This is a genomic window from Nostoc sp. C117 (assembly GCF_043099735.1).
Classification (GTDB): domain Bacteria; phylum Cyanobacteriota; class Cyanobacteriia; order Cyanobacteriales; family Nostocaceae; genus Nostoc.
Window position 1 is genome coordinate 1017570 of record NZ_CP170991.1, and the last position, 57671, is coordinate 1075240.

31 protein-coding genes and 1 pseudogene (2 of these 32 cut by a window edge) are annotated in these 57671 nt (G+C 41.2%); 14 read left to right on the forward strand and 18 right to left on the reverse strand.

What is annotated here, in order from left to right; all coding sequences use genetic code 11:
* The 7 genes and pseudogenes from ACFG4S_RS05815 to ACFG4S_RS05845 form a co-directional block, all read right to left on the reverse strand.
* A protein-coding gene (locus ACFG4S_RS05815) for a DUF4347 domain-containing protein (RefSeq protein WP_392533892.1) crosses the window boundary here: on the reverse strand, window positions 1-8113 show its 5' portion. 13337 nt of this gene lie to the left of the window's left edge; only the first 8113 of its 21450 coding nucleotides appear in the window; the start codon lies at window positions 8111-8113; the stop codon falls past the left edge of the window.
* Window positions 8114-8663: 550 nt separating this feature from the next.
* The gene (locus ACFG4S_RS05820; protein WP_392536158.1) at window positions 8664-9485 is read right to left on the reverse strand and encodes a hypothetical protein; all 822 of its coding nucleotides are present in this window, start codon (window positions 9483-9485) and stop codon (window positions 8664-8666) included.
* A 76-nt stretch (window positions 9486-9561) separates the two neighbouring features.
* Window positions 9562-9747, reverse strand: a complete 186-nt coding sequence (locus ACFG4S_RS05825) for a hypothetical protein (RefSeq protein ID WP_392533893.1) — start codon at window positions 9745-9747, stop codon at window positions 9562-9564.
* A gap of 87 nt (window positions 9748-9834) precedes the next feature.
* Window positions 9835-13680 carry an AMP-binding protein gene (locus tag ACFG4S_RS05830; RefSeq protein WP_392533894.1) on the reverse strand — a complete coding sequence of 1282 codons (3846 nt, stop codon included), beginning with the start codon at window positions 13678-13680 and terminating at the stop codon, window positions 9835-9837.
* A 177-nt stretch (window positions 13681-13857) separates the two neighbouring features.
* On the reverse strand, window positions 13858-14043 hold the full coding sequence (locus tag ACFG4S_RS05835) for a hypothetical protein (RefSeq protein WP_392533895.1): 186 nt from the start codon (window positions 14041-14043) through the stop codon (window positions 13858-13860).
* 118 nt (window positions 14044-14161) lie between these two features.
* Window positions 14162-15169: a hypothetical protein gene (locus tag ACFG4S_RS05840; RefSeq protein ID WP_392533896.1), complete on the reverse strand. Its 1008-nt coding sequence runs from the start codon at window positions 15167-15169 to the stop codon at window positions 14162-14164.
* Between the two features lie 131 nt (window positions 15170-15300).
* Window positions 15301-15651: pseudogene (locus tag ACFG4S_RS05845) on the reverse strand (transposase); the annotation flags it as partial.
* Between the two features lie 57 nt (window positions 15652-15708).
* Between ACFG4S_RS05845 and ACFG4S_RS05850 the strand changes: the two are divergent.
* The 4 genes from ACFG4S_RS05850 (at window position 15709) to ACFG4S_RS05865 (ending at window position 18811) form a co-directional block, all read left to right on the forward strand.
* Window positions 15709-16167 (forward strand): MarR family winged helix-turn-helix transcriptional regulator, encoded by a 459-nt coding sequence (locus tag ACFG4S_RS05850; protein ID WP_392533897.1) that lies wholly within the window; start codon window positions 15709-15711, stop codon window positions 16165-16167.
* A gap of 133 nt (window positions 16168-16300) precedes the next feature.
* Window positions 16301-16771: a methyltransferase family protein gene (locus ACFG4S_RS05855; protein ID WP_392533898.1), complete on the forward strand. Its 471-nt coding sequence runs from the start codon at window positions 16301-16303 to the stop codon at window positions 16769-16771.
* A gap of 141 nt (window positions 16772-16912) precedes the next feature.
* The gene (locus tag ACFG4S_RS05860; protein ID WP_392533899.1) at window positions 16913-17335 is read left to right on the forward strand and encodes an ester cyclase; all 423 of its coding nucleotides are present in this window, start codon (window positions 16913-16915) and stop codon (window positions 17333-17335) included.
* A gap of 132 nt (window positions 17336-17467) precedes the next feature.
* Window positions 17468-18811 (forward strand): SCP2 sterol-binding domain-containing protein, encoded by a 1344-nt coding sequence (locus ACFG4S_RS05865; protein WP_392533900.1) that lies wholly within the window; start codon window positions 17468-17470, stop codon window positions 18809-18811.
* A 306-nt stretch (window positions 18812-19117) separates the two neighbouring features.
* On the opposite strand, the gene ppsA is transcribed toward ACFG4S_RS05865, so the two are convergent.
* Complete coding sequence (gene ppsA, locus ACFG4S_RS05870) at window positions 19118-21730, reverse strand: phosphoenolpyruvate synthase (RefSeq protein WP_392533901.1); 2613 nt, start codon at window positions 21728-21730, stop codon at window positions 19118-19120.
* Window positions 21731-22107: 377 nt separating this feature from the next.
* Window positions 22108-27975 carry an AAA family ATPase gene (locus ACFG4S_RS05875; protein WP_392533902.1) on the reverse strand — a complete coding sequence of 1956 codons (5868 nt, stop codon included), beginning with the start codon at window positions 27973-27975 and terminating at the stop codon, window positions 22108-22110.
* Between the two features lie 217 nt (window positions 27976-28192).
* Between ACFG4S_RS05875 and ACFG4S_RS05880 the strand changes: the two genes are divergently transcribed.
* On the forward strand, window positions 28193-28315 hold the full coding sequence (locus ACFG4S_RS05880) for a hypothetical protein (RefSeq protein ID WP_392533903.1): 123 nt from the start codon (window positions 28193-28195) through the stop codon (window positions 28313-28315).
* A 380-nt stretch (window positions 28316-28695) separates the two neighbouring features.
* Here the strand turns inward: ACFG4S_RS05880 and ACFG4S_RS05885 are convergent, their stop codons facing one another.
* The gene (locus ACFG4S_RS05885) at window positions 28696-30465 is read right to left on the reverse strand and encodes a protein kinase (protein WP_392533904.1); all 1770 of its coding nucleotides are present in this window, start codon (window positions 30463-30465) and stop codon (window positions 28696-28698) included.
* Window positions 30466-31284: 819 nt separating this feature from the next.
* Here ACFG4S_RS05885 and ACFG4S_RS05890 point away from each other — a divergent pair.
* From ACFG4S_RS05890 to ACFG4S_RS05915, 6 genes are all read left to right on the forward strand, one after another.
* Entirely contained in the window at window positions 31285-32667 is a 1383-nt protein-coding gene (locus tag ACFG4S_RS05890; RefSeq protein ID WP_392533905.1) for a CmpA/NrtA family ABC transporter substrate-binding protein, read from the forward strand.
* Between the two features lie 33 nt (window positions 32668-32700).
* Window positions 32701-33540, forward strand: coding sequence for a nitrate ABC transporter permease (gene ntrB, locus ACFG4S_RS05895; RefSeq protein ID WP_392533906.1), 840 nt, complete (start codon window positions 32701-32703; stop codon window positions 33538-33540).
* 224 nt (window positions 33541-33764) lie between these two features.
* A complete protein-coding gene (locus ACFG4S_RS05900) occupies window positions 33765-35768 on the forward strand; it encodes a nitrate ABC transporter ATP-binding protein (protein WP_392533907.1) in 2004 nt (667 codons plus the stop codon).
* Window positions 35769-35826: 58 nt separating this feature from the next.
* Window positions 35827-36669: a nitrate ABC transporter ATP-binding protein gene (locus tag ACFG4S_RS05905; protein ID WP_392533908.1), complete on the forward strand. Its 843-nt coding sequence runs from the start codon at window positions 35827-35829 to the stop codon at window positions 36667-36669.
* A gap of 191 nt (window positions 36670-36860) precedes the next feature.
* Complete coding sequence (locus ACFG4S_RS05910; protein ID WP_392533909.1) at window positions 36861-37739, forward strand: FG-GAP repeat domain-containing protein; 879 nt, start codon at window positions 36861-36863, stop codon at window positions 37737-37739.
* Window positions 37740-38526: 787 nt separating this feature from the next.
* Entirely contained in the window at window positions 38527-40785 is a 2259-nt protein-coding gene (locus ACFG4S_RS05915; protein WP_392533910.1) for a DUF1796 family putative cysteine peptidase, read from the forward strand.
* A 121-nt stretch (window positions 40786-40906) separates the two neighbouring features.
* Here the strand turns inward: ACFG4S_RS05915 and ACFG4S_RS05920 are convergent, their stop codons facing one another.
* Window positions 40907-41593 carry a methyltransferase family protein gene (locus ACFG4S_RS05920; protein WP_392533911.1) on the reverse strand — a complete coding sequence of 229 codons (687 nt, stop codon included), beginning with the start codon at window positions 41591-41593 and terminating at the stop codon, window positions 40907-40909.
* A 138-nt stretch (window positions 41594-41731) separates the two neighbouring features.
* Here ACFG4S_RS05920 and ACFG4S_RS05925 point away from each other — a divergent pair, with 138 nt between their 5' ends.
* Both ACFG4S_RS05925 and ACFG4S_RS05930 read left to right on the forward strand, forming a co-directional pair.
* Window positions 41732-41974: a helix-turn-helix domain-containing protein gene (locus ACFG4S_RS05925; RefSeq protein ID WP_392533912.1), complete on the forward strand. Its 243-nt coding sequence runs from the start codon at window positions 41732-41734 to the stop codon at window positions 41972-41974.
* Between the two features lie 50 nt (window positions 41975-42024).
* Window positions 42025-43011, forward strand: a complete 987-nt coding sequence (locus ACFG4S_RS05930; RefSeq protein WP_392533913.1) for a DNA-methyltransferase — start codon at window positions 42025-42027, stop codon at window positions 43009-43011.
* 18 nt (window positions 43012-43029) lie between these two features.
* On the opposite strand, the gene ACFG4S_RS05935 is transcribed toward ACFG4S_RS05930, so the two are convergent.
* The 7 genes from ACFG4S_RS05935 to ACFG4S_RS05965 all read right to left on the reverse strand — a co-directional run bounded on the left by ACFG4S_RS05935 (window position 43030) and on the right by ACFG4S_RS05965 (window position 53570).
* Window positions 43030-43623, reverse strand: coding sequence for a restriction endonuclease (locus ACFG4S_RS05935; RefSeq protein ID WP_392533914.1), 594 nt, complete (start codon window positions 43621-43623; stop codon window positions 43030-43032).
* 163 nt (window positions 43624-43786) lie between these two features.
* Window positions 43787-45295 carry an acyl-CoA synthetase gene (locus tag ACFG4S_RS05940; protein ID WP_392533915.1) on the reverse strand — a complete coding sequence of 503 codons (1509 nt, stop codon included), beginning with the start codon at window positions 45293-45295 and terminating at the stop codon, window positions 43787-43789.
* A gap of 499 nt (window positions 45296-45794) precedes the next feature.
* The gene (locus tag ACFG4S_RS05945) at window positions 45795-46895 is read right to left on the reverse strand and encodes a response regulator (RefSeq protein ID WP_392533916.1); all 1101 of its coding nucleotides are present in this window, start codon (window positions 46893-46895) and stop codon (window positions 45795-45797) included.
* Between the two features lie 81 nt (window positions 46896-46976).
* Entirely contained in the window at window positions 46977-47711 is a 735-nt protein-coding gene (locus tag ACFG4S_RS05950) for a response regulator transcription factor (RefSeq protein WP_392533917.1), read from the reverse strand.
* 87 nt (window positions 47712-47798) lie between these two features.
* A complete protein-coding gene (locus ACFG4S_RS05955) occupies window positions 47799-52427 on the reverse strand; it encodes a PAS domain S-box protein (protein WP_392533918.1) in 4629 nt (1542 codons plus the stop codon).
* A 179-nt stretch (window positions 52428-52606) separates the two neighbouring features.
* Entirely contained in the window at window positions 52607-53026 is a 420-nt protein-coding gene (locus ACFG4S_RS05960) for a hypothetical protein (RefSeq protein ID WP_392533919.1), read from the reverse strand.
* 34 nt (window positions 53027-53060) lie between these two features.
* Window positions 53061-53570: a hypothetical protein gene (locus ACFG4S_RS05965; RefSeq protein ID WP_392533920.1), complete on the reverse strand. Its 510-nt coding sequence runs from the start codon at window positions 53568-53570 to the stop codon at window positions 53061-53063.
* Window positions 53571-54690: 1120 nt separating this feature from the next.
* Here ACFG4S_RS05965 and ACFG4S_RS05970 point away from each other — a divergent pair.
* A protein-coding gene (locus ACFG4S_RS05970) for a PAS domain S-box protein (RefSeq protein ID WP_392533921.1) crosses the window boundary here: on the forward strand, window positions 54691-57671 show its 5' portion. It continues 2767 nt past the right edge of the window; the window shows 2981 of its 5748 coding nt (coding positions 1-2981); the start codon lies at window positions 54691-54693; the stop codon falls past the right edge of the window.

Consider the following 57671-nt stretch of genomic DNA (forward strand, 5'->3'; position numbering starts at 1 on the left):
TGGTATTGTTAATCGATGCTTCGATGGTGTTGCTAATGGTGTTATTGGAACTGGAACCAGCACCAGAACCCGTAACTCCACCACCAGCTCCAGTTCCACCTGATAAAGCTGCACCCAGAGTAAAGGCGTCAATATTTGCTGTGGAGTTGGCACTCAGCGCCACGCTATTACCCACCACCGGAGAACCATCAATAGTTGCCTTGGTAGTGTCGCTCACTGTGTTGGTTGCTAGGGCAGCTCCCACAGAAATAGCCACGTTGTTGGGTTGGCTACTCAATGCCAGAGCCACTGCCACACCACCAGCATCGGCGACAATGGTGGAATTATCGGTGGCTGTTAATGAAACTGCTCCACTAGCATCCACGTCGGCGTTATTCTTAATCGACGCCTCAATTGTGTTGTCAATGGTGTTAGTTGACGAAGTTCCAGCACCAGAAGCACTCAACAGTGTTTGGCCTGCACTAGCAGAAATCGCCCCAGCAATGGTTAGAGCGTCAATCTTTGCTGTAGATGTGGCTGTAAGATTAATTGCATCAGCAGTGGACTCTACTTTGGCATTGTCGATCGCTGCTTTAACGGTGTTAGAAATCTTGTTAGTAGACTGGGATGCACCAACGCTCAAGGCGGCACTCAAATCTTTGCCGATACTCACGGCTACGGCTACACCACCAGCATCTGCTGTAATATTGCTGGTGTCTGTGGCGGTTAAATTCACAACTTCCTTGGCTTTGACATCTGCTTTGTTGCGAATCACCGCTTCAATGGTTCTATTCACAGCGTTATCTGAACCAGCTCCAGCCCCAGAAGCGGCTAACCCTTGCTTACCACTTGCGCCAGAAACAGCACCGCCAATTGTTAACGCTTGAATGGTGGCTTTTTGAGTAAAGCTGAAGGAGTGAGATGAACCCGAACCAAGGGAAGTCAAATCAATGGCGATCGCATTGTTCGCATCGGCTTCCGTAGAAGCTAGCTTGATGGTATTAGTGTTGACTACGATTACGTAATACTCTTGTTGTCCAGTCAGCCCGCCAATTACAGACCCACCGTTGGCATATTTTACCTTCTGCCCTGTGGTGAAATTGTGGTCTTGGATGGTAAGCGTATTATTTGCCACATTCACAACATCTGCACTGGAAGCATTAAACGTAATTGCTTTATCCGCCGAGGATCTCGCCGTTACGTTCACATCACCAGCTGTAGAGTTTACTTTGGCATTATCAATTACAGCACTGACTACATGGGGATCTTTGGCAAAGGTGAAAGTGTGACTACTGCCAGTTCCCACAGTAGTCAGATTGATAGCCATTCCATTGCTAGCATTCGCTTCGCTCGTTGCTAGCTTGATGTTGTTGCTATCTACCACAATCACATAATAATCCTGCCCCTCGGTCAGCCCACCGATGGCAGTCCCATCGCTGCCACGGGAGTACTTGACTCGTTGTCCGGTGGTCAGGTTGTGATTCGCAGAGTTAATCTTGTCATTGGCAAGATCCACTGCCCCAGTACTAGAACCGTCAAAGCTAATGGAGTCTGTGGTTTGTCCAATTCTATTCGTGGCGAAGGATGCCCCAACCGATACAGCACCACTGGCATCTTTACCTAATGCTACGGCGATCGCTACACCACCCGCATCTGCCTTGATGGAGGCGTTATCAATTGCCGTAACGTTAATGTCTCCTGTGGCGCTGACATTGGCAGTGTTTTTGATTGAGGCTTCGATGATGTTATTAATTGTGTTACCAGAGCCAGCCCCAGCCCCAGCAAAAGCACCACTTAATCCTTTAGCACTACTGGTTCCAGAAACTGAACCAGCAATGCTCAGAGCTTTGATAGTGCCTGTGGAATCAGCTGTAACGTTGACAGTGCCAAGGGAAAGAACTGTGGATTTATCGATGTAGGCTTTAGTGGAATTGGTAATTTTATTTACCGATGCCGATACACCCACAGAGACACCAACCGAATTCGATTGCGCCTGAGCTAAGGCCAAGCTAAAACCACCAGAGTTGGCTTCAATATAGGAATTATCTGTGGCTGTAATGTTTAATGCTTTGCTGGCGTTCTTAATGTTGACAACGCTGTTATTGCTAACGAAGGCGGCAATGTTACTATCAATTGTGTTCCCTGAACCAGATCCGGCTCCAGCTAAACTGAAAGCACTATTGGTGGGAGCGTTGCTAGCAGCCACACTACCGGCAAGGGTGAGGGCAAATATCTTGGCTTGAGATGCTTTGGCAGTAACTTCTACATTTCCAGAAGTTGAGATAGCCGAATTAATGATGGAATTGTCGATGTAGGCACGAATGGTGTTGTCTATTTTATTAGTTGCCGCCGACACCCCAAATGTCAAAGTGTTGGCATTACCCCCAGTAGCACCGGTGATGCCAAGTCCTAAAAGTCCGGCGATCGCATAGATTTGTGATGTATCATCAGCAGTTAGCTTCAAATCTCTTCTAGCATTAACAGAGGCATTTTGTAAGTATGCTTCTGTGGTATTTTGAATTACGTTTTGGGAAACTGAACCAGCAACATTAACTGTGGTGGCTCCTCCTGCTGGGTTGTTGACATAATTTCCAGCTAAACCGATGGAACCAGAAACCACTATGACATCTTCCAGTGCTTTGAGTTCCACATCACCGGCTGTGACTGCTGTCCCAACAATAAAAGCTTGGGTTTTATTTTTAAAATCGTTCAGGCTGTAAGCGCCATAAAGACTCACCTTAGTCGCATTGGTTGGCTGGGGATTTGGATTTGGATTTCCGCCAAATGCAAACCCACCGGAGAAAGTTCCTAAGAAGGAATCATTAATGGCATTTAAAGAGACATTGCCTGTAGTGCTAATAGTACCAGTGTTATTAATGTAAGCTTGGGCGGTATCGTCGATGTAATTGAGGGCAACGTTACCAGAAGCATTCACTCCAAAGTCGCCTGGTTCCGGCGCAGTTGGTTGAGCTGCCTCGCTGTATGAACCAGCCAGGGAGAACACCCAATAATTGCCTGTGTTCTTGGCTTCTAAATCAACATTACCAGTCACATTAATTGATAATGGATTGCCAACTGCTTGATTGGGATTGTCTAAATCCTTGCCAATAATGGCTTTGGTTGTACGGTCAACTTCGTTGTAGCCCACAGATGCGCCGATGCCCACATTATCGGTTTGCTGTATCGAACCAACAATGGCATATCTTTGGACATCACTCTCGGCTTTGACGCTGATACCTCCACCTGTGATGTTAACGCCTGTGCCAATCTGGGCAATGGTTGTACTATCTTGGGTAAAGCCGAGTCCACTACCACTAAACCCAACTTTTTCGGCATCACCCCCAGATTGCACAAAGTCCAGCCAGAAAATCTTTTCTTTGGCTTTGACATCCAAGCCTTCACCAAGGGAACCTGTATGAATGAATGCTCCGGCTCCGATTTTAGCAATAGTATTATTTGTTACACGCTGCACAGCAACGGAAACGCCAAGACCACTACTGGCACGATTACCAAAGAAATTGAAGACCTCGGTCGGATCGTTTTTATAAGCTCCTCTGGCAAGATTATCAACTGCTAGATCGATATGAATGATACCAACTGCATTCAGCAGTGTCATATCAGTAACAGCATTGACGAGGACTGCTTGGGTATCAGTGCGATAATTTGTTTGTTGATTGATTTTGGCGTTATCGCCAATGGTGGCTTCAGATCTGTTTTCGTATTGTGAGTAGGAGCCTGAGAGCGCAAAACCAAAATCTCCACCTTTGATTTTTTGTGCTACTCCATCTTTAACGTCTCGACCACCTTTATTTTTGGTGGTGACAAAGGTATTTAAGATCCGTTTGGGGAAACCCAAAGTACCATCAAGCAAAACGTCTGAAATTAGAACTGCTAGGTTGCCATAGGCATTGAGGGGATCGCCTGTAAAATCAAAATCTTTCTTGAAGTCAATGAGGAAGGGATAAGTCAGATCGGTAGTTACTGCTAATTTGCCTTTGGCATCTATCTGGGCATTATTCGCTACCGTTGCCAGGACTGTATTAGTGTAAATCCCTACGCCAATGCCAATTGCGATCGCATTTCCTTCGGCATCTTTACTGGTTGCCGCCTCTACTATTGTTTGTAGCTTTTGTTTGGTGGTGGCGGCAACCGTCACATCTGCATCAGACTTGAGGACAGCATTACTACCAACATTGGCAGTTACGGTATGTTTAAACAGGTTGAGTCCAAAACCTACTCCCAGAGAAAAACCCTTGTTATCATCCATTTTCCCAATAGGATTCTGAATCAGATTTCCCTTGGAATCTTTGACATCCTGCTTACCTTTGAGCAGGTCTTTGGCTCTCCCTGGCTCTGTCAAGGGTGTAAAACCACCAGTATACAATAATGCTGGATTGGCTAGTAAATCCCGCCATTTCGGACTCGAACCATTAGAACCTTTGGTGATTACTTTATCTGTAGCGTCTAAGTTAGCAGCGATGGTGATACCGCTAGTTGCTTGAGGAATTTTGAAGCTTTGAGATTGTCCTGTGGGTACGCTAGCAACGCTGGCATCCAGGTCGATTGGTTTTGCATTAATAGCCTCTAGCACATCTTCAGTCAACTGGATGGTATTGGCATCAATGACAACTACGTGGTAATATTCTTGGTTTGTTAAACCTCGAATTTCTGTATCACCTGCTGTGACAGTTTTAAATGCTTTGAGGTTATGAAGTGAACCAGTACCTGTGGATGTTAAATCTTTAACAGCTTGAGTGGTGGGATCGAGGAGCTTGATGGTATTTGCATCAATAACTTGTACCTTATAAGTGGCATTGGCTGTCAGCCCACCAATCACAGTTGCACTCTCGCCTAAGTAACCAACTTCGTAGGTGACGGTATCCCCTGTCTGCAAACCATGTGACTCAATAGTGATTTGGTTGTTCGTCACATCTACTGCTGTTTGTGGTTCAAATGAGAGGTTGTAAGGTAATGATGCAGTTGTAGAAACGGTGGGATCTACTTGATAGTAGAGTGTCTGACCCGTGGTAAAACCATGATTAGCGATTTTAATCGTGTTTTTCTCACTATCAACGATCGCATTATTAGACGGATCGAACTCAATGGGACTTCTCATGGACTTAAATTCGTGACTAGTCCCCGCCGCCCCTGCTAGAAGATCCACAGCAGTCCCATTCTCTGCTGCTTCTAGAGTGTTAGCTAGCTTAATGGTATTTTTATCTACCACAATGGCAAAATAGCCCCGTCCGCTAGTCAGTCCACCAATTGCCGTGCCTGTACCACTGGAATAGTTGATGATTTGACCTGTAGCAAAGCCGTGGTTAGCAATGGCGATCGTGTCATTATTAATATTTACTATCCCACTACTGGTGGGATCGAAAGAAGTCGTCTTCTGGACTTGCTGGTTATAGTTCAACAAGTGGGATGTGCCTGTACCACTGGCTTTATGAGAACCTTGGGCATCCTCGACAAAATCGATCGCACTGCCAGTTGCTGCCGCATCAATTGTATATGCTAACTTAATATGGTTTGCATCAACGACAATGACGTAATGCTCAACTCCAGTGTCGAGTTCATTGACATCAGTCCCATTTTGATCGCTGGAATAAATTACTTTCTGACCTGTGGTCAAGCCGTGGTTGGCAAGAGTGATGATATCGGTATTAACATCAATAGCTGTCGCTGGATCGAAGAAGATCCCTTTCTGTGGACTTAAGCTGTGCTTCACTCCACTTGACACATTTGAGTTATCAATATCAAGTGCAGTACCTTTTGTTAGTTTGATGGTATTTTCATCTATTACAAAAACGGTGTAAGTCTCGCCATTGTTCAGACCGCCAATGTCAGTACCACCGCCATTGTTGTAAACAATTTCATCTCCCGTTTTGAAGCCGTGATTGGCAATAGTAATTGTGTCATTTGCACTATTGACATTTGCTAAGTCAAGGTTTTTTCCTACTGATGAACCACTAGCGGTAATCTTGCCATTGACTGTAGCTTCGATGTTAGTTTCATCCCAGTTAGCACCAACACCTATACCCGCTTTGCCATCAAGGAAAATGGAGGTTTGAGCTTTTCCTTCACTGTTAACCTTGCCATCTGCTTTTACATTGACGTTGCCACTGGCGTTAATAATAACCGCTTCGTCTACAATAGCTTTAGAAGTGGTTTTGGTGTTGGCTATTGCAACTGCAAAACCTTTTTCATTACCATCGGCAGCGTCAAATCTCTCCATGACGTTACCAAGGACTTGAGCCAGCACCTTAGCTGTGGTTGTAGTCTTTGACGCAATGTTGACATCTTTGCCGGCATCAATCGTGGTAGTTCCTTGAATCGAAACCTGAGCTTCCCCTGTAGCTTGCCCATAAGCTGCGGCAAATCTATTTTTGTTGATGTTGCCAAAATCATCAACCATGCTGATGGCTTTCACACTACTGTCAACATTAGCTGATGTGGTGATATCAACTTTGCCACTAGCATCAATATCAGCATTTTTGACTGTGATATCCGCATCAGAACCCCGCACCTCAACTGTTGCGGGAATAGTGAATTTTGATAGTACATAAGAAAGGGAATTTGTCGCGGGTTCAATAAATAACTTCTGCGCCCATGCAGGTGCTTGACTGAAGGGATTGTAATCTTCAGCATTGGCTTTCAAGGTAACATTAGCGCCCTTGATTGTTGCCCCATCTACGGTAATACCTGCTGTCTTATTGGAGTAACCAAATAACAGCGTGATTCCACCCAGCCTTTGTTCTATGTCTTCTGAAGTGATAGAGATATCACCAGCTTTTTCGGTGTCGCCGCTTGCTACCTGTGCTAATAATTTGGCTCCAGTATTAACTTCAATTTTAGGATTGGGTCTAGCCCAACCAGCTATACCGCTGATTAAGTTAACACCAGGATAGTCTTTAAGATTTACTGAAGCTTTCAGGGTAATGTTACCAGAATCACCAGTAGAACTGGCATTTACCCAATCAGGAGTTCCAGTTTCGTTAATAAAACGAGAGGAAATAATGGCATTGTCAAGAATTTTAATTATTGGTGCTTGGATAGTTAGGTTTTTAAAACCGCTACCACCAATGAAACCACCAATTGTCACCGTATCATAACCAATAATGGTGAGATTGTCGCGATCGCCTGTACCATCTCCAGAGATTTTGAAATTGCTACCTAGAGTGAAATCACCTGATACATTGATGGTCGCATCACCAGTAACGGTAACATTGCCGCTAAGGTCGACATCTTCAGAATTAACTACGTCTGTGCCATAGGTTTTTGTACCACTGATATTCCCCGAAATTGAAGTCAATACGGAATCATACGTGGCGATCGCATTATCTGAAAAAGCTAAATTAGTTTCTATAGCACCAGTTGTCGCTTCCAACTCCCAGTCACCACCAAGAGCAGCATTTCCCGTTAAGTCTGTGGAAGCTGCAACATCAGCTGTTGTCAAGGTACTCAATTGCTCTATAAAATCCGAGCCTTCATTACCTGCTGCAACATCACACCCATAGAGAACCAAGTCTGCATCTGGAGTCAGGGCACTAGCCCACACTGTTAAATCACTTGTGTAATCGTCAAGTGTGTCCAAGCTCAAAACGGAAGAACCAAGTTGTAAACTCCCAGAACTACCATGAGAAACAATATGAACAGCAGATACTCCTTGATGTTGTGCTAAGACCTGGCTGATTTGATGCACTCCATCTTGTGTGCCATCCAGCAAGATAATTTCTGCATTCAGGTCTACCCCTGCGATCAAAGTTTGATAATCCTCAACACTGGAAGAATCTATAAAAACTAACTCATGAGCATTGGTGCCAACTACTGAACTTCCAGCAGTTTGCCCTGTTAATGAATCGATATCTGTAATTTCAATATTTGAGTTTTTAGCTGAGTTTTCATCACTGAAAGATACCGGAAATAATCCTCTCCCAGCATCCGGATCTAGTTTAAAAATCGGAGTATCTATAACCGGAGGACGTAAAGATAAAAGTTGCTTTTCTTGAGAATTAATCGGAGCAATTATCTGGTTTATTCCTTGAAAATCAGCCTGATAATTGAGACCTTCAGATACATTTACTGGATTTATATCTACTAATGGGATAGAGTTATTTTCGCCGGAAATAGTCATATTAGCTTCAGTTATTTTTAGTACAAAATATTACATTTATCTATGCTTAAAAACTTGCAAGCATAGTTTTCCTCTGCTCAGATTTTCCGCTTTTAAAATGATAAAAGTTTAAAACCTTTGCACAGAACTTTTATGCCACTTACTTCTTCTGTTAAAACAGAGTCAGGAAAAGGCAGAAATAAAGTAGGTAATAAGGAACATCAACACTGAAATTAGCCGTACTATCGCTTAACTAAAAGCGGTCTCTCTTACTAGAATTGCATTAGAACAATAAAATTTTCACTAATGCACAATCAAGCGATTACCATTGCATTCCAAGTTATAGAAATTTAGCTATACCTTTAACTTCCAAAATAATGTTCAAAATTCTACTGTTGGCTAAGTTCAGCTAGTTATTGACAATAACTGGTGAAATTGTGGTAATTACTGTTCAGATTCAACATACCATAGATAGATTTTTTTAAAACCTAGAGTATTGAAAATTTTATAAAAATTTTTTCTAGCAATTTCAATATGTAATACAAGCAGGGTAATCTCGTCTAATTATAATTTAGTATAAAAATAGCTTGACAAATTTAACAAGATAAGATGTTTTTCCGAAAAAGATGTACTTGACATTAGAGCAAAATAAGTGAGATGACTTGCATACTGTTGTCGAAAAATTCCAGGAATTAAGGTTTATGTCTGAGGGCTTTGAAACTAGGGTTTTCCAGTAAACTGCTAAATTAAACCGACTAAAAGCTTTTTTCTGAGTAAACTTAAAATTGGGATAAAACTGACGAACATCTGGGTAAATCTCAATGCTATTTAAAGGCTGGAATTTTTGTCTTTTTTCTTGAAAAGTAGTATTCTTTTTTTGACGAAATACAAAACTCTGGTTCTGCTTGTGTAGCCAATGCGCCAGTTCTACGCTTATGAAATTCTCTATCCCCAATCGCAATCCCCCACTACGGAAACTTAGCCAGCACCTTTTTAACCACGATCTGCAAAGCCGGGTCATCATTCCAGCACTCCTCCAAGAAATCAAACCCCGGATTCTGCCTTGAATTGGCCGTAACTTTGAGTTTCTGCATACGCTCCGGTCGAGATTCGACCTCGCAATAATCGCCTGATGCGACCATTTTTCAGGATTTGGCACGGGCGCGGCGGAACCAGTGCCTTCTCTACGAGACGCTGCGCGAACATCACAGTTTTTCACTTCAACACCAGAGACTTGGTTTTCTCCTAACAACAAAGCTGAATTTCCCTGTTCTACTTGACATTGTGTTTGATTAGCGATCGCAGATGGTGTCGGCTCACTCCCCAGAATTATTGCAGCAGCTTTGAGTGCTTGGGTATTGTTCATAGCGCTGGCTAAGTTTTTCAAAGCCATGCCCATCCAATACTTTTCGGGTTTTGGGGGAAAGGAAAAAGGGAAAGGGTTTGAATTTCCCTTTCCCCATTACCCTTTAACCTTTCCCCAGACCAAAAGAGACATTATTGGGTTTAACCGAAAAGTATTGCATGCCCATCAAGCGTAAGCATTCCTGGGCATTTTCTTTGGGTGGTTCAACAGCTTGCGATCGCAGGTCAATTGTCTTTTCTAACGCCTGTTTCACCTGCTTGTTCAAAGCTTTGGTCGCTTGCTGGGTCATGGTATTCCCCCACTGTTTCGAGGGACGTTCTTGTACGGCGTGTAGCCAGGGTTCCGTGGCGCTACCGAGTGTAACGCCCGCGATCGCCTAATTCATGCTTTGATCTAACGCCATTTCTTCTTTTGAAGTCTCTGATCTGCCGATCTCGCTGGCTATGTGATGCGCTAAAGCTTCAGTTGTGGGAAAGTCCCAGACAATATTAGCTTCGAGCTTTATAGCATTAGAGAGCCACTCTTCCAAGTCATTTGATAATTCTGCTCCCATTACGGAATCTATACCATATTCAGCAAAGGATTGACTAAAATCCTCTAATTTGGTGCCGAGCTGGAATCTTTTGACCAACCAATTTTCTATCCAGTTCTGAATAGTCTCTACTGTATGGGGAAGACTCTGTTGAAATTCAGCAGAGTTAGCTTCTATAGACTTTGTCGTTTCAATTAGGGTGAAGTTTTCTATCTGGTTGTTAGATGTTTGACCATAAATAATTGTGGAACTGTCTTGCCGCAGCAGTTCATCTAGTTCACGGTCTTCGCCTGGAAGGGTTTGTTGAATATCGCCAATCGCTTCTGTATAATTCGATATCATCTCACTAATATCATCTGCACCGGACAGGCCAGATTCACTGAGGATATCATGCAGAGATGTTTTGAGCTTCTGTTCAAATTGGAGTTGCGTCCACTCAACAGCACGGCGCAGATATTGCGATTGCGATCGCTTAAACGCCTGTTGAGTTGCAGCCCACAGAACAGCAAAGGAGGCGAGTTCGCCGATTAGCAGATACCCCCAACGGATTGAAGAGATTTGGTCTGGGAAGGAGGACTTGGCTTGGTTGTAACGTCGGTGGATTTGTTCAGCAGCAACTCTTAAGCTGTGAGAAACCGTTGGTGCAGCTAGCTCGTTGCTGAGAAATTTGTGTATTTCTGCACTATTGTTGATCGTACAGGAGCCAATGAACATCTGTAGGGTTTCCGTGGGACCTTCAAAAATGCGAATCACTCTAGCATCGCGGAGGAGCTGAGGTGCTATATTCGTCTCTATATAACCCCGACCGCCCAGTAGCTGCACGAGACTATCAGCAGCCTTCCAGAAAAATTCCGGGCCAGTTGTCTTGCAAACGGCATAAATCTCTGCTGGAATCAAATTCCCATCGTCAAGTAAACTGGCAATCCTGTCAACGAGGGTTTCTACAGCTGTGATAGCCACTGTGAGTTCATTCAATCGAATCAGAGTAACTGGATTATCTAGTAACCGACCAGTTGATACGGAACGGCGTTCGGCATAGCGAAGCATTAACTGGGCACAGCGTTTCATCCCACCTACACTTAGAGCCGCTAGACCTAATCGAGCATGCATCATGGCATCTTGAGCGACTTTCATCCCTTCTCCCTCATTGCCCAACAAATGCTCCGAATCAACTACTACGTTATCTAAATATACCGTATTCTGAACCATTCCCCGCATCCCCATCGTCAGGGCTTCGGGTCCAGAGCGCAAACCTGGCGTTCCTTGACGGACAACAAAACCACTGATTCCTCTAAAATTGCCGTTACTATCAACGTCTTTAACAAAAACATTAATCACACCTGCCCATGCTGCTGAACCGCTCCATATCTTAGTGCCTTGTAAGAGCCAATCACCATTGGCATTTGGTATTGCTTTGCCTGAGATGGCTTGAGGATTTGACCCAGCTTTTGGTTCTGTAAGAGCAAAAGCAGCCAGTTCACGCCCTGTCGCTAAGATGGGAAGCAGTTCATCCCGGATTGAATTTGAGGCATAGTTGAGTATGGGACGAATCCCCAAGAAGTTGTTAAGCAGAACCAACAAAGCTACTGTTTGGTCGATCGCTCCGAGTTGTTCTATAACCCTCATGGTATCGTAGTTGCCAAGACCGATCCCCCCGTATTCAGGTGATACCTGCATACCCAGAATTCCTCGGTTTCCCAAATCGAGCACAATATGAGGTGGGATACATCGACGCTCATCAATAACTTGGGAGTTGATTCGCTTGTTGGCATAATCGCGTAGCCACTCGATCAAATCGTCAGCACGTTTTTTGCTGGTATTTCGTGCGACTTCTGTATTGATAGTTTTGATGTCATGGTCTGATTTTTGGTGAGTTTCAACTGGTTCTGGTAAAGATTTTGTTTTAGCCTCAGCCGGCTCTGAAGTTTGATTTAACGAATTCTCGCTCCAAGAAGATACTACCTTCAAGCTTTTTCCTAAAAAGGCGCTTCGGCAAGCAGAGCGCTGAATTTTGCCACTGGAGGTTTTGGGAACGCTGCCAGTGTCAAGCAGGACTATTGCATAAATCTGCAATTGATGTTCTTGCGAAACAGCTTTACGAATAGATCGAACTACCATCTCCACATCTAACTTCCGCCGCCAAGTGCGCTCTACCTCCTGAACGATCACCAGTTGCTCTTCGCCCTTAACTTCTACCGTAAAAGCTGCTCCAAAACTAGGTCGCAGTGCTGGGTGGCTCTGTGAGACTGTCCACTCAATATCTTGGGGATAATAGTTTTGACCCCGAACAATAATCACATCTTTCAATCGCCCGGTGATGAACAACTCATGATCTTTCAAGAATCCCAGATCCCCCGTTCTCAGAAATGGTCCTTCAAAGGTGTCTTTTAAATAAGCATCAAAGGTTTGCTTAGTTTGTTCGGTTCGCTGCCAGTATCCTTGGGCGACGGTAGAGCCAGAAACCCAAATTTCTCCAACTTCTTGTGGCGCACATTGGGTTAATAATTTGGGATGAACAATAACTACTTTGGTATCAATCCCCGGCTGTCCACATCCGACAAGGGTCTGTAATTTCTCCTCACCTTTGCCCTCTATTACCTGATTTTTTGCCAGTGCCTCTGCCTGAACTGTGTAGAAAGTCGGTAACTTTTTGTTTTGCACTCCAGTTACTACTAAGGTTGCTTCAGCTAAACCGTAGCCTGGACAAAATGTTGCGAGGTCAAAACCACAAGATTCAAAAGTTTGGGCAAATTGTTTGAGGGTGTCTGCTCTGACTGGCTCGGCACCATTTAAAGTCATGTGCCAGCTACTTAGATCGAGACTAGCACGTTCTTCGGGTGTGATCTTGAGGACGCAAAGATCATAGGCGAAATTAGGAGCGCCACTGTGAGTAGCTTTGTAGCGCGAAATCGCCTGAAGCCATCGGATCGGTTTTTGCATAAAGGATGCGGGAGCCATCATGTAACAAGGAAACCCCTGATACAAGGGTTGGATAACTCCATAGATCAGTCCCATATCATGAAAGACAGGAAGCCACGTTACCATGACACTTTCTGAGCTAGACTCCCATACTTGGTGGATATACTGGGAATTTTGCAGCAAGTTGCCATGACTTACCATTACACCCTTCGGCGTTCCCGTAGAACCGGAAGTGTATTGCAGAAAAGCTAGAGTCTCTCTATCTACTTGCACTTGTTGCCAGTCTGATACCTTATTGCTGACAATGCTATCGGTAGCCAGCAATTGCATATCGTCAAACTCTGATTCTTCTCCAAATTGACTTTGGATCTGGGTGAGATTAGAGCTAACGGTTAGTGCTATTTTTGTTTGAGCATCTGATATAATCGCTCGCAATCTAGATAGACTTTGATTGCGCTTCGGTGGATAAACGGGAACAGCCATAACTCCAGCATACAGACATCCAAAGAAGGCAACAATGAATTCTAAACCTGGTGGATACAAGAGCAGAGCGCGATCGCCAGGAGATTTTAGAGACAGAAGATGGGTAGCGATCGCCTGTGCTTGGAGGTCTAATTCTCGATAAGTCAAACTGACTTCTTCAGTTTCTCCATCTCGCAAAAAAGCATAAGCCTTTTGCTCAGGCTGATTTTTTGCTCTATAGCTCAGTAATTCTACTAAGGTAGAATATTTTTCTTTAGGTTTTTGGAAATTATCCAAAGTAATAGTCATAAGTCAATATCTTCCTTGTAGTTTAGTTCTAGTAGTTCGCCAAGTGAACTTTGCGGGGTAAAGGGTAAGGGGGAAAGGGTTTAAATCTCTTACCCTTTTCCCTTTCCCCTTTCCCCAGTCCTCACTTAGCATTTTTGGGTTGGTAGACTACTAGTAGTGACATCAAACTTTTGTCAGTCAACCAGTGCCAAACGCTTCTTCCGTTTCAAAAGAACATCGAACCCCATTGCTAACACTGATACCAAAGATGATGGGCGGTTCCAGAACCGATTGAGCTTGAACTTGCAGTGTTTGGGTTGTTGATATACTGCCAATTGGAGTCGTTAGCATCAACAAGAGAATAGGAATGCTTACATAATTCATCCCTACCTCGAATTTGGAAAGTAATTTACCCAATCAAAAATTGTAATTGTGATGAATACACACATTAGAAGTGACTTTAAGCGAATCAGTCTAGAAAAATGAATGTCTATTAAATTAACTAGGAATTAGTATATGTTTGATAAGTATACTTAACACCTAATTCTTTTGCCCAACTATTAACGATTTTAACATTATCCCAATTTACATCTAATAATGTATGTAAATCCAGATTTTTAAAACCTTTATTGATAGCTATAGCCAATTCACAAAAGCATGGCCAAATTGTATCTACGTCCATGTCTACCTGTACATTAAAAGTTTGAACCCAATTTAAATCATCTACCTTTGTAGAAATACCATATAAGTATTCTCCTCTAAATTCAACAGTATTTTTAAAGTCTAAGGCATTTGGAATAGATACATCTATAATAAGAGAATCATCTGAAAATTTCGATAAAATTTTATTATTTGGAATGCTTGTTCTATTATGAGTTGCTAGTAAACCTACTTGAATCTCATTTACCCGATCTGCGATTTCTTCAAAATTGTCATAATAGCTAAACCTATCAGTGTTTGATATATATTTTTTAAATAAATTCTTACATCTTACATTATCCAAAGTTTTTACATAAACTTTCCAATTGGAGTTTTCCAAGATCCATTTGACTACCATATAGCCTATGTAGCCCGTAGCACCAGTTGCTAAAAAATTCATTTTATCTGCTAGATAAATATCTTTTTTGCTTAAGGCATCTGTTATTACTTCTATAGTAGATGCTACAGTTAGATTATCACCGATTGATAAGTGGCATTTTCCGAATGAGTCGGCTAATTTCACTCCAATTCTTTTCATAGAACCACCGAAACATACTGGGATATTACCAAGATTCTGTGCGATCTTACTAGCTGTTCTAATTCCTTCTAAGCCTTTTTTATATTGATTACTATCTGTTATGTCTGGAGTGCTTTCTGTGAGTATAATTGGTATGCTAATATCAAAAACTTCTATTGTTTCCCAGTAGCGTAATCCTGTCCCAATTTCTCTACCTTCGTCCATCATTGTTTTAAACATTAGATCATTCGCTGCATTAGCAACAAAAATACCATCACCTTGAATACACTTCATAATTTTATTTTTCTAAGATAATAAAATTCATACTTGATTACTTTATATGACAAAGGTTAAGAATATATATGTTTTTATTTAAGAATCAGTAAAAGCTCAGAGTAAAAGCATCTAAACTCAGATAAAATTCAGCGTGTGCTTACAGTAATCAATACTCCTAACTTCAATAACTTAGTACGAATAGTCCCAACAGTAACATTTTGTAATTCTGTTTTAGCTAAACATCTTTGCTGCAACGCATTCAGCAAAATGTATACAAGAGAAGAAAACCACAAATGCAATTGATTTCCGGCAAATGTATGGGTACTAGTTCTGTCACTAAAAAGTTATAATTGTTGTTCCTTAAAGCGATTTTCCATATCCCCACGCTTACAGTATTTTTGTCTGTAGAGTTGAGCAGGAGGTGCTTTTTTTGTAGTCAGAGAAGTAACAATAAAACGAATATTATTTCCCTTCGTTCCATACTCAACCTTACTGCCCACATCATAAATTTCATGCAGCCACTTGACATAAAAAATAAGTGCATATACACTTAAATTATGGATAAACACACTAACTCAATCAACACCGATCTTCTAGATCAAGTGGCTTGGGCGTGCGCCTGTTTCAATATCCGAAAGGCTTCTCGTGTTATGACACAACACTTTGATGAAGTACTCAAGCCGAGCGGATTGCTAGTGACTCAGTTCACCATTCTTGCTGCTGTAGCGATCGCCAAATCAGCCACGGTCAACGACTTAGCGGAGATGCTAGTGATGGATCGCACGACCTTAACCAGGAATCTTAAGCCCCTTGAACGCGAAGGATGGTTAAAATCTGAACCTGGACAAGACCAGCGAACTCGTATCATTGCCTTGACCGAAGCCGGAGAAGCTGTCTTAGCGAAAGCTTTACCATTGTGGAAACAAGCTCAAAGCATGGTTGAGGAAGTGCTTGGACAGCAACGATGGAACACTTTGCTGGCACATTTAGTGGAAGCAACAGCACTCTTGCGTTAAGTCTAAAATTTTTCTCCAAAAAGTGTATATGCACTTAATTTCTCTATGTTGGCAGTTGATGATAAGTATTCAAAAAAATCATCTTTCCTCTCACAGCATTAATTAGCAAAATCATTACAAAAGGTAGCTCATCATGGAACAGGGCATGTCGGATAATCCTGGAGTAATTGCTTTTCCACCAGCACTCTATGCTGGAACATTATTAATCGGATTAGTACTTAGTTTCGTGTTTCCAATCGACTTTTTATCGCGATCGGTAGCACTAGTTTTGGGAGTATTAGCAATTATTTGCGCGGGTTTGATAGGAACTTCAGCTTTTCGGACGATGAATCGCGCACAGACAGAGGTTAACCCTTCACGTCCGACAACAGCGATCGTTTCGGACGGAGTTTTTAGGTTAAGTCGCAACCCAATTTATTTGTCTCTGACTCTGCTTTACATCGGCATCGCGTTGCTATTTAGTGCGATCTGGGCATTGCTACTATTATTGCCCCTTTTAGTGATTGTGCAAATCGGGGTTGTTCAGCGCGAAGAAAGTTACTTGGAGCGTAAATTTGGCGATGAATACTTACGGTACAAGGCACGAGTGCGTCGGTGGGTATAAAAGGTTAAAGGGGAAAGGGGAAAGGGGAAAGGGATGATGATTGTCGCGCCACTTGCGGGCGAGGTTTTTACCTTTCCCGCTTCCCCTTCTTATAAAGTACCTATTAAAACCAATTGAAAATTACTCTATGGAGAAAAGCTGATGAGCGACATCAATAAAAACAAGCAGATTATCCAGAACTTTATTCAAGTAGTTTGGAACGGTCGAAACCTTGCTGCTTTGAAAGACTTTTGGACAGAAGATTGTATCAATCACGCAATGCCAGGGTCAGAAAATCGAGGACTTGACGCGCTTAGGGTCTATCACGATTCGTTCTTTGATGATTTTTTCTCTGCTTTCCCCGACATCCAGATTGAAATTATGCAGCAGGTTGCGGAAGGGAATCGGGTTGTTACATATATCGTAAGTAAAGGCAGACACAGTGGCGCATTCTACGGCATTCCACCAACAGGCAAAACCATCTCAACATCAGCGATCAGAATTGATCGTGTTCAAGATGGCAAGATCGCCGAGCATTGGTCTGTTTCCGATGCGGCAGGTCTGATGCAGCAACTTCAATCTTGAACTGTAGTAATGCGGCTTTTTGGACAACAAAAATGTCAAACACTGCAATTGCTACTGCTTGATATAAAAACTATGAGTTAGCCAAAATCCAAAATCTATACAGATTTATAGTTATCAACGCTAGAGGCTTCTATGGCTAAATTTGATAATCATCCTACCGTGAGATGGTGGCGTGAGCAGTCTACAAACAACCCAAAAACAAGCACAGTCGCTTTGAATTCTGATTCACTCCGATCGCTTTGTTTGGATGCAGGTGCTGATGATGTAGGATTTGTGGAAATTTATCGACCCGCGATCGCCGACCAACATGCCGAAATTTTGGCAGTATTTCCACCCACCAAAACATTGATTAGCTTTGTCTGTTGTATGAATCGGGAAAACATTCGCACTCCAGCGCGATCGATCGCTAATCTGGAATTTCATGCCAATTACGACCATGCAGATGAAGTAGCTCGAAACCTCGTCAAAGCATTGACGCAGATTGGTGTCCGAGCCTTGAATCCGTCAGTGGCATTCCCAATGGAAATGGATCGTTATCCAGACAAAAAAGCCTGGGTTATATCTCATAAACCTGTGGCTGTTGAAGCAGGATTAGGACACATAGGAATTCATCGAAATGTGATTCATCCTAAGTTTGGTAATTTCATTGCCCTCGGTACAGTTTTAATCGATACAGAAGTAACTGAGTACGCCCACCCAATCGATTACAATCCCTGCATTGAGTGCAAATTGTGTGTTGCGGCTTGTCCTGTAGGCGCGATCGGGGCTGACGGTAGCTTTAGCTTTTCAGCTTGTTACACTCATAATTACCGCGAGTTCATGGGCGGATTCACAGATTGGACAGAGACGATCGCTGACAGCAAAAGTGCTAGTGATTATCGCCAAAAAGTCAGTGCTTCTGAATCAGCCTCAATGTGGCAAAGCTTGTCTTTCAAGCCGAACTACAAAGCAGCTTACTGTATTGCGGCATGTCCGGCGGGAGAGGATGTAATTGCCCCATTCTTGAGCGATCGCAAAGCATTTATTAAAGATGTGGTCAAGCCATTGCAGGACAAAACCGAAACCATCTATGTAGTGCCGGGATCGGATGCCGAAAACTATGTTGCCAAACATTTCCCGAATAAAACGGTGAAGCTTGTGAGCAGTGGCATTCGTCCTCAATCGATTCAAGGATTTCTGTTTGGGCTACCACTGTTGTTTCAACGCAACCAGTCACAGGGATTGAATGCAGTTTATCACTTTACCTTTACTGGTGCTGAGTCTCGTCGTGCAACGGTGACGATTCAAAATAAAATGGTACGAGTTCAAGAAGGACATCTTGGGAAAGCAGATATTTCTGTCACCGCAGATAGCAAAACTTGGCTGGGTTTTCTTGGCAAGGAACAAAACCTAATTTGGGCACTGCTGCGGTGTAAAATTCGGGTTAGTGGTTCTCTTAAGCTACTTCAGGCATTTGGTAAATGTTTTCCTGCCTGAAATATTCAGTTAAATGTCTTGGTTCGGTACCACTTGGGAGTAATAAAATCCCAATAAGATATTGCGATCGGGTTGCAAATAGATCGGAAATACCATATCGGTTACCCAAGGTTTTGACAAACAAATAGCTGCTACCATTGGCGATCATGCCATACAGTGGTTGTTAGGGGTTGGGATGAATTGCGATGTAAGCTAATGTCTGGGGAGTTGCTAATTCTAAATCAAAGATCGTCTTTTTTGACTCAATTGAACCCTCGTAAATTGGCAAAGGTATTGATTTAAAATCCAATGAAAGTAATTTTCGCTTTAATATAGAATTTCTACATACCCTTGTGTTCCATTCACCCGGATTCTCTGTCCGTCTTCGATCAGTTTGGTAGCATTCTGCACTCCGACAACTGCTGGTAAGCCATATTCACGTGCGATAACTGCTCCATGTGTCATCAGTCCACCAACTTCGGTGACTAGGCCTTTTATTGATACAAACAATGGTGTCCAGCTAGGGTCAGTAAAGGAGGTGACTAATATATCTCCATCTTCTAGATCGGCATCTTCCATGTTTAAGATGACACGTGCTCGTCCCTCTATAACTCCGGAGGAAACAGCCAGACCTACAATAGCTTCGGCAGGGAGATTTTCTCGTTTGTACCGACCTGTAATGATTTCGCCATCAGATGTGATAACACGTGGCGGAGTTAGTTTTTCAAATAATTTGTACTCGTCTTTTCGTTCGCTGATAATTTGATAATCAAGTTTATTTGTGTGTACGACTTCGCGAAGTTCTTCAAAAGTGAGATAGTATATATCTTCTTTTTCATGAATAACGTTGGCTTCTACGAGTTGTTCGGCTTCTTTGAGTAAAGCTTTCTTATAAACGAAGTAGCGATTAACTATGCCGTATTTTGGATATTCACGATAACCGATGAAATTTCGGATTAGGCCGATCATTCGTTTTGTTTCTTCGGCCTTTTGTTCACCATCCGGTAATTGCTTCAATCGCTCTAATAACTCTTGTTCTTTCTTTAAAGCTGACCGTTGCCCTTGCTCAAATTTACGCTCGCTTTCACCAGGCTCAAAATTTTTGATGTTACTGAGAATCATCGGAACAAGTGTGGTTGGGTTTTCGCTCCAACGAGTTCTCGTAAGATCGATTTCTCCAACACATCGCATTCCGTATTTGTGAAGAAAAGTAGCGATCGCGTTCTGGGCTTCCTGTCCACCCTCAAGCTTCACCAATTCACCTAGAAAGTTATCCTCTTTTACCTGTTGCAAATACTCAATGACTTCCGGGTAAGGACGAATCGCATCCGCAACATCCAATAGTGCCAGACCCATTTCCGACGTAATATTGTTGGGTGCTGATTGAGAAAGTGTATCCGCTGCGTTTTTTTCGCCTAACCACTCGTTCATTTTCTCATTGATCCAGGAAGAAGCATTCATAGCAGTCATAAACACACCAAAGCTCTGTGAATCAGCGTTGGTCTTCTTTAATTGCTGGATATCTTCCAGGATAAAATCAAACAGATCCGATCCTGATTTTGTTTGGATGGTTTGTTTTAACGCGTCGATCGAGGTTTGACTCTGTTGAATCAAATCAGCAACAATCGCCGGATCGTAGTCGTTTAGGGTTTGAAAATCCGCAAGCGATCGACCTTTACCGCTTTTGCCGGAACTCCGATCGTCGGGTAACGATTTTATAAAATCTCCCCGCTCTAGGATGGTTGTAAGTGCGTCTTTCATGAGCGGATCGGATTTCCCCAATGTGACGTTTAATACCGTTTCTCTACTGATAGGTGAAGCTAGCGTTGCTGTCACATCAACAAACAACCTGCCACCAGCCGTATACATGGGTGCATGGGTCATTAACAGGAAAAAAGACAATCCCAATGGTTTCATGGCATCGGTCATCATTTGGTTGTGACCGACAGAAACAAAGACGTGATTTTCCCGATCGCTCGCTTCAGGGATCGGGTATAAAGTAGCGATCGGCCGACTCTGGACAATATAAAATGTATCATCAACCAAACACCATTCGATGTCCTGGGGGCTACCGAAATGTTCTTCGATCTTTCTGCCTATGCGCTCAAGCTGTAAAATCTGCTCATCCGTCAGTGCTTGCCTGTTCTGTCTTCCAGGCTCAATCTCCTGTTCTTTCGTACCACCATCTTTTAAGGCGTAAATAGCTAGTTTCTTGGTGGATATCTTCTTATCGATAACCTTGCCGTTACCCACTTTATAGATATCAGTATTCACAATGCCTCTGACCATAGCCTCACCAAGTCCGAAGCTGGCATCAATGGATAACACCTTTCTATTACAAGTGACTGGATCGGCAGTAAACAAAATTCCTGCCACCTGCGGAAAGACCATCTTCTGAACAACCACAGACATGTGGACTTTACGGTGGTCGAAGCCGTTTTGAATGCGGTAAATTACTGCTCTCTCCGTAAATAGCGATGCCCAGCACTTGCTGATATGCTGATAGATTGCCTCCTTTCCAATAACGTTCAAATACGTATCCTGCTGGCCTGCAAAGGAGGCCGTTGGTAAATCCTCTGCGGTTGCGCTGGATCGTACTGCATAGGCATTTTTTTCATCAAACCTGGAGAGGAAGCTGGCGATCTCTTCATTAATGTCTTGAGGAATGGTTATCCCTTCAATGAAAGAGCGAATCTCACCGCTAAGTTCACCGATTTTATCCCGGTCTTCCACCAATAGATGCGATAACCGATCGAGTAATTCGTTAATTGATGACGTTTCCCCAATGATTCTTTTAAAGGCTTCAGTAGAAACACAGAAGCCATCCGGTACGCAGATTCCTTCAATCTTGGTAAGTTCCCCCAGGTTCGCGCCTTTACCCCCAACAAGCTTGAGTTTTGTTTTATCAATATCTTGAAAACAAAGCACAAATGAACTCATCAGTTTCCCCCCTTTGGCAATTCATACTTTGGTAATGAACCTTCTCCTAAAAAAACAGAATGGTTTCTTTCATCCATAGTGGGCGATCGCTCATGAACAACTTATGTCACTTTTTGGGAAAATGTAATATGGGTATAATCCTAAAAGTTTGGAATAGAGACTCTAATTTCAAAGTAAAATTTTCACTAGTTTTTGGAGTTGCTAGGGAAGCCCAGAATAAAGGTAATATCTGAAGATGATGAAATCCCTAAGAAGTTATTACGACGATGCTGAGTTTGGACAGATTATAAAGGAAGATAGCCACTGGACTTTAGCACAATGCGCTGTTTTGGGCGATCGCCGTGTACGCATTTGTCGCAAAGAGAAGCAAGAAATGCTTAACCCAAGCGTATTGGAATATAAATTAGAAATTCTGTTCCTTTTCCTAAAACAGAATTAACTTCAATTCTACCCCCATGTATTTCTTCCACAATTTGCTGTGCGATCGCTAGTCCTAGTCCTGTGCCTTTTCCCACTCCTTTCGTAGTAAATAAATGGTCAAATATACGTGCTTTCACATCTTCGTTTATTCCTGTGCCATTATCAGCAATTGATATTTTTAAGGTATGATTTTCAATGATAGCTCTCACTATAATTTTATGGGGATTTAGCTTAAAATGCTCAAAGCTCCGACCTATACTTGACTCATCTAAAGCATCAATAGCATTAGCTAAAATATTCATAAATACCTGATTTAATTGTCCAGGAAAACACTCGATTGGCTGTAAATTATCGTATTCAGTGACAACTATAATTTCTGGACGTTTCTCATTGGCTTTGAGGCGATGTTTGAGAATTAAAATTGTACTATCAATACCTTCATCGATGTTAAATGGCACTTTATAATCTTTATCGCCCCGCGAGAAAGTTCTTAAGCTGGTGCTGATATTTTTTAATCGCTCAGAAGCCATAACCATTGCCTCAATCATGTTTGGCATGTCTTCTAAGTTATAGTCTAAGTCAATTTTTTCAGCATGGTCGAGAATTTCTACTTCCGGATTCGGTAGAGCTTTTTGATATAATTTTAGGTGTTCAGTGATATCAGCCAAGATAGGTTTAGCTTGATGGAGGCTAGTCGAAATAAAGCCGAGGGGATTGTTCATTTCGTGAGCTACTCCAGCAACTAAGTTACCTAGTGCAGACATTTTTTCATGTTGTATCATTTGCAGTTGGGCTTGTTGCAGTTTTTGCAGAGCATTTTCCAGTTCTTGAGATTTTTGCTTAATAGCAGCTTCACCAAGTTTGCGTTCATGAAGTGCAGCTTGCTGTTCGCTAATATCAATTAGAATTCCATCCCATACCATTTCACCATCCTCGCCGCGTTCTGGCTGAGAAGCAGCTTTTACCCATTTGATATTCCCATTAGGTGTAACAATGCGCCACTCATGCTGAAATGGGGTAAGATTTTGTGCTGACTCAACAACTGCCCGAAAGGCCTCTGTTCCATCTTCGGGATGTTCAAAATCACGCAGACTACATTTCCCTGACAGGAAATCTTCTGCTGGGACTTCGTAAAGAGTTTGACACCCAGAACTGACGTAGGGTACTGAAGCTGAACCATCGGCTTTAATTCGGATCTGATAAATCATGCCAGGAATATTATCTGCTAGTTTCTGAAAGCGGGCTTCACTAAGCCGTAATTTTTCTAGAGATTGTTCTAACTGCTGAGTATAAATTTGTGCATCTTGATAAAGACGGGCATTTTCTAGAGAAATGGCTGCTTGGGTACAAAGAAAGTTGAGAATGAGGATGCGATCGCTTGTAAACACACTACTAGTAGAACGATTCTTTAAATACAAAATCCCAATTAAGCGTCCTTGATTGAGAATTGGCAAGCACAACAGACTTTTTGGTTGTCGTTGACTTAAATACTCATCAATTACAGGTAAATTGGTTTTGAGTTCGTCAATCATCACAATTTCTTCAGTGTTTTTGACGTACTGGATCAACTTAGTTGGTAAGTTGGGGTTGCCCTCTAAAGGTTCGGCACAAAGTTCTGTGTTTTCAGGTGTAGCAATGGCTCTTACCAACCATTTTCCTTGAGTATTAGGTAGGATTAAGGCACAACGTTCGCCCCCAGAATGTTGCAGAATAATCTGTGTTAATCTGTGTAGTAGTTCGTCCAGTTGAATCGTGCCGGAAATGGCTTGGGAGGCTTTGAGGATAGCAGCAAAATCAAAGCTACTAATATCAGTGCTAGAAGAACGACCCAAATGAGTGGAATTATGAACCGAGAGCGGGCGACTAACGCTGCTCGATATTGTTTCCAGCATATGCAGTGATTGTACTCTCTGCTCGAGAATAACACGTAGTAAATCGGGATAGCGGTTTTGCAAATCCTCGGTTTTGGCTTTTGCGCCCCAACGAGCGTAACAGTAGTATGCCTCCTGCATATAGGCTACTGCCACCTTCTGTTTGCCCCAACTTAGATAAAATTTAGCGGCCAGTTCATTGCTGAGTGCTTCATCTTGCACATAACCATGTGTTTTAGCTTGGGCAATAGCTAAATCGTAATGTTCCATCGCCTCAGTAAATTGACCAAGCACTCGATAGCGTTCTGCTGCCACAAGTGAACAACGATGTAGATGATTGAATGGGGCATGAATAGCCCAAGTTTGGAGTTTTTCTTGATGAGCATTGATTCGCTCTAAAATAGCTGATTGTTCATCAGCGTTAGCATCGGTGTAGCGTGCTAGATGAATTAAAGCATCATAAAAAACTCGGACAACTACGACGAAATAGCCAGTTACAGCATTACTATACTGTTCTGCTAAGGCTGCTTGTTGTGAGGCTGCTTCGTATTCACCGAACCAATAACACAGAACAGCTTGATTGAAATGAAGATAGAATAACCCGGTGCGATTGCTGGCAGCTTGTAAGCTGGGCAAAATTTCGGCGGTATTGAAGACTTTGCCCTGCAAACAATAGGGAACTTCAGCTTGTCCTAATAAATTGAGAATTGCTTGCAGGTAACACTCTAGATATTTTATCGTTGCTTGTTGTTTGACCTGGCTGATGACTTGTCGATAAGTTTCCATTTCCTCTGCCAAATCATTTAATTCTCGACCACTCCAATAGCTACAGTGACTATATGACACTAGGTTCAACGCCACGCATACCAAATCTCCGGTTTCTAAGCCGCTGTGATAACCCTCTAGCAAACATGGAATACTGTGATTTAATGGTTCTTTCCAGTGCCGAATAAAGCTGTTGACAACAAAATAAGCTCTGCTTTTAAAAGCGTTAATCTGGTTTTGTTCTAGTAACTTTAATGAAAGTTGCCCAAATTCATACCCAGCATCAATATCTCCAATCAAACCACAAAGAGTCATGCCGTAGTCTGCATAGGAAGAGATAGTAAAAGATGAATTGCCAAACTGGATAGCCATCTCCACTTGCTTAGATGTGAGTAGTGGTAACAGTGTCGGTTTACCAATGAATGCAGAGGAGACTAGTGTAGTCATTATTTGCATGGCTGCCAGTTGATGCGGATCGCTCATTGCAGGCAAATCCAGTAAACTTAGGGGTGCGCGCCCCATCCATAGTTGCCTTGTCTGTTGAGTTGCTGCGCTAATATCTGCCATAGTTGGCTGTTCGGGAAATTCCACACCGAGTAATTTCAACACTTGCAATCCAGTCTCAATTACTTTGGCAAATTGACCTTGAGACCGGAATGCCGTCATTCGGGTTTCATAGACTTTGATAGTATCAAGCAAACAACTGGCAGATTGCAACACAACGTCACCCCATTCTGCCAGCTTGTCAAAGTCTCTATTGAGGCAGGCAGCTTCTAAACGCTCGTTATGCAGATTCAGGGTTAATCTGTAATGTTCTTTCCAGGCATCAAAGGGCAGTAAGTCAATACCTTGGGTACAATATTTGACAGCAGCATTATAGGCGATCGCTACTTTGGCTTTGCGCCCCGCTAGCAAATTCAGTTGTGCTAACTCCAGTTTTTTGTCAAGCTGAGTTATCAAATCAATGCCTATATTGAAATGATTGACAATTTCAAAGATATATGTATCTAGTTGAGTTGCAGGCGTGTTAGCGTGTAATAATTGACCGATCGCTAAATGAGTAGCTTGTTTCTGGTCTTCGGGAATTAAACAATAAGCAGCTTGTTGGACGCGATCGTGCAGAAAGCGATAAGCAACTTTTTCGATATTGTTAGTATTAGCTTCTTGCTCATGGCTGAGATAAAACTTATAAACTTGACTTTGCGGTAAAATCAATCCTTCCTGTAAAGCCTTCCACAAAGTATCTGCCACTTTCTGTGGCGACTGTTGTGAAACAATTGCCAAAGTAGTTAAATCAAAAGAATTACCAATACAAGCAGCTAACTTCAGGATATTTTGCGTTTGCTGGGGCAATTTTTGTAACTGAGTAGCCATAAATTCCACCACATCATCAGTCACAGATAGCGCATTGACTTGAGCAAAATCGCATTCCCAGTAACCTTGCTCGTGATTAAATTTAATTTGTTTATCTTCGTATAAAGCTTTGAGAAACTGCGTGACAAAAAAGGGATTGCCTTTAGTTTTACGATTGATTAATTCTGTTAGGGGACGTGATATCTGTGTCGTACAATGTAAAGTATCAGAAACTAACTGATTGGTATCACTCAAGGAAAGCGGGGCAAGAGTAATAGTATTAATAGTCTTACCAGTTTTCTTGAGTTCCTCTATCTTCAACATAAATGGATGTACGGCTGACACTTCATTATCTCGATAAGCACCTAACAAAAGGAGATATTTTTGATTCTCCGTCAGCAGTTTAATTAACTGTAGAGAAGCCAAATCTGCCCACTGTAAATCATCCAGAAACATCACCAATGGATGTTCCCTTGTGGTGAAGACAGCAATAAACTTTTGAAAGAGTAAATTAAACCGATTTTGTACCGCCGTTCCTGATAGTTCTGGTGCAGGCGGTTGTTTACCAATTACCTGTTCTAATTCTGGAATTACTTCAATTAAAACTTGCCCATTGTCTCCAAGAACTTGAAGAATTTGATTGCGCCATTGTACCAATTTTGCGTCTGATTCTGACAACAATTGCGCCATTAAGTCGCGTAAAGCTTGCACAAAGGCGGATAAGGGAATATTGCGATTGAATTGGTCAAACTTACCTTTGATGAAATAACCCTGCTGACGGGTAATTGGTTTGTGGACTTCATTCACGACAGCAGTTTTCCCAATCCCCGAAAATCCTGCTACTAGCATGATTTCTGATGTGCCGTGAGTCACACGCTCAAATGCTTGTAATAAGCTAGCTACTTCTGCTTCTCTGCCATATAACTTTTCCGGGATGAGGAAGCGATCGCAGACATCCCACTGACCGATTTCAAAATCTCTAATTTCTCCTGTATCTTGGATTTGGGCTAAACAAAGTTCTAAATCATGCTTTAATCCCAAGGCACTTTGATATCTATCTTCGGCGTTTTTCGCCATTAACTTCATGACAATATTACATAAGACTTTTGGTATTTCTTTACTTCTGCCTTCTAACTGCGATGGTATTTTTGCCAGATGACAATGCACCAATTCCATCGGGTCGTCACAATTAAATGGTAACTTTCCTGTGAATATTTCATACAATGTTACACCTAAAGAATAATAATCGCTGCGGTAGTCGATGCCACGGTTCATTCTGCCTGTTTGTTCTGGGGAGATATAGGCAACAGTTCCTTCTAAAACATTTGGATTTTTAATTTCTTCGGTTTCTTTAGGTAGTAATGAAGCAATACTAAAGTCAATGAGTTGAATTTGTTTTGTTTGGGGATGAATCAGAATATTTGCTGGTTTAATATCTTTATGAATAATGCGACTTTCGTGTAAATCGTGGATAATGCGGACTAATTGAATAGCAATATTTAAAACTTCTACTAAGGATAAACTTGAGTTTTTAATATATTCTCTCAAAGAAATTTCTCCGATATCTGCCATCACCAAAATATAGCTATTGCCATAGGTTTCTAGCGATAAGGGATGAATAATTCCAGCAATGTTGAGATTTTTACTGATTGTATACTGATGACGAAATTGTAGTAATTCGTTAAAATTGGGATACTCTAAGGCTAAAAGTTTAATAACGACTAGAAGTTGGTCTGATTGGCGGATAGCTCGATACACGTTGGTTCTAGAGCCAGCATGCAGTTGAGAGTTAATTTGATATCCTGGAATGATGGGGATAGAGTTCATAGTCGCCATCTATACATCCCTTATGACAGAATTTTGTTTTCCCTGCTAACATTAGTATTCCCATCAACTTGATGTTGTATAACGTTATCAAGAGGAATTAGATGGTTGTTTTAGGGAAAACCAATGCTTTTTAGTCAGAAGCAAATCATAGCCGCAATGAATTAACTCAAATTATTCACGCGAACGTTCCGCGCGTGAAGGGCGTAATCCGAAAACCAATGAGCCAATGACAACAATCTTTGTAGTGGTAGATGATTGGTGTCAAAAGCAAGTAAAAAGGACAACACTCTCTAAACCAGGTGTAAAAGCAAGCATGAGCGCTAGTGAAATCATGACACTGGCACCATAGCAATCCTACGTGAGTTTTATAAAAGATTTCCCGCATTTCTCACAAGCTTGAGGGAAGGAGCAGAGGGGCAGAGAGGAAAGAACTTGGTATTTGAACTCTCCCCTGCTCCCCTGCTCCCCTGCTCCCCTGCTCAAGCAAAGGCTTTGAGAGATGTGGTGAGAAATTCGGGCAAAGCCTCTCTCCGTTTCGGGGAGAGGAATGGAAGTGGGGTTTCAAGAATAAGTCGCACATCGCGTAAGCTAAGAATTTCTTGCGAAAGTCTTGGCATCTATGTAAATCTTTCCCTATTGTTAAGTGGCTCTTCAAATTCTTTACTAATCACCAAAAATTTGATTTTCCCAAAGTCAAACACCTCTGCGCTCCATTAAAAATTGCCATAACTAGCGGATATTAACCTCTTGTAGATAATTTACTCCTTGAAGATATTGAATCCTATTATCTGAGTTTTTCGGGATAAATGAATTTGTTATTTTTGTAGAAGCTACCTTTTGATGTTCAGCCAGCAAGCGTTGCTTTCGACTATACTCATTCAATTTTACTTGAGCTTCAGCGTAAACTAGAGTATCTTTAGGAATATTTCGGAGTAACTTTACAGCGCGATCAAAATCACCAATAGATGCTTGATTATAAGCTTTATTGAAAAAGTAAGCTGCTCTGATTTGCCGCTTGCGATCGTATTCAGCTAACTTTTCTTGAACAATAGCACCAGCAGAACTTTCTTGAGGAATTTGACGCAAATATTGTAATGCTGTAGAGAAATCTTTGATATTGGCACTTTCATAAGCTTTTCCTAATAAATCTTCGGTTTGTGCCTCGATGTTAATGTATGCTTGTTTAACTAATCTATCAGTTTTAGATTGCCAATATAAAATATCTGGAACTTGATGAGCCGCAGCAAGAGTATCTGACCATCTGCTCTCATGAAAAGCAGTTATAGCTATTTGATATTGCTGTGCAGCGATTTGCCATTCCTGTTGCCATTCTTCAATTTTGGCTTGAGCTTCGGGATAAACATTGCTGTGGGAAGGAATAGATTTAACTAGGGCGATCGCTTCTTGTAGATCGCCTGTTTGATATTCTTTTGTTGCTTGATATAAAGTTTCTGTTTCTGAGTGTGCAGGTGAAGTATTAATTAAAGAATATACACCAAATCCCATCAATAAAGAATTAGCCGCCAGTCCTATTTTCACTCCTGTAAATAACGGGGATAATTTTCCAGAAGCGGAATTCTGACAATTATCATTTTTAACCTTTGTCTCTAAATACAATGGCTCGTCTGGGGCTGAAATTTCTGATGTTTCAGTTTCCCATATCATTTGTTTGAGAATCCGCAGGACTTCAGTCGCTGACTGAAAACGGTCTTGGTAATTGTAGCGGATCATTTGGCTGAGGACAGCAGCTAAATAATCATTAACTGGAGTGTTTAAAGAACGCCAAGCAATCTCATTATTATAAGGATCAGTCTTTAATTGTAGTGGCTCTAATCCTGTTAAAGCCTGGATAGCAATCATCCCTAAAGCATAAATATCACTGTTGGGCTGTGTTTCACCAATAAATTGCTCTGGCGGTATGTATCCCAATGAAGTGACGGGAATTCTATAAATCGGCAATTCTGCACCTATGCCAAAATCAATAGATTGGATTGAGCCAAAATCAATTAAAACTAACTTGCCATCAGCAGCACGTCTAATTAAGTTCTCTGGTTTAATATCGCAGTGGATAACGCCTTGAGAATGAACAAATTCCAGAATATCTAAAACATCTACTAAAAAGTCTACAACTTCTCTTTCATTCCAAAGACACCCCCACTCATGATTAATGGGTAATTCCGCAGTCAGCCCATGTCCTTCAATATACTCTTGAACTAAATAAAATCGCTTGTTTTCTTCAAAACAGGCAATAAATTCAGGAATTTGCTGATGACTTCCTAGAAGCTTGAGGGTTTCAGTTTCAGTTAGAAACAATAACCTCAGCCTATCCAAATAGCCAGATTCAAAACTATTAACTTTGATTTGTTTAACAACGCATTTGGGATTCTCTGGGTAATCTGCGTCTAAAGCAATGTATGTTTGTCCAAACACCCCTGCACCAAGGCTTTGAACAATTTGGTAACGTCCTTGTAATAATTTACCGATTATGTGGTTGATCATGGCCTGGTTACTCAGTGAGTCATTGTATTTATTTTTTCTGACATTACCTCCTAATTTCCGGAAAGCATGAGAAATAATCGGGAGCATCCCAAATGTGCAAAAACCTTGATAGCCCTCATCCCCTAACCCCTTCTCCCAAAGATGGGAGAAGGGGAACTAGAATTATGTCTCCCCTCTCCCAAAGATGCTATGCATTACCCACATCTTTCTTTACAATCTTGAAACCCTGATTTTATAACCACCTTAGAAACTAAGGGGTCAAATTAAATATAAAACCTCACTCTGCCTCCGGCTTCCCTCTCCTTAGTAAGGAGAGTGATTGAGGGTGAGGTTTGATCTTATATTTAATTACGTCTACCTACTTATATCTGATAGTTACCATTGGATAAAATCTATATATTTTTTGATTGTGGTAATTAATTAAGTCAAAAAAGACCTAACCATAATTTAAATATAATAGCCATGATAAATATTACTCTATTGAGTAGAGAAGTTAGGCAGAATTTAGGCAAATATATAAGTTTTTACTTATATATGTAATCTAATATTTATTTAATAATTCCCGTTCCAAGTTGATAACTTACACAAAAAAACCTGTAAACTAATTTCAATTAGCTGAGTGACACACCATTGTCACACCAAGTTCATAACTTAAACCATATTTCCAGGTATATAAACAAGCCTTTTTTTGCCGAAAAATGGCTAGTTTTCAATGCCTAGATATAGATCGATAATTTCAGCTAAAGAGCGAGAAAACACGTTATTTTCTTGCCTAAATTTTCATGATTAAAAAATAAAAATTTGAGTTAAGGAGATGTTATGAGAGAATTTTTTAATCAATTTTCTCGCCGTAAATTTATTGTCACAGCCGCAACATCAGCAAGCGCTATATTCCTGAAAGGCTGTTTAGGAAATCCACCGGAAACTGTTGGGAATGCTGGTACTTCTACAACATCCTCTGTTCAACCAGTAGCTAATATTAGCGCCGAACAAAAACCAGAAACGACAAAAGCCAAACTTGGATATATCCCCATTGTTGAATCTGCACCTTTAATTATTGCTCAAGAAAAAGGCTTTTTTGCTAAGCATGGAATGACAGATGTAGAACTGTCTAAACAAGCTTCTTGGGGTTCTGCACGGGATAACGTCGAAATTGGTTCTGTTGGTGGTGGTATTGATGGCGGTCAATGGCAAATGCCCATGCCACATTTAATTACAGAAGGGTTAATTACCAAAGGGAATAAGCCAATCCCCATGTATGTATTAGCCCAGTTAATTACACATGGTAACGGAATTGCGATCGCCAATAAGCATTTAGGTAAAGGTATCAGCTTAAAACTCGATACTGCTAAACCCTTATTAGCCCAACTGAAATCTTCCACGCCCTTCACCGCTGCCTTTACTTTCCCCCATGTTAACCAAGACTTGTGGATTCGTTATTGGTTATCAGCAAGTGGAATCGACCCCGATGAAGATGTCAAATTGCTGACCGTACCTGCGGCGCAAACCGTCGCCAACATGAAAACCGGCACAATGGATGCTTTCAGCACCGGTGACCCTTGGCCATTTCGCCTGGTTAACGACAAAATTGGCTTCATGGCTGCATTAACCGCCGAAATTTGGAAAAATCACCCTGAAGAATACTTTGCGATGAGAGGTGATTGGGTTGACCAAAATCCCAAAGCCACAAAAGCCCTACTCAAAGGTATTATGGAAGCCCAGCAATGGCTAGATAACTTTGACAACCGCAAAGAAGCAGCCCAAATTCTTGCTGCTAAAAAGTATTTTGGCTTATCTTCACCAGAAATTCTTGCTGACCCATACCAAGGTAAATATGACATGGGTGATGGTCGCAAAATTGATGATAAATCAATGGCTGCTTATTATTGGAAGGACGAAAAAGGTAGTGTTTCTTATCCTTACCAAAGTCATGATTTATGGTTCATCACTGAAAACGTTCGTTGGGGATTTTTGCCCAAAGATTATCTAGACAACGGTGCAGTCAAAGCCAAAGAATTAATCAAAAAAGTTAACCGCGAAGATATTTGGAAAGAAGCTGCTAAAGAATTAGGAGTACCTGTTTCTGAGATTCCTAGCAGTACATCTCGGGGAGTAGAAGAATTTTTTGATGGGATTAAATTCGACCCTGAGAAGCCAGAAGAATATCTCAAGAGTCTGAAAATCAAAAAAGCCACTGTTTAATCATTACTCATTAATAAATTTGAGGAAAAATCCATGACCTTAGCTCAAAAACGTTTTACAAATCCTAAATTTGATCATAGCTTTTTATCAAGTTTGCAAAAGCAATTTCCTAATGTTGTTCCTCCTGCTACTGCATTACTTATCTTCCTAGTTATTTGGCAACTATTTGCTTGGACTCCAGGTGCTACACTACCAGGACCAATCCAAGTTATTCAAGATACTTGGATATTGATTTTATATCCTTTTTATGATAAGGGAGGAACTGACAAAGGTCTTTTTTGGCAAATTTTTGCTAGTTTGCAACGGGTTGCTATTAGCTATACATTAGCGGCAATTGTCGGTATTGCTTTGGGTGTTTTGATTGGTGTAAATAAAACCATGTCTAAGGCTTTAGATCCTCTGTTTCAGTTATTAAGAACTGTACCGCCTTTGGCTTGGGTTCCTATTTCCTTAGCAGCTTTACGCCAAAACGAACCAGCAGCGTTGTTCGTGATTTTTATCACCGCAATTTGGCCGATTTTAATTAACACTGCGGTGGGTGTTACTCAAATTCCTCAAGATTATAACAACGTCGCCAAAGTTCTACAATTAAGCCGCAAAGAATACTTCCTCAATATTCTGATTCCCTCAGCTCTACCCTACATTTTTACTGGTTTAAGAATTGCCATTGGTTTAGCTTGGTTGGCAATTATCGCGGCAGAAATTGTCATGTCCGGTATTGTGGGAATTGGCTTTTTTATCTGGGATGCTTATCAAAATAATAATGTCAGCGAAGTGATTTTGGCTCTAGTTTATATCGGTGTTGTCGGTTTAATTCTAGATAAGCTCATGGCTGGGCTACAAAACTGGATTCTCCCTACTGAACAAAAATAGAGATTAGGGACTAGGGTGTGTTTTCAAAGTATTTGTTTAGACTGGTAACTTTTTAGATCCCCCTAAATCCCCCTTAATAATGGGGGACTTTAAGAGACTCTTCGCCCCTATTTTTAAGGACTTTGGGGATATCTAAAACTTTGAGAATACGCACTATTGGCTTGTAAAAATTATTGCCAGTGAAGCATATCCAAGATTGAATTTTGAATTTTGACTTGAAACCTATGTCTATATTTGTTGCTGTTGACCAAATCGATAAAGTTTTTGAATTAAGCGGTGGTGGACAATATATTGCCCTGAAAGGTATTGATTTAGAAATTAGAAAAGGCGAATTTGTTTCACTTATTGGTCACTCCGGTTGCGGAAAATCCACTCTTTTAAACATGATTGCTGGGTTGGATTTACCAACAGAAGGTCTTGTGACTTTGGAAGGACAAAGAATCACCAAACCAGGCCCCGATAGAATGGTGGTTTTCCAAAATTATTCTCTGTTACCTTGGCGGACAGTGAGAGAAAATATTGCCTTAGCTGTAGATTCAGTCTTCAATGGGATGCCGGCAGATGAACGCAAAGCCATCATCGAAAAACATATAGATATGGTGGGTTTGCGTCCCCATGCAGACAAACAACCGGGAATGTTATCAGGTGGACAAAAACAACGAGTGGCGATCGCTCGCGCTTTGGCAATTCGTCCTAAACTACTACTATTAGACGAACCTTTCGGTGCATTAGACGCACTTACTCGTGGGAATTTGCAAGAACAGTTAATGCAAATTTGCGAACAAAATCAAGTTACGGCGGTGATGGTAACACACGATGTAGACGAAGCCGTGTTGTTATCTGATAGGATTGTCATGTTAACCAACGGGCCACAATCGAAAATTGGTGACATTTTAGAAGTTGATATTCCCAGACCCCGCAAACGCATGGAAGTAGTAGAACATCCCAGTTACTACAGCTTGCGGAGTGAAATGATTTACTTCCTCAACCAACAAAAACGCATCAAGAAAATTCGCGCCAGAAAAACTCCCGCGATCGCCCGTCATGGTTTAGAAAAAGTTAATCTAGAAATTGGCTTCTTACCCCTCACCGCTTGCGCCCCCCTAGCCATAGCCAAAGAAAAAGGCTTTTTCATCAAACATGGCTTAGATGAAGTCAATTTAGTCCGGGAAAGCAGTTGGCGAGGAATTGTCGATGGGATGACAGGCGGTTATTTAGATGCGGCACAAATGCCCTCAGGAATGCCAATGTGGTTAAGTTTGGGAGGGCATAAAAATCAACCCTTACCCGTTGTCACTGCCCTCACCATGACCCGCAACGGTAACGCCATCACCTTAGCCAAACGCTTTTACGACCAAGGCGTACACAGCTTATCCGACTTCAAAAAGTATCTTCTCAAAACCCGCGAACAACAACATCGAATGGGCGTAGTCCATCCTGCATCCATGCATAACTTATTGTTACGTTATTGGTTAGCAGCAGGTGGAATTGACCCCGACAGTGATGTGGATATGAAAAATATCCCCCCCGCCCAGATGGTAGTAGACTTAAAAGGCGGAACCATCGACGGGTACTGTGTCGGCGAACCTTGGAATTATCGCGCAGCCGTCGAAGGTTCAGGCTTTACCATTGCTACCGACTTAGAGGTTTGGTTGGGACACCCCGGTAAAGTTCTGGGTGTGCGAGAAGATTGGGCAGAAACTTATCCCAATACCCATATTGCTTTAACCAAAGCCTTACTAGAAGCTTGTCAATATTGTGCAAATCCTGCTAACGCCCAAGAAGTTCGCCAAATTTTAGCCAGTCGGGAATATGTCAGCACAGATATTGAGTATATCCAAATTGAAGATGTCAATGGCGCGACCTGTGACTTAGACCATCCCATGCGCGAGTATGCCCATCACCAATTTTATTCTGAGTCTGCCATTAACCGCCCCAGTCGAACCGAACAAATTTGGATTATGACCCAATTGGCACGTTGGGGTGACACACCCTTCCCCAGAAATTGGGTAGAAATTGTTGAACGAGTGTGTCGAGTGCGTGTTTTCAGTACCGCCGCCAGAGAATTAGGCTTAGATATCAGTTACACCCGTCAACCAATTCAACTATTTGATGGTAAACCCTTCAACGCCGACGACCCCATTAGCTACCTCAACGACTTACAAATTAAACGCGACTTCTCCATAGCCGAAGTCATACTAGATACCCCCAGAAGAACCGCAGCTTAAAACCTCCTTTGCGCCTCCGCCTCTGTGCGTGATAAAAATCTATCCCCATTCCCAAACAATGCAAAACCGCAACTTAAGAACTACCAACACCGCTACAAGCACAATTAGTCGTCAACCCTTCCTAGAAATCAAAGACGTTTCCAAAATCTATCCCACCAAAAAAGGACCCTTTACCGTCCTTGACGGCGTGAACCTCAACGTAGAACAAGGTGAATTTATTTGCGTTATCGGCCACTCTGGTTGTGGTAAATCGACGCTGTTAAATATGGTTTCTGGTTTTAACTTTCCCACATCAGGACAAGTGCTATTAGAAGGAGAACCAATTACCAAACCTGGCCCAGACAGAATGGTTGTGTTCCAAAACTATGCCTTGCTACCTTGGCGGACAGCCTTTGAAAATATTTATCTGGCTGTAAATGCAGTTTATCCCACCAAACCAGAAGCAGAAAAACGGTCAATCGTCCGGGAACATTTGGCGATGGTGGGACTAGGTGATGCAATGGAAAAGAAACCCATGCAAATGTCCGGCGGTATGAGACAGCGGGTTTCCATCGCCCGTGCTTTAGCGATTCGTCCGAAAGTGCTGATTCTAGATGAACCTTTTGGGGCGCTAGATGCCATTACCAAGGAAGAATTACAGGAAGAATTACTGAAAATCTGGGGCGATAATCGTTGTACTGTGCTGATGATTACCCATGATATTGATGAGGCGCTATTTTTGGCAGATAAATTGGTGATGATGACGAATGGTCCTCATGCGAAAATTGGCGAAGTGATGGAAATTCCCTTTGCTAGACCACGCGATCGCGCCCGCATCATGGAAGATCCTCAATATTACCAACTCCGTAATTACGCCTTAGACTTTTTGTTTAATCGCTTTGCCCATGATGATGTCGGTTAATTTACTCTAACCCAAGTTGGGGGTTATTAAATACAGACATACGATTAAATGCGATCGCTCACTCCAAATTGGTGATTGTACACTTGTGCAATCACCAATTTGACTTTGCATAAAAAAATTAGTCACACCTATTAAAGTCAGTGAAGGGTAATTCACAACCAACAACATTTACTTTATTTAGGATATAAGTGATGAAATTACGTCTACTTCAAGCTACCGCCTTTTTAGCATTGGCTTTCGCGTTTGTCATTCCAGCAAAAGCTGACGCTAAACCACAAAACTTACTCAAAGACTTTAATCAGGATAGAAAAACTGACATTCTCTGGTATCAGCCTTCTAGCGGACGCGTCAACGCTTGGTTGCTTGATGGTACAAAGGTTGTCAGCAATCCCGATCTGAGTTGGAATGTACCTGGAGATTCGGGATGGGAAATTAAAGGAACTGGAGACTTTAATCAGGATGGGAAAACTGACATTCTCTGGTATCAGCCTTCTAGTGGACGCGTCAACGCTTGGTTGCTTGATGGTACAAAGGTTGTCAGCAATCCCGATCTGAGTTGGAAGGTACCTGGAGATTCGGGATGGGAAATTAAAGGAACTGGAGACTTTAATCAGGATGGGAAAACTGACATTCTCTGGTATCAGCCTTCTAGTGGACGCGTCAACGCTTGGTTGCTTGATGGTACAAAGGTTGTCAGCAATCCCGATTTGAGTTGGAATGTACCTGGAGATTCGGGATGGGAAATTAAAGGAACTGGAGACTTTAATCAGGATGGGAAAACTGACATTCTCTGGTATCAGCCTTCTAGTGGACGCGTCAACACTTGGTTGCTTAATGGTACAAAGGTTGTCAGCAATCCCGATTTGAGTTGGAAGGTACCTGGAGATTCGGGATGGGAAATCAAAGGAACTGGAGACTTTAATCAGGATGGGAAAACTGACATTCTCTGGTATCAACCTTCTAGTGGACGCGTCAACGCTTGGTTGCTTAATGGTACAAAGGTTGTCAGCAATCCCGATTTGAGTTGGAAGGTACCTGGAGATTCGGGATGGGAGATTGTTTCTCGATAAAGTTTAATGAAAAAATATGTTTTCTGACTAAAGCTTTTGACGCTGAACTAGGGTTAGTCAACTTAACGCGAAACGGGCGGTTAGAAACCGCGTCTACACAAATAAAACCCACCTTGCGCGAACGCCAAGGGCGAACGTGGGTTTCAAAACCTTGACTTGACCTTAACGAAAGCTTGTATAGCCGCGAATCGCATTCGCAAAGGCTTAAGTTGACACCAATGATTCATGAATTACCCCTATTTATTTAATTTGGCGGATCAAAACGATTCACTACCGCAGCCCACAAAATCGTTTTTCTGGTTTGATTAAGTGTGTATTATTAAAGATAATTTTACTTCTAATTAAACATAGCTTTACTTTTAATTAAACACGCATCAACTTTAGTTGCTGGAAGCGAGAAACTAGAGATATTAATATCCACAGCAGATTTCCATCTGTAAATTAGACCAGCTAAGTCTCAAAGCTAGGTAGAAAGTCTCTTTTACTTCTGAATTCGGAAATCTGCTGTATTTGTCCAGATAAAAACAATAATGCTTGCTACACAAGACTTTCATTTCCAAGAGATGATTGTAGTCATAATCTGAAAAAATCAAGCTGCAAACGCAATTACTGTATAAGGTTTAAAAGTTGGCTTTGATTTTTCTTTTCTCAGAGTCATGGAATAAGGATAATTCAGAATTTAGAAAATTCAGAATTACTGTTAAAATCTCTATGTGATATTGTCAAAACAGCTTTCAGATTCAGCTTTCCTGTCTGGTATCGTCATCTCTAAATCAGGAATAAACTTATGTATCGATTCCAGATAAGTGCATACACCCAAACTGGTGAATCCATCGCTCTTGTAGGATCTATTGCGGAGTTGGGACTGTGGCAGATGAAAAAATGTGTCCATCTGCGTACAAGTGGCGATCGCTATCCTTTATGGTGGACAGATACAGAAATCAACATTGAACCGTCTTTGGAGTCAGGCCATAGCCAGAGAGTTGAATATAAATATGTACGTCTCGATGCCAACGGCAGTGGGCGATGGGAAGCTTTAGGCACCAACCGCTGGATACCAATCGATCCTGAAGATTACTCGAAAAAAATTGTTGTAGATGATGGCGCATTCGGTTATTTGCAGCCTTATCCATTCGGATATTTTACTGAAGAACCTGCTGCCAAAATCCCCCAAAATGAAGAGTCCCAGAACCTGAAAATCGTTGTCATTGGCAGTTCTGTAGCATTTGGTTATAAAGCTTGGCTGTTAAGAAATTGGACTTGGCTCTTAGGACAAGCTTTGCAGCAAAAATATGGACATCAAATAGTCAACGTGTGCGAAGTGGGGGCGAATGTAGGCAGAACCATCGCCCGATTTGCCTCAGTTGTCACGCCAGAAAAACCCGATGTAGTGATTATTGCCTTATCTCTCGGCAACGAGGGATTAGCCTACTGTCTGCCTCACGAACGACGGGCAATCCAGCGGCGATTTGAAAGTGGTTTACAGCAGCTGGTGAAAATGACGCGAGACATCGGCGCACGTCCAATTCTCGGCGGCGTCTATCCGAATAACGACTATTCACCTGACCATCACTGGCTATTGCAGGACACACATAACCGAATGCTGAGTTGGGATGTGACAGTACTGAATTGGTTGGCAGCCTTAGATAATGGACAGGGACGCTGGAAAGATGGGATATCCTTCGATCCGGCTCATCCCAACACCGTTGGTCACCGCTTGATGTATGATGCCATCGACCAGAACTTATTTGCGATCGCCAAAAACGAATTAGCAAAAGATAAACAACGCTTCCAGCAGCCAAGTGAAATCACCATCTATCTTGACAATGCTGGCTTCTATATCTCTGCTTGTATCGAACAAAAGCGTTTGCGAATCGTTAATCCATCAAAATATACCTACACCATCGCTCCCTATTGGCAGGAACTACAAACTGCACTGCAAACTAAGGCAGGATTGATCCCCGGTATTTACATTGCCAAGTCTGCCCAAGCAGGGATACTCCCCTTCTTTGCCGTCCAAGAAGATGGGGCGATCGCCACCACGCTAGACATCCCCCCTGGTGCTGATTTAGAATACAGCGCCGCCTTCAATCTTTTTTCACCAAACAACTCCAAATTGTTCTTCTATGATGGGCATCTGGGGATTTTGCAACAAGACGAACGCCACCTCTGGGTAATTAACGAATCAGACAACGAATACAACATCCAGCCGATGTGGCAGGAAATACGCCTAGCATTGAAATCTCTGCCATCAGGCGTCTACGAAGATGTGCTGCATCCCAATGCACCCTTCCGCACCATGATGATAGGTGACAAGGGTCTGGAAAGCCGGGTGAAAGCACCACCAAAGTCAGCTATGCTGCTCCAATACAAATGTAAATTATCAGATATTAGTCGAGTTGCTATTCTGCCACTAGGCGATCGCTGTGCCGTCCGTATGATGCTGTATAAAATGGAGTACGACGGTCCCGCCTTTCCCTTCGATTTAACGCGTACTACGAATATTGCAGACATCGCAGATCTGATCGAAAATCGTTTTGATGATATGTGGAACCCGGCCTTTTTGCATTACAATCCAGAGGCGGGTAGAATCTACCACAGCAAATGGACGGGTTTATCATTTGCCCATGAAGTCGAAGACACAGACGATCCTGTTAATGATATGTCTCCCGTTTATGAACGGATGCGCCTTCGTTACAGCGCACGCTCAGAAAGGTTTTGGTATACACTAGAAAACTGCGACAAAGTGCTTTTTGTTCGCACAGGTATTAGCGATCGCGGTGGCGTCATAGATTTGGTCAACAAGCTGCAAAAACAATGCCAGAAAAAGCCATTTCATCTGCTGCTACTTTCTCCCCAAGCTAGTAATGAGTTTTTAGACCTTCCCAATGTGCTGCATTACAATGTCGAGTTTAATCCCGATCGCATGTATGACGATTTGGGACACTGGATGTACTGCACAGAGGTGATGCGAGGAATTCTGGAATCCCTTGGGGTATCCAGCAAAAATCTCTTTTGGTGCCCGCCGAATCCTCCGAAGGGGTGAGGCAAAAGGGTAGCAAACTACTCCCTTCCCACTCTTAGATTACCTCTCTTTTCTTTCTCTGCGCCTCTGCGTGAGAGAAAAAATATTTCGGTATTCTTTCACCAGTATTATGGGGTAGGTGCTAATAGATGTATGGAAATAAGCGCTTGGTTTGCTGACAATACGATTGATACTCCTCCCCGAACCGCTGTTCTAACATCTGCTCTTCAATTGCAATCCGATTACCAAACCAAACCACACAGACCGTTAACAACAGACCTAAACCCCATAAACTCTGCAACATGATGCAAAATCCCAGAAATAGAAGAATATAACTCGTATAAATGGGATGTCTAATTAAACTGTAGATACCGTCAGTAACTAGCTGATGATCTGATTTAATTGTAAGACGGTCAAAGAATTTGCCTAAGGTTTTAATTGCAACCTGGCTAACAACAATTGCAGCACAAACTAAGGCGATCGCAATTACAGTTAAACATAGATCGACGCTTGTGTTCAATGTCTGGTCTTGAAGTGAAAATGTGTATAGCGTTAGCCAGTGTACACCCAGTAACCCAACAACTGTAATCAGCGAAGCTACGCGCCCAGAAGTGGCTTGAACTTGGCGGTCTTCTTGACGGCTGACTAGCTGACCATAGCGAATAAGTCGCCAAACTGTTCCCAGGAAAAAAATGAAATAGCTGACTGATAAAAAGACTACTCTCGAGTCTCTTACGACTCCAAACTGTGCGCCTGGAATGACAATCAACACAGCAATAACAGCCAGTAAGGCAAAAATCAATCCCACAGATTTCAGGAACGCCGCCATGAATACAAGCTCCTTAGCATTGAACTATGTAGATTTAGACAAAACGCTGAACATCGACAAACAGTGACAAAATTTCAGTTACCCTTGAAGATGCAACACCGAAAAAATTGACTCCGGTGATTATATCACTCTCATCGTATGACAGACTCCGGATCAAATGATAGCCCTGAATTACTTTCTGTAACTCAAACTGCCAAGCTACTGAATGTAACTCGTCAGCGAATTCACGACCTAATTAAGAATGGTCAGATAATAGCTTGCAAACTTGGGCGTTACTATTACATAGAAGTTGCTGAGGTAGAGAGATACAAGAATCAACCTACTGGAAAACCCTATCAGCCGCGTAGTACAACCTCTGAAGAACTTTCTATTGACAATTGACAATAGAGTTTATAGACTCAAGCAATACTAACGTACTAGAGATTAAGTCAATGCTTCCGTTTCAAGCGATCGCACCTGATGTTGCAACTCAAAAAGGACTGGAACAAGTTTACATGAGTGAACATGGCATACTCTACCAAGGAGACTGCCTTCAACTTCTGTCAGCTTTGCCTGATGAGTTTGTAGATATGGTATTTGCCGACCCACCTTTTAATCTTGGTAAAGAATATGGTGAAGGTATAAGCGATCGGATGGAAGCAGATCAATATTTAAGCTGGTCGCAACAGTGGCTTGATGAAAGCATTCGCGTACTTAAACCAGGTGGCAGCTTATTCATCTTCAACCTGCCCAAATGGTGTATCGAGTACGGCGCATACCTCAATCGCAAAGAAATGTGTTTTCGGCATTGGATTGCTTGCAGAATGCCGAAGGCTTTTCCTAGAGGTAAAAAGATGTCTCCGGCTCACTACGGACTGATCTATTACACAAAAGGCGAGCCAAGCGTCTTCAACAAAGTCTACACACCCATTCAACTCTGTCGGCACTGTGGCAAAGAGATCCGTGACTATGGTGGGCATCGAAAAAGCCTCAATGAAAAAGGCATCAACTTAATGGATGTCTGGGATATGACAGAAGATGTTTGGGAGGACGCCTCTGAAGCTTCCAGTACTGAAGTTTTATGGACGTTAACTGAGGAAATGTGGACTGATATTCCACCCGTTCGGCATCGTCGGCACAAAAAACGAGTCCCCAACGAACTAGCTCCCATTATGCTGGAACGAATTATTGCAATGGCATCTCATCCAGGACAGATTGTGGTTGATCCTTTTGGGGGTTCTGGTACCACATTTTATGCAGCAGAAAAACTACACCGTTACTGGATTGGTTCAGAAATTGGAGATACAGAGCCAGCAATAGACCGCTTGACTGACTTGGCTGATGGAATTGTAGAGCAATGGGAATCAGCAAGAGGAAGCAAGAAATTGAAACAATCCAAAACAACTGCATTACAACTGCCCATTCCTTACTCTACATAGCTATTCATGTAGGAGAATTTAGACTAATGCACGACCATCTGTTCCTTTAGTAATCTTTGGTACGTTTTCATCTACTCGATCGTGTTCAATTACGAAGATTGCCAGAAAACCTTCTTCAATGCGAACTGCCCGCCAAACATCAAAGTATGGCTCTAGCTCTTCATAGTTACCAATCCGATCGGTTAGATAAGGATAGAGTTTTCTACTTGGGAGTACCAAGACAGCACCTAGAAAAACACCCCGTAGTAATCCAAGACAGAGTTTATTGACTGCTCGATGGCTTGAAGAGATATTGCCCGTTTCCCACTCAAGCGCAAAAAGATAGTTGTCAATGACCTTTGTTGCGTCTACCTTTCCTGGCGATCGGGTTGCATAGTTAATCGAAGTTTCGAGACTCCATGCAAATTTATCCCTCAATGCAATCATGCAAGCATCTTTAATTGGCTTAACACCATTACCGTGCTTTGTTGGATTGATTGTAAAACTGGATGTACCAGGAGGATGAACGATTAAAGAGATAGCATCACGAATTTCAGCCCTAATAATCAACCAATCGTTTGATTCTTCAAAATTCCCAACACTGATCAGAGAAACTTCTTGAACAATTTTCATATTAACGACTCATTGACTTAGCTATGCAAAAATAGTGCAGGTTTGCCTATTTGTTGCAAGAGTTAAGCTTTGTTTCTACAATGCCTACTCGCGGTTACACCCTCATAGTCAACTCGGAGCCAACTAACTTTAAAGCTTCAAGTTTAATTGAGCATTGAGGCTATCAACAAAATAGCTCAACCACTATCGGCTTAGTTACTTTCCCCATCGCGTTACGCGGTAATTCTTCAACTATCAAAATTTGGGTTGGCACCTTATAGACAGCTAATCGCTCTTTTGCCCAACTCCTAAGAGATTCTAATGTCAAAGTTTGTGAGCTTTCCAATACTAACGCCGCACAAACCCGCTCACCCCACTCTATATCTGCAACCCCAACTACAGCACATTCCTGAATATCTGGATGGGTTCTTAACACTTCTTCAATTTCCAAAGCTGAAACTTTATAACCTCCGGTTTTGATGATATCTACGCTCATCCGTCCCAGAATGCGATAGTTGTCGTTCTCGACTACAGCCAGATCTCCAGTACGAAACCAACCATCTTGGAAGGCTTTGGCGGTTGCTTGGGGGTTTTGCCAATATTCTCCAAACACTGTGGCGCCTTTGACTTGAATTTCTCCTGGTGTTCCTGGTGGGACTAACTCTCCACTCTCATCCACTAATCTTACTTCCACCTGAGGCAAAGGCTGACCCACATATCCTGGTAACCGTTCACCGTGTAAACAATTCGATAACGCCATGCCAATTTCCGTCATTCCATAGCGCTCCAGCAGAAAATGACCGCTAATACTTTGCCACTTTTCTAAAACTTGAACTGGTAAGGCTGCTGAACCAGAAACCATCAGGCGCATTTTCGCACAACCTGCTGACATACTTTTCTGGCGTTCCTTAGAGGCATTTTCCCAAGCAGCAATCAGCTTGACATAAATTGTCGGTACTGCCATAAATAAAGTTAAATCACCGTGAGAAATTCGGTTCCAAACAACTTCGGCGTCAAACTTGCTTAACATGTGACACTCTGCGCCAGCCCATAAAGCACAGCTCAATACATTGACAATTCCATGAATATGATGTAAGGGCAGTACATGCAAAATGCGATCGCTAGATGTCCATTCCCAAGCGTTAATCAAGCTAGTGACTTGAGCTTGAATATTCTGATGGGTTGTAACTACGCCCTTGGGTTTACCTGTTGTTCCACTGGTGTAGAGAATTAAGGCGCGTCTGGTGATATCTACATCTGGGAGGTTCTTCACATTAGATGGGAGCGTTTCTGAGGTGAGGATAAATCGCAAATTTTTTTCTTCGGCGAGCGATCGCAATATATCCTCAAAATTAGGATGGGCAACAATAATCGATGCTCCGGAATTTGTAATCACATACTCCAACTCTGGCCGCGGATGGGAAACACACAAAGGTACTGCTATTCCACCAGCACGCCAAATCCCCCACTGAGTAGCTACATACTCAAACCCCGCCGGGATGAGAAAAGCAACTCGCTGCTCGTGTAAATCATCGGCATTTTCAAGAAGACTTGTGGCGATTTGGCTAGAAGTATAGAGCAAATCTCGATAAGTAAATACTCCGACTGTTGTTGCGTTGGCGGAGCCTCTAGGAACGATAATCGCTATTTTCTCATTGTGTTCTTGAGCGCGAGTAATTAATGGGAGATTCACGTTTTTTACCGATTTAGGGGTCTAGTTAGTGAAAGTATACAATTTGATATGAACCATTATGTACAGATTTAAACCCCGGTTTCTTAAGCTGATGCGCGTCTAAAGTATATAAACAATCTTGATAGTCGTTGACTGTTGACTATTGACTGTTGACGGGTTTTCAGTCATCATTCATCAGGTAAATGTACAAATTAAATTAAGATATCAACAATTATCACGCTAAAGCTAGATATTTAAGAATTGGTAATGATATTGTGTATGTAAAGTAAAAAGTTAATACTTGAGAAGTCATAATCTAGAAAAAATCTATAATAATCCGCTTTTATTTTCAGAAAGTACTTGGATTAGCAGTTAATAAACAACATAAATAAACTTATTTAAATATTACTAAATTAGGAAAATAAAAGATACTTCTTACAGTAATATCATTACATTAATTCATCAAATTTAATCCTGATTATTCAACTATTCGGAGTAATGAATTATTTCAATTTTAGTTTTACATAGGTCTGTAAGGCAAAACAATACTGACAATAGTTTGTTGCTCAGGAATGCTATTGATTGTCAATTTACCACCGTATAATTTGACTATATGCTGAACAATACTCAGCCCTAGTCCTGAACCCTGTTGTTCATAGAACTTTCGATTAAATTGGATAAAAGCTCCAATTCTTTCAATTTCCTCAGCCATCATTCCTTTTCCATTATCAACTATATGTAAATAAAATTTACTACTATCACAATTGCTAATAACTCGAACTTCACTACCAGGTAAAGAAAATTTAAAGGCATTGTCTATCAATTCTTCAATGACAATACTCAATTTATCCTCTGGCATTTGCACAGTTGATTCTTGAAGTTCAAGGGTCAAATCTTTGGCTCTAGATAATTCTCTAGCTTTTTGAAGACAAATCTCACTAATAACTCTTTGAACAAGAAATTTATCTGATTCTTGTTGAATTTGGCGAACTTTTTTGTCATCTCTTATGATTAATTCTAGATCGGAATAGAGTAAAAATCTTTGAGCTAATCTATTTAATCGATTAGCAGAAGTGTAAATTAATTCGGCAATTTCTATTTCTTCAGACTCACGCATGACGCGACAATTGTCAACTAACAACTGTGACATCCCAATAATACCATTTAAAGGAGTATTTAGTTCGTGAGGCAATGAGTGAGCAATATTCATTCGTAGTTCATCTAGCTTAGCTTGAGATTGACGCTGGACTAGAGATTGTTTTTGAAGACGAGTAGCGATCGCGTTTAATAGTTCTTCCGTTGTAAATGGTTTTGTCAAATAATCATCGGCTCCAAATTCCATTCCTTGACGAAAATCAGAACGATCGGCTTTAGCTGTGACAAATATCAAAGGAATATTCAGAGTTGCTTCATTTTGACGCAGAGCAGATAGTAGGCTATAGCCATCTAATTCTGGCATCATGATGTCACATATAATCAAATCAGGTAATTTTGCTTTAGCAATTTCTAGTCCAATTTTCCCATTCGGGGCTATCAACGTTTTAAAATCAGAAAGTTGTAAAATTTCCTCAACATTTTCCCGAATTTGTTCTTCATCTTCAATAATTAAAATTGTGTTCATATAGTATATAATTTCAACTCTTATTATTTATATTTAACATATGAAATTTTACTGAAAAATTACTAGTTTAATATTTACCTTTCATTTATGCTGATTAAGCAAATTGAATTTTTGCAAAATCTTGGCATTATCTGGCGTTAGCAAGACTTGTAAATTCTTCATTTCATTCAAAAGATCAATTTCCCGAACACATTCTTGTTGTAATATAGCCAAGTAGCGATCGCGCTCGATATCTGATTGAGATTGTTTCAGCATATGGATTGCCATATTAATATTAGAAAGAGGATTACCTAAGTCTTGTAAAAGTTTTTGTAAAACCTCATTGTGCATGTCTGCTAGTTGTTTGCTCTCTTGAAGCTTTTGTGAGTTTACCTGTATTTGTTGCCTGAGCTTCATATTTTGTTGACGTTCTTGTTCATACTGCTGTTTAAGTAAATATGGCTTTTCTATCCGCGCCAATCTAATCTCAATTGCTTTGAGAAGTTCTTCAGTAAAGAAAGGTTTTGTCAAATAATCATCAGCTCCTAGCTCCATAGCTTGACGTAGGTTACCACGCTCTACTTTTGCAGTCAGAAAAATCAGTGGTATAGACTCAGTTTCTGGATCGTGACGTAAGGCTTCTAGCACGCTGTAGCCATCTAGATCGGGCATCATAATGTCACAACATATCAGGTCTGGCTTTTCTGCTTTAGCAAGCCGTAATCCTTCTGTACCATTGTTTGCAGTAATAGTATTAAAATCTGACAAACTTAAAATCTGTTCAATGTTTGAGCAGACTTGGATTTCATCTTCAATTACTAATATTTTTTTATTCATCCTCTTGTTTAAATAGTTATTTTGTTTATCGAGTTTGGATACGTTTATTTTTCCCAAAATTATTGATGAATAACACATTAGATCTTCTTAGGCGAAAGCATCGGTTGCAATCAGCGGTAATTCCACCTTAAATGTTGTCCCTACTCCAAGCTTACTAGCAAAAGTAATTCGTCCTTTATGTAGGTATACACATTTATTTGTAATTGTCAAGCCTAATCCAGTGCCTGGTGTATTACCAACATTACCACCTCGGTAAAAGGACTCAAATAAGTGCTGTTGATCCTCTAATGAAATACCAATACCTTCATCTTTAATGAGAAAAACTGCTAATTGAGCTTGAATTAATAAATCAATTTGAATATTAGTACCGATTGAGGAATATTTGACAGCGTTTGAAAGCAAGTTGCTGAGAATTTGTCGCAGAAGTTTATTGTCCATGTAAGCGATGAAGTTATTCTTGTTTGATGAATTATCCAGGTATTGAGGGTAAAAGACTAGATTATGATTAGGAGAACTTAGTTGTAGTTCATCTATTAAAGTATGACAGAAACCAACCAAATCAAAATGACTTGGATCAAATGCTAATTTTCCTGCTTCAGCTTTATTAATTAACAAAATGTCATCTAAAAGTTGAGTAGTATGCTGAACGTAAGTTTGAATGCACTGGAGATGCTTCTGTTTTTGTTGTTCATCTAGCTTATGGCTAAAACTTTTTAAAATTCCAGCAGAAGAAGCAATGACAGCTAAAGGAGTACGAAACTCATGGGATGTCATGGAAATGAAACGAGATTTCAAGTCACTGAGTTCTTTTTCTTTTTCTAAAGCTTTACAAATTTGTTCTTCAGCTTTTTTTCGCTCATTTAATTCTACTTGTAATTGGGCGTAGAGTCCCGATTGTTGGGTGGCGATCGCCAGCTGATTTGCTAACTGTTGTAACAACTCCATTTCCCCCGATTTCCACTCTTTAGGACGGGAACATTGGTGAGTAATCAACAAACCCCATAAAACATCGTTGTGAATAATCGGAATAACTAGCTTGGCACGAATCTGCATATCCTCCATAAACTGGATTAGGCAGCTAGGAGATTCACGCAAATTTCGGTCTGAAAGAGCATAAATGTGACCATTTACATAACGTAAATAAGATTCATTAGGAAAACATTCAATAGGAAAAGATTGGTTAAGTATACTTTTATATCCTGGCGTCAATGCTTCAGCAATCACCTTGCCGTAACCATCAATTAAAGTGCGGTAAATAAGTACCCGATCGACTTTTAATAACTTATGAATTTCAGCAACTGTAACATTTAAAGTTGCTTGTAGATCAAGCGATTCTCGAATTCTTTGAGTAATCACATTCACCAACCGTTCTCGCTCAATTTGTTGTTTGAGAGCATCTTGAGCAAGCTTTTGGCTTTGTATATCCTTAACTATACCAATCGAATAAATCGGCTTAGCATTTCCATCCCGAATCAGAGAACAGGTCAAATTAACCCAGATTAAATTTCCATTTTTATGCAAACATCTTTTTTCAATTGAAAATGTTTCTACCTCTCCAGATATGAGCTTTTGTAAATTATTTAGATGACATTGTATATCATCTGAATAAGTAATATCCATATAAGTTTTATTCAGCAAATCTTCTTGACTATAGCCCAAAATTTCGCATAGTTTCTGATTGACTTTGAGAAATCGACCATCTAAACTTTCTAGTTTAATTCCAACTGCGGCTTGATTAAAAATAGCTCTTAGCTCTGCCTCACTTTCTTGCAGTTCTAAAGTGCGTTGCTCCACCCTAACTTCTAAATCTCGATTGAGTTGTTGTAAAGCTTCTTGCGCCCGTTTTCGTTGCAGTTCTGCAGATGCTCTAGCTGCAAATACTTTTAAAATTCCCTCAAATTTATCGGGTTGATCTATAGGCTTTTTGTCTACTATGCATAGTGAGCCAATGGAGTTGCCAAAATCATCACTCAAAATAACTCCCATAGAACTTTCGGCTTTCATTCCAGCCCATCTTTCATCTGTAGGAAAAAGTTGTTGAATTTCTGAATAACTGTAGTATGAACCTTGCTTGAGTAAAATTTCATAAGGTGTCGATGTTAGTTCATAGCAAATATTCGGCTGTAACTGGCCATCAGACCAAAATCCTAAAGTTTGGACTTGTCCATTAATTAACTCACTGACCAAAGCATGACGCAGATCTAAAGCAGAAGCAATATATTCAACTAATGCAGGGAAAAAGTCATGTCCTGTTGTAGAAGCTGTGCTTTCTACTAAACTTTTTAAAGCAATTTCCGTTTGTTTGCGCTCCGTAATATCTTCAGCAATACCAGTGATGCGATAAACTTCTCCTTTATCGTTTTTAACAGGAAAAGCGCGGCTGCGAATCCAACGTATTGCTCCATCTGGACGAACAATTCGGTATTCTTCATCATGCTCGCCCTGACTTCGTTTTGGGGTATCTGCAATGAAGCGCTGGCGATCGCTTGGATGAATTGCTTCTAAAAATGTATCAGATGATGTATAAGCTTCTTCTGTAGAACGTCCCCAAATTTCTTCAAAAGCAGGACTGACGTAGACAATTTGGCGAGTGTCTCTTCTAATATCAGCAATCCAAAATGTACTTCTAATATTTTCTGTAAATAGGCGAAATTTTTGTTCGCTTTCTCTGAGTGCAGCTTCAGTTTGTTTACGTTCGCTAACATTATTCAAGACAATAACTGCATCTGTAACTTGCCCATCGCGCCAAATTGGCCCAGCCTGACAATCATAATATGTGAAAGGCGCATTTGTTTCTACAGTACGGATTTCATAATTAACAACTTCTCCATAATTAAAGACACGTTCTAAAGCCGAACGCTGAATCTCACAGTCATGAGAAAATACATAATTATGAATATTTTTGCCTATAACTTCTTCAACTGATAAATTAGGTACCTTTTGATTGATAAACAAAATTTTCCCCTGACGATTAACCATCGTTACAATATTGGGGGTACTAATCAACAAAGAGCGGAGCATTGACTCAGACTTGGCCAAAGCAATTTCAGCTTGTTTGCGTTCTGTAATATCAATTCCAACCACAACAGCAGCCGTATTTTGTTGATATTTTTGAGCTACTAATAAATAATTGCGTATTGTACCGTTAATTTGGGCATCAATAACCTTAGAATTTGCTACATCTTGCCTAGCCAAAAAGTCATGCATAAATTCTGTAAATTGCTGACTATTTTGCATAAAACCCAGTTCCTCACCAACAAAAGCATCGCTGGTAAAGTTAAAACTTTCTGCTAAATGGCGATTAACTCCTAAATAATATCCATCTATACTTACCCAAGAAACAAATCCAGGTACTGCATCCAAAACAGTTTGTAATTGCTCTTTTGCTTGTTGGAGATTTTCTTTTGCTTGTTTATATTCTGTAATATCGTCAGAAATGCAAAGCAGATATTCGGGTTGTTGATTTTTATCATACAGAGGAATTTTAGTTGTATGTAAAACTCTTCGCCCAAAGCTAGGGCTGTCAATAAATTCCTCAGGAATATCTTGAGGGATACCACTAGAAAGAGCTTCTTGGTCTTTTTGACGAAATAAGTCTGCTTGTTCTTTAGGAAAAAGTTCATAACCTGTTTTACCAATAGCCTGTTCGGCTGTGATGCCAAATATACGTTCGCAAGTTTGATTCCATAGTTTAAATGTCCCAAAACTTTCTGGTTTAGCATCTTTAACAAACACCGCAACAGGAAGATTATTAATCATCGATTGTAGAAAGTTACGAGTCTGCTGAAGTTCTTCTTGGGCTTTTCGACTCTCCGTGATATTTATTCCTGTACAGACTATATACTCAACTTGGTTATCACGATTAAGTAAGACATTATTAGACCAAGAAATTAAGTGGCGATCGCTATATTTAGTGACTAAATAAGTTTCATAACGATTGGGCAACTCTGTATATGCTAAATTTTGAAAAACAGCTTTTATATATTCATATTTTTCAGGTAATAGTAGAAGATCCCAGATCAATTTATCTTTCACTTCCTCAAATGAGTAACCTGTGGTTTGTTCACAAGTATGATTAAAGCGCACAATTCTACCCTGACAGTCCAGCACAACAACTAGAGCATCAGCAACATTCAAAACCGCAGAAACAAAGTTACGTTCTAAGCGCAGTTCTGTTTCAATTCTCTGGCGCTCTGCGAGTTTAACTCGTGCATAATTGTAAAGTCCTGCTTGATGAATGCTAACTGCAAGAAGACTTGCAGGAGTGATTAATCCAATCACTTCTCCTTTCTCCCCTAAAATTGGCAGATGACGAATACGATGTTGCTTCAGCAAATTTAAAGCAGTAAAAACATCTTTAAAGTCTCGTATATTGAGGGTTACTAACTCTCTTGTCATCACTTCCTCAATAGTGATATTTTCTAGACTCTTTCTTTCTGCTGTCAGCGTAATTAAGTCTCGTTGTGTAAAGATACCTACTAAATGTGAGTTTTCTACGACTAAAACACAACTGTCAGCTTGAGGTGGAATATTGCCTATCTCTTTAGTCGAATCTTCCAAGGATTGCAAATCTTTGATTGGCCAATTTCCAAAATTACTTTGTGTTTGATTTATTAGTTCAACCACATCTAAAAGTAAAATTTTCGGACTAACCATTAGAGGATGACGAATAATAGTCAGTTGTAAACTTTCATTGCTGAGAGAGCTAGTGAACATTGTGTATAGATACCTTGAACAAAGCTTGCCCCAAAAAATCAATAATAATATATGAGATTCCTCTAAAGTTAACCAGTATTATTTGTTATGGCAATAGGGGTAAATAATGAATTTTAATTATAAATTGTGATAAAGTTTTATTTGGTTAGTAGAGCACCTTATATAAACAAACTTTAAGTTTAAAGTTTATTGTGAAATAATTGCTGTAAAGCTTGGATTTGATGGTCTAGATGTTTCTCATTAGTTGATGCATTTTTCAGAATATTAAATGCATTAATTAAAGAGATTATTGTTAGTAGGAAAGATGCTACGAACAAAACACTATTTCTCTGGGTAAAAATCTTATATTCGGAAGCATTTTTTAAGACCCTTTCCTTTCCAATTAATAAAACTACATAAAATCTCTGTTTCAGAAAAGGAATAGAAAGCCTAATATCGACGGCATGATATTTAGCAACTCTATTAGTCAATACTCTTTTTAATTCTGTCAATTGAGTATTCGTAAATTTAGCTGCTGTTTCAGGAGGGATGTTGGTAAAAAGCTTGTGGACAAAAGGATCGTGTTTGACAGAATTTTTGCGTAACTGATTTTGAGACATATTGTTTTATTTTCAGTTTAAGTTTCAATTAGTTTTAGAACATAGGATTGTGTTCGTAATCCCAACATTTATCGTTACGCCAAGTTCTACCAGTGTGGTTACACTCAGATTCATTATCAATCCAGGGAATTGATGTAGGACTGGGTGTTAATGATGAAAATGTATCACCAATTGATGATAATGCAGAAGACAAGATAGCAAATGTAGAAGTTGATAGAATAATTAAGGCTCCTACCAAAAACACGCTATTAATGGGAGTCCACAGAGGATGTAAAGCTTTTGCAAATTGTAAACGCTCTTTTGATCTACGTTCCTTACCTGCTAGGAAAATCAGATAAAAACTAAGTCTTGAGAAGGGAAATGAAATTCGCAGATCTAAAGGATGATGAGTGAAATTTCTGCTATCAAAAGAAATTTTGATAGCAGAAATTTGCTCTAGATCAAAAGTATCTTTTATTTCTGGAGAAATCTGAGTCCAAACTTCTTCAAATAATAAATTAAGCGGCTGTGTTTTTATCATGTTTTTATGTGACAGTAGTTTCATCAATCGCAATGCTATTTTCAGATATGACAAATAGCTTGTGATGTCTTGTTGTTAGCAATAAGTTTATTATTCAGGTTTTAACTCAAAAAATAATAGAGGAAAAGCACTAATCTTATTGCTGAGTAACTTAAGAGTATTTACTTATGTCTCTATTTGGAATTCGAGAATAAATACTTAGTTGTAAGTCTAAAATCTGCGATCGCTTGAGGGAAGGTGGATGAGTCGGAGAGTCAAAATTAGGGGCTTCCAACTAAAAAAAATATCCCATCGTTTCGGTGAGCAGGGGAGTATACTTCGACTCCTTTCGGCTACGCGGTAGTTGAATCTCGACTTCTCCTAACGGAGACGCTACGCGAACGCTCGATTTCCGCGTAGTCGAAACTCAGTACAAGTCGGCTTGGCACAAGGTAAGCCGCTCAGTAACAGAGGGACGCTGGCGTTGCAGAGAGAGGAGGAAGAATCTAACCATCGTCTTCTCTGGCAAAATTCAATAATTTAATTTCTGGAAGTCCCTTACTTAAAAAGTATTGTAAGTTGGTTATGAAAATAAAATTAGTACAGTCTGGCTACTTTTTAAAGTTATGTTGCTACTCGTCTAGCTTTTGGTAGATAAATTTTACTGGCAGCAAATTTACTCAAGCTCTCAGAAGCTTCTTACGTAAGATTGCTAATCCCCATCTTGCATAACACGCAGCAGGGTGGTTTCATACGAAAAAAGAAAAATACATAAGTCTTGATTTCTCGTTTTGTGTCCAGCCTTTTTCCCTCACTTCCATTCCTCTCCCCCACGGAGGGAGAGGCTTTGAAACCCAGTTTTAGTTTTTCTCTGCTTGTATGAAACCACCCTGCCATCTTGCATAACACCCAGGAGTATATAGGGGGAGACAAAAGATAGAAGGAAGAATTTGCCTTTTCATCCCCTAAAGATAATTGTTTTGAAATTACATATTGTAACTTTAATGTGGGAATTATAAAGATATCTGAGGCATTTCGTCTACTCTGTATCTGAATTCTCTATCCACGTGTGACTTCATTTAAGTCATGCTATTAACATAATGGTTATCAAGCTACAATTTGTTTCAATGCGTTTAAACGCGATCGCATTCGTATTTTTGATCCTATGAGTCATGGTTCCCCTCTGACGATCCTACTGATTAATGATTGCGCCGAAGAGCGGACAGAAATTTGTCGCTGTTTGCGGCACGAATTACTGTATACCTATCGCATTGTGGAGTTTGGAACGACGACGGAGGCGATGAAATGGTGTCAGCAAGAAATACCAGATGTGATTTTGTTGGATCTTTTGTTGTCTAATGGCAATGGTTTGAAGTTTCTGGAAGAATTTAGAAAACAATTTAGCCCTAACCAATCTGCTGTCATCCTGCTGACGAGAGAAGAAGATGAACTCGTGGCTGTCCGTGCCATGAAAAGGGGTGTGCAGGATTATTTGGTTAAAAGCAAGCTGACGGGTGAAGCACTGCAAGAATCAATTGATTATGCGGTTGAACCAATTTATTTGAGGCGACAGCTAGAACAAAGTCAAGAACAACAACAATTAATTGCCGCGATCGCTTTACGGATTCGTCAGTCACTCCAGCTAGAAGAAATTTTGCGTACAACAGCAACAGAGGTGCGCCAGTTTCTCAAAGCAGATCGGGTAGTAGTTTATCAATTCCATCCAGATATGAGCGGCAGCATTCTGGCGGAGTCGGTGCTTCCAGGTTGGACGGTGGCTTTGGGGAAGCAAATTCACGACACCTGTTTTCAGCAAGGAGCCGGAAGCGAATATCGCCAGGGGAAAAAACGAGCGATCTATGATATTTATCAGGCGGGCTTAACGAATTGTCATCTGGGTCTTTTGGAACAATTTGAAGTCAAAGCCAATCTGGTGGTGCCGATTTTGGTGACAGGGCAATTATGGGGATTATTAATTGCTCACCAATGTTCGGTATCTCGTCACTGGGAATCAATGGAACTAGACTTATTGGATCGACTCGCAGTGCAAATAGCGATCGCCATTCAACAAGCAAATGCCTATGAGCAGCTACAGACAGAATTAGCAGAACGCAAACAAACATCAGCCGCTTTACTCCAAAGTGAAGCTCGCTTTGCTGCGTTCATGAATAATAGTCCGACAGCTTCCTGGATTACTGATGAAAACGGTCTATTGCTTTATCTGAGTCAAACCTATCTCCAAACATTTCAACTGAAAGCTAAAACTAGAGAAGAGTTAATTGGCAAGACAGTTTTTGAGATATATTCGGCTGAAATTGCTCAGCAATTTCTAGATAATATTCGCCAAGTTGTACAGACTCAGCAAATCGTTGAAGTGATTGAACAAGCTCCTAGACTAGATGGCACATTAGGTTATTTTCTAGTCTACAAATTCCCACTTCCGGAAACTTCCGAGCAATACCTAGTTGGTGGAGTTGCAGTTGATATTACCGAGCGAGTGCTTGCAGAACAAGGATTAGAACAACTCAATCAGGAACTGGAAGCTAGAGTCGAACGGCGCACAGCAGCTTTACGAGAAAGCGAAGAACGCTTGTACAAGACCCAAGCTCATCTGCTGGCGGCGCAACGAATCGCCAATTTGGGTAGTTGGGAATTAGACTTGCACACCCAAGAAATCATTTGGTCAGAAGAGGTCTTTCACATTTTTGGACGTGACCCCGCCTCTGGGACACCAACCTACGAGGAGTTTCGTCAGTTAATGCATCTAGGCGCTCGTACTCGTCACGATGTTTTAGTGCAGCAGACAATCGAAGAAGGAAAGTCCTATGAAATAGAATATTGCTCAAATCGCTCAGATGGGACATTGCTTTATTTATTTTCTCGAGGCGAAGTGATATTTGATGCAGAAGGTAAAGCCGTGCGCTTAGTCGGCACAGTCTTAGACATTACCGAGCGTAAACAAGTAGAAGCAGACCTCCGAGACAGTGAACGCCGTTATGGAACCTTGACAGAAGCCGCTCCAGTAGCTATTTTACGACTTGATGCTACTGGTCAATGTATTTATGTCAACGATTGTTGGAGTGAGATGACAGGTAGACCAACACAGGCGGCATTCGAAATGGGATGGTTAGAGGTAATCCACCCAGAAGATTACGATCGCCTGGCGTTGGAATGGTCTCAAGGATTTTGGCAAAGAGGACTTTACCGCAACGAGGGGAGGCATCTGCACCAGGATGGCAGTACCACCTGGTTCTACATTCAAGTGCTACCCGAAACCAACCCCTTTGGCACGATTATTGGCTACATCAGCACCCTCACGGATATCACCGAACACAAACAAGCAGAATTAGCCTTGCAGGAGAGCGAAGACCGCTACGCCACCTTGACAGAAGCGGCTCCGGTGGCAATTTTCCGATTGGATGCTATTGGTCAATGTATCTATGTCAACGATCGCTGGAGTCAGATGACAGGTAGACCAAGACAGGCTGCATTAGGCATGGGGTGGTTAGAGACTTTGCACCCAGAAGACCGCGAGCGCCTCGGTCTGGAATGGTCTTTGAAATTTGACCAAGAACATGTTAACCCCAGAGAATTCTATGAAAGCGAGGGTAGACATATTTTACCGGATGGTAGCATCAACTGGTTCTATGTCCAGGTGTTACCCGAAATCAACGCCAGTGATACTATTATCGGCTATGTCGGCACCCTGACAGATATTAGCGATCGGAAACAAACTGAAGAACAGCTCCATCACCTATCTGAACGGCTAACCCTAGCAATTAGTTCTGGAGGGTTTGGCATTTGGGAATATGACTTAGTTCAAGACAAAGAGATTTGGGATGACCGAATGTACGAATTGTATGGGGTGAGCAGGGACAATTTTAACGGTTCTTTTGAGGCCTGGTTAAACTGCTTGCACCCAGACGATCGCCTTTATATGTTGAAAACCGTCGATCGAGTTCTCCAAGGAAAGCAAGAATATAATGCCGAGTTCCGCATCATTCAACCAAGTGGAGAAATTCGTTTCCTCAAAGGTTACGGTATTCTCAAGTGCGATCGCCAGGGCAAGCCTGTACGCTTGATAGGAGTTAACTTTGATATTAGCGATCGCAAACAAGCAGAACTTGAACTCATCCGCAATAGAGA

Excerpts from the sequence above, each read along its gene's own strand:
- ACFG4S_RS05820 (WP_392536158.1), bottom strand. The coding sequence starts at position 9,485 with ATGGCTTTGAAAAACTTAGCCAGCGCTATGAACAATACCCAAGCACTC.
- ACFG4S_RS05825 (WP_392533893.1), bottom strand. The coding sequence starts at position 9,747 with ATGACCCAGCAAGCGACCAAAGCTTTGAACAAGCAGGTGAAACAGGCG.
- ACFG4S_RS05830 (WP_392533894.1), bottom strand. The coding sequence starts at position 13,680 with ATGACTATTACTTTGGATAATTTCCAAAAACCTAAAGAAAAATATTCT.
- ACFG4S_RS05835 (WP_392533895.1), bottom strand. The coding sequence starts at position 14,043 with ATGAATTATGTAAGCATTCCTATTCTCTTGTTGATGCTAACGACTCCA.
- ACFG4S_RS05840 (WP_392533896.1), bottom strand. The coding sequence starts at position 15,169 with ATGAAGTGTATTCAAGGTGATGGTATTTTTGTTGCTAATGCAGCGAAT.
- ACFG4S_RS05850 (WP_392533897.1), top strand. The coding sequence starts at position 15,709 with ATGGATAAACACACTAACTCAATCAACACCGATCTTCTAGATCAAGTG.
- ACFG4S_RS05855 (WP_392533898.1), top strand. The coding sequence starts at position 16,301 with ATGGAACAGGGCATGTCGGATAATCCTGGAGTAATTGCTTTTCCACCA.
- ACFG4S_RS05860 (WP_392533899.1), top strand. The coding sequence starts at position 16,913 with ATGAGCGACATCAATAAAAACAAGCAGATTATCCAGAACTTTATTCAA.
- ACFG4S_RS05865 (WP_392533900.1), top strand. The coding sequence starts at position 17,468 with ATGGCTAAATTTGATAATCATCCTACCGTGAGATGGTGGCGTGAGCAG.
- ppsA (WP_392533901.1), bottom strand. The coding sequence starts at position 21,730 with ATGAGTTCATTTGTGCTTTGTTTTCAAGATATTGATAAAACAAAACTC.
- ACFG4S_RS05875 (WP_392533902.1), bottom strand. The coding sequence starts at position 27,975 with ATGGCGACTATGAACTCTATCCCCATCATTCCAGGATATCAAATTAAC.
- ACFG4S_RS05880 (WP_392533903.1), top strand. The coding sequence starts at position 28,193 with ATGACAACAATCTTTGTAGTGGTAGATGATTGGTGTCAAAAGCAAGTA.
- ACFG4S_RS05885 (WP_392533904.1), bottom strand. The coding sequence starts at position 30,465 with ATGATCAACCACATAATCGGTAAATTATTACAAGGACGTTACCAAATT.
- ACFG4S_RS05890 (WP_392533905.1), top strand. The coding sequence starts at position 31,285 with ATGAGAGAATTTTTTAATCAATTTTCTCGCCGTAAATTTATTGTCACA.
- ntrB (WP_392533906.1), top strand. The coding sequence starts at position 32,701 with ATGACCTTAGCTCAAAAACGTTTTACAAATCCTAAATTTGATCATAGC.
- ACFG4S_RS05900 (WP_392533907.1), top strand. The coding sequence starts at position 33,765 with ATGTCTATATTTGTTGCTGTTGACCAAATCGATAAAGTTTTTGAATTA.
- ACFG4S_RS05905 (WP_392533908.1), top strand. The coding sequence starts at position 35,827 with ATGCAAAACCGCAACTTAAGAACTACCAACACCGCTACAAGCACAATT.
- ACFG4S_RS05910 (WP_392533909.1), top strand. The coding sequence starts at position 36,861 with ATGAAATTACGTCTACTTCAAGCTACCGCCTTTTTAGCATTGGCTTTC.
- ACFG4S_RS05915 (WP_392533910.1), top strand. The coding sequence starts at position 38,527 with ATGTATCGATTCCAGATAAGTGCATACACCCAAACTGGTGAATCCATC.
- ACFG4S_RS05920 (WP_392533911.1), bottom strand. The coding sequence starts at position 41,593 with ATGGCGGCGTTCCTGAAATCTGTGGGATTGATTTTTGCCTTACTGGCT.
- ACFG4S_RS05925 (WP_392533912.1), top strand. The coding sequence starts at position 41,732 with ATGACAGACTCCGGATCAAATGATAGCCCTGAATTACTTTCTGTAACT.
- ACFG4S_RS05930 (WP_392533913.1), top strand. The coding sequence starts at position 42,025 with ATGCTTCCGTTTCAAGCGATCGCACCTGATGTTGCAACTCAAAAAGGA.
- ACFG4S_RS05935 (WP_392533914.1), bottom strand. The coding sequence starts at position 43,623 with ATGAAAATTGTTCAAGAAGTTTCTCTGATCAGTGTTGGGAATTTTGAA.
- ACFG4S_RS05945 (WP_392533916.1), bottom strand. The coding sequence starts at position 46,895 with ATGAACACAATTTTAATTATTGAAGATGAAGAACAAATTCGGGAAAAT.
- ACFG4S_RS05950 (WP_392533917.1), bottom strand. The coding sequence starts at position 47,711 with ATGAATAAAAAAATATTAGTAATTGAAGATGAAATCCAAGTCTGCTCA.
- ACFG4S_RS05955 (WP_392533918.1), bottom strand. The coding sequence starts at position 52,427 with ATGTTCACTAGCTCTCTCAGCAATGAAAGTTTACAACTGACTATTATT.
- ACFG4S_RS05960 (WP_392533919.1), bottom strand. The coding sequence starts at position 53,026 with ATGTCTCAAAATCAGTTACGCAAAAATTCTGTCAAACACGATCCTTTT.
- ACFG4S_RS05965 (WP_392533920.1), bottom strand. The coding sequence starts at position 53,570 with ATGAAACTACTGTCACATAAAAACATGATAAAAACACAGCCGCTTAAT.